This window comes from Acidiphilium sp. AL, assembly GCF_025499445.1.
Taxonomy (GTDB): domain Bacteria; phylum Pseudomonadota; class Alphaproteobacteria; order Acetobacterales; family Acetobacteraceae; genus Acidiphilium; species Acidiphilium iwatense.
On the sequence record NZ_JAIMBZ010000002.1, the window covers coordinates 1 to 55949 of the forward strand.

Here is a 55949-nt window from a genome sequence, read left to right on the forward strand (position 1 = left end):
CCGGCCTGAACGCCACCTCGCAACATCAATGACCACGCTCAGAACAACAATCGCCCGCACCCTCGCCAGAACCCTGCCTAGATGCCCGTGTTGCCAACGACAAATCGAGAATGCTCGATTTATGACACAGTAAGACTAGGGGCGGCGTATGACGAATTGGTCGAGACGCGCCTGTTCCCCGCCCTCGGACTGACCGGCAGTTATATCGACGTGCCGCCCGGCCGGATGGAGGACTACGCGCAAGGCCATACCCAGGCCGGCGCGCCGATCCGTATGCGGCCGGGGGTGCTGGCGGTGGAAGCCTATGGCGTGAGAGCCCGCGCCGCCGACCTGATCCGGCTGGTCGATGCGAATATGCGGCCGGGCAACCTCGACGGCATCTGGCGGCGGCCTATCGCCGCCACGCATCGGGGCTATTTCCGGTCGGGACCGCTGATACAGGATCTGATCTGGGAGCAGTATCCGTGGCCCGTCACGCTCAGCCGGGTGCTGGCGGGGAATTCCGACCGGATGATCTATCAGGCGACCGCCGCCAGCCGCCTGGCCCCGCCGCTGCGCCCGGAGACCGCGGCGCTGATCAACAAGACGGGTACGACCAACGGCTTCTCCGCCTATCTGGCGTTCGTTCCCGCGACTCGGGTCGGCATCGTGATGCTCGCCAACCGGAACTACCCGACCCCGCCGAAGGTGGACGCGGCATACCGGATACTGACGCGGCTGGGCGCTGAGCCATGACGATGCCTGAGCGGCCCGAGCGCAACCGCCCGTTCGTCACCGCGACGCGTTCGGTCTATTCCCTCTATCTCGGGGTGCGCGGGCATCCTATTCTATAGGCCATGGACGCCAAGACCGCTCTTCTGGTGATCGACGTGCAGCGCGATTTCTGCGCCGGCGGCGCGCTCGCCGTGCCGGACGGCGACGCGGTCGTGCCAATCGTCAACGCGCTGGCCCGGCATTATCCGACCGTCATCGTCACCCAGGACTGGCATCCGGCCAACCATATTTCCTTCGCCAGCCAGCATGACGGCCGCGCGCCGTTCGAAACGATCACTCTTGGTTATGGCGAACAGATTCTCTGGCCGGATCATTGCGTGATGGGCAGCGCGGGTGCCGCGCTGCATTCCGCGCTCGAGATTCCGCACGCCGCGCTGATCCTGCGCAAAGGGTCGAACCGCGCGATCGATTCCTATTCCGCCTTTCTCGAAGCGGATCGCGCGACCAAGACCGGACTCGACGGGTATCTGACATCGCGCGGCATCACCCAGATCGATCTCTGCGGCCTCGCCACCGATTATTGCGTCGCCTGGTCGGCGCTGGATGCACGGCGCTTCGGCTTCGAGGCGCGGGTGATCGAGCCGGCGTGCCGGGCAATCGATCTCGCCGGTTCGCTCGATGCCGCATGGCGGGCGATGCAGGCGGCGGGGGTCGCGCGGGCCGGCGCAGTCTGATACCAGCGCCGCATGGGCGGCATGGCGCTGACAGGAACGGGCGGGGTCGCGTGACATGACGCGGGGTCGCATTGTCGCGGCACTTGTCGTTCTCGGCGTGATCGTCATCGGCGCGCTGTTCGGACCGCTGCTGGTGTCCGGCAATTATCATCGCGCGGCGATCGAGCGGCTGGCGAGCCGGCTAGCCGGGCGGCGGGTGACGATTTCGGGGCCGATCGAACTCGCGCTGATCCCCGATCCGCAATTGCGCGCGAGCAAGATCACCATCGGCGCACCCAATGGCGAGCGCACCACCGCCGCCTCGCTGAAGCTCGATCTCGCACCCGGCGCCCTGCTGCTCGGCCGGCTGCGCGCGACCAAACTAAGCCTGCGCGGACCGGATGTCGTGCTGCCCTGGCCGTTGCCCGGCGGCAGCGCGGCCGTGGCGCCGCCGCCCTGGCTCGCCTCGCTCCATGCCCGCATCGTCGACGGGCGGTTTCGCATCGGCGCGCTGAGATTGAGCCATGCCGATCTGTCGGTGTTCACCGGCGGGCCGCACGCGGTGCTCGCGGCGTCCGGCACCGCGCGTCTCGCGGGGGTGCCGGTGTCGGTCACTTTCGAACTCGACAATGCGGGTGGCGACCATCCGGCGCCGGTGACGGCATCGCTCGCGCCGACCGGCGCCAAGGGCGTGCGCCTGTCGTTCCGCGGCACGCTCGACCGCGCCAGCCTGCTCGCCGGCAGGCTCTCCGGCACCGCGTCCGCCGCCGCGATCGCCGATGCGGGGCTCAGCCATGTCCTCGTCGGCGGCGCGGCCGAATTGCGCGCCGATATCGCCGCCGATGGTCAGGCGATCGTGCTGCGCGGCATCGACGCCAGCCTCGGCCACACCGGTCTGGCGGGACGGGTGGCGATCGACCTGGTGCCTGGCGCGATGATCCGGTTCGATCTGACCGGGCACGACCTCGCGCCCGGTGCGGCACTCGGGCTGCTGCACGGCGTCGCGGGAACGGTGCCGCTCGCGGCATCGCTCGATCTGGACCGGATCGCCCTGGGCGGAATTGGGTTCGCGACATTGAAAGCTGATCTGGTTACCAAGCGGGGCGGCGTGCATATCCAGTCCTTGACCGGGGAATTGCCGGGCCGGGGCGCGGTGACCTTCGCCGGACGCATCGGCACGGCAGGCACGCTTGACGGACGCTTCACCCTGCGCTCCGCCGATCTTCGAGCGACTCTGGGCGCGATGGGCAAGGCATTGCCGGTTCTGGCGAACTGGCCCCATGGGTTCGGTGCCGCGACGCTGCGCGGGCGGATCGATAGCGCGGGGGGAACGCCCCCCGACATCCGGCTCGGCGGATTGCACGGTACGATCGGCGGCGGTGCCAGCAAACATGACCCGATGCCGGAATCGGCCTTCACCGGGGCGATCCACGTCATGGCAGGCAGGAAGACAACCCGCGTCGCGGCACGGCTCGATTTCGGCCGGTTGATCCTGACGCGCCCGGCGCTCTCGGGACTGTTCGCCGCCGCCGCGAAACCCGACCCGGCGCTCATCGGCCCGATCGTCCTCACCGCGCGGAGTGTCCGCCTGGACAGTGGCGGCGCGAAGCCGGCGATCCTTCCGATCGGCGATCGTCTGCTGATCGACGCCCGCCTCGGCGGCGGGATCGCGGTGCGGCTGGCGAGTCTGCGGATCGGCCATGCGATGCTGATCCTGCACGGCATCCGTGCCGCGGACGGCAGCGTGACCGCCGCGCGCGCCATGCTGACCGGGCCGGACGCGGCCACGACACTGCGCGGCATCATGCCTCTGCTCGCCGGGACGCGGACCGTGCCGAAATGGGCGAGGCTTCCGGTGTTCAACCAGCGTTTCGCCGCCGCCATCGCCGCCGCCGGACCGGCCAAGGCGCTGCATGCCGGCATGACGATGCATCTCGGCGCCGTCCGGCTCGCCGCAACGCCGGTCGCCGATCTGACAACCGGTAGCGCGGCCGGGCCGCTCAGCCTGCGTGCCCCGAGCGCGATCGCCCTGATCGAACAGCTCGGCGGCAAAACCATCCTCGGTGGGCGGAACGGGCTCGATTGGCCCGGTGCCGGGTCGGTCAGCCTGCGCGCCTCGGCCTTCGCGACCGGCGACATGCTCGGCATCGCCAATTTCGTCGGCTCGCTCGGCGCGCTGACCGCTTCGGGCCGGCTGACCCTCACGACCGGACCGGCGCCCCTTACGCTTGCGGGCGCCGTCGCCGCCGATACGCTGGTGCTGCCCGCGCCCCGCGCGTTGCTGGCACTCGCGGACACCGCTCTCGCCGCGAAACTCAAAATCGCGCTGCCGAGAATCACGGCTTCACGGGTCGATCAGTCGGAGGCGACCTTGGCGCGCAATGCCGCATTCGGCCTTTCGCTGGAGCAGGGCAAGCTGGCGCCGAGTCTGACGCTGGCGGTCGATCATGCCAGCGTTGTGGGCGGGCGGCTCGACGGTTCGGCGGAGCTGACCGGGGCGGCGGCGAAATCCCCGCCGACTCTGACGGTTGCCGGCCATCTCAAGGGGGCCGGAGCGGTGCGCATCGCGGCGATCGCCGCCGAGGCCGGGATCGCTTTGCCATTCACCAGCGGCAGCCTGGATCTCGCGACCAGCCTGACCGCGAGCGGGGGGACACCATCCGTCTGGCGCGGCGATCTTTCCGGCAGCCTGACCGGCTCGGGCAGCAAGCTCGGCATGGCTGGGATCGATCTTGTCAAAGCGGGTTCGGCATTGGGCGAAGCGGTCGCGGCAGAGCACCGGATCGGCCGGGTCGCGGCGGCGACCTTGCTGCGCGCAGCACTCGGTTCAGGACAGACCGAATTCGCCAAGGGCAATTTTTCGACGACAATCGCCAAGGGCAGGATCGCGATCGATACCGCCGGATTGACCGGCGAGAGCGGCAGACTCGCCGCCTCCGGCACGCTGGATCTCATTCATCGCCGGATCAGTCTGGATGCGACGGCGCGTCCGGTGGTTGCCGGGCACAAATCGGCGCCCGATCTGCCGGTCGCGATCGGCGGCGATCCGGCGCATCCCTCGGCGCGGCCGGAACTCGGTCCGGCGATGGGCTGGATCGGCAAGCACACGCCCCATCCGAGTGCACCATGAGGCAGCGAAGCTGGCAACTCGCGGCCTATGCGCTGCTCAATCTTGGGTTCTTCTTCTTCGACACCGCGCTGGGCCTGTTCGACGTCGCGACTTACGGGTATTTCACCGCGCGGCACGTCGCGCCTGTGCTGTTCGCGCTCGATTTCGTGATGGTGAGCGTGCCGATGCTGCTGGGCGGCTGGCTCGCCCATCTGCTCAACCGCCGTTTCGGGGTGCGCCGGGTCATCGGTCTCGGCTACGCGGTGGCGACCGGCGGGTTTCTGCTGCTTTACCTCTCGGGCCTGTATCGGATTCCGGCCTGCCTGCTGATCGTGAGCCTGCTGCTCGGCGTGCTGCTCAGCGCGATCCTGCCGGCTTTGTCGCGCTTCATCCGCGACGTGTTCGGCGCGGGGTCGGGCGCGGTGCTGGCACTCAAGCTCGATGCGTTGTTCATGGCGGTGGGAATGGTCGCGGGGGTCGGGTTCGGCACGGTCTGGTTCAACCGCGAGGGAATCGGTGTGTTCTTCCCCCTGGCGACCTCGTGTTTCGGCCTCGCGGGGGCGATCCATGTCGCATCGCTGTTCTTCCCCGGCGTGCTGCGCGACTATGCCGGGCCGGAAGCGCCGGCGCGCTGGTCGGCGGCACTCGCCACCGCGCGCCGCGCCGAAACCAAATGGCGCAGCCTGATGCTGCAGCCCGCATCGAATCTGGTCATCGTCCCGCTGATGGTGGGCCTGCCGGCCTTCGCCGAAACCCGGCATTATCGGGTGCTGCCGATGCTGGGCGCGATCGCGGCGCCGATCATCGTGCTCGCGGCACGGCGCACCGGGATGCTGACCGGGCGGCTCGTGGTGCCCGAGCGGCTGCTGCGCCGGATGATCGCGACGCGCGGGGCTGCGCTCTGGCCGATGGCGGGATTTTTGCTTCTTTACGGCATTGCGTTCCGCGCGGGTTCGCTGCCTGCGGTGTTCGCCCTGGTGTTCTGCGCCCATGTTCTGAGCAATATCGTCGCGGGAGCCGTGTTCTATGGGGTGCAGACCGAGTTTCCCGAGGGCGAGACCGCGGGCGCCAGCGCGCTGCAATCCCAGCTTTCGACCGGCGCCTGGGTGATCGCGGCGGTTCTTGCATCGGTGGTGATGGCGGTGCTGCCGCCGGAGGCCACCGTGGGGCTTTCGGCGATCGGGCTGGTGCTGGCGTTCGTCGTGCTGCGCGGGTCAGGCATGAGCGGGTTTCAACGCCGCGCCGAGTCGCCCATATCGAAATGAACCTGTTGGGAGCAAACCATGATCGAGCTGTACTACTGGACCACGCCGAACGGCCATAAGATCACGATCTTTCTGGAAGAGGCTGGAATTCTCTACAATATCCACCCGGTAAATATCGGCCAGGGCGACCAGTTCAAGCCCGAGTTCCTGCGGATTTCGCCGAATAACCGCATCCCGGCCATCATCGATACCGAACCCAGGGGTGGCGGTGCGCCGATCAGCGTGTTCGAATCCGGCGCGGTGCTGCAGTATCTCGCGGAAAAGACTGGGCAGTTCCTTCCCGCCGATATTCGCGGCCGCACCGAGGTGATGCAGTGGCTGTTCTGGCAGATGGGCGGGCTCGGCCCGATGGCGGGGCAGAACCACCATTTCAGCCAGTATGCGCCGGAAAAGCTGGACTACGCGATTACCCGCTATGTCAACGAAACCAACCGGCTCTACGCTGTGCTGAACAAGCGCCTTGCCGACCGGGAATTCGTGGCGGGCGACTACTCGATCGCCGACATGGCCTGCTATCCGTGGATCGTGCCGCATGAGCGGCAGGGCCAGAATCTCGACGATTTTCCGCATCTCAGGCGCTGGTTCCAGGCGATCTGGGACCGCCCGGCGGTCAAGCGTGCCTATGAGAAGGCGAAGGCCGTCTCGGAGGCGGCGACGGTGAACGAGGAATCCCGGAAAATCCTGTTCGGCCAGACCGCCAGGCACGTGGCTTGATATCAATGGCGCTGAGCGCTGGGCGAAGTTGCGTATCCATGGATTGCTTCGCCTTCGGCTCGCAATGACGCGGCATGGCCGGAATTATCGGATGAGAGCCGCGAGCAGCGAATCCAGCCGCTTGCGGCCTTCGGCCGTGGCGATCAGGCGATCCGGTGTGACTTCGAGATATCCGGCGAGCGTCGCCTGATCCACGATGCCCGGATCGAGCATGTCGTGGAGCGGAATGCCGGTTCGCGCCCGATAGGCGGCGGCGTCGATCCCCTCGGCGAGGCGCAGCCCCATCAGCAGGGCTTCGCGGGCGCGTTCATCCGGGGTGATTTTGACCTCCTCGACGCTGCCGTGGCTGTTTGCCTCGACGCGGGACGCCCATTCCTCGGGTGCGCGGTGGCGGCGGGTCGCGAGGAGGGTGTCGTCGATGGTGATCCGGCCATGGGCACCCGGCCCGATGCCCGCATAATCCTGATAGCGCCAATAGGCGAGATTGTGACGCGATTGCTGGCCCGGTCTGGCGTAGTTCGAGATTTCGTATTGTTCGAGGCCGAACCGGGTGGCTGCCTCGGCGGTGGCGTCATACAGCGCCGCCGCGTCGTCGTTCTCGGGGAGCACAAAATCACCGCGCGCGAAGCGGGTGGCAAATTGCGTGCCCGGCTCGATGGTGAGCTGATAGAGCGATAAATGGTCGAACCCCAGTGCCAGCACCCGACCCAATTCGTCGCGCCAGTTTGAGAGGCTCTGACCCGGCTGCGCATAAATCAGGTCGAAGCTGGCACGCGGGAAGATCGACCTTCCGAGTTCCGCCGCCGCGATCGCTTCCGCCGCCGAATGCTGGCGGCCGAGAAAGCGCAGCGCCGCATCGTCCAGGCTCTGCACGCCGATTGACACGCGATTGACCCCCGCGCCTCGGTAGCCCTTGAAGCGTTCGGCCTCGATGCTGGTGGGGTTGGCTTCGAGGGTGATTTCGAGATCTGGCTCCGGGGCAAACAGGGTCGTTGCATCGTCGATCAAGGCAGCGACGCTGTCCGGCGCCATCAGGCTCGGCGTGCCGCCGCCGAAGAAGATCGAGGCGAGGCGCCGTTTGCCGAGGCGCTCAGCCTCGAACGCAAGTTCGGTGCGTAACGCCTTGATGATGCGGTTTTCAGGGATATGCTCGCGGACATGGGAATTAAAGTCGCAATAGGGGCATTTGGCGCGGCAGAACGGCCAGTGGATATAAAGGGCGAGCGGTTGCATCGGCGCGTTCCTACCATGCCTTGCGCCGGAATGGCATCTGGGGCATATCGCGCGGGTCGGCATCCCTCGTATGGGGATTGGCCGATAATTCGCACACGGAGCGCCTTCCCAGCACGCTGGGTCCGGTGCCGCAAGGCCAGGCTCCGTGGAGGTTCAACCGGACGATCGTTCACCCGACGATCACAGAAAGGAATTTCGCCCATGGCGATGCCAGACGTTTCGCTGCGCCAGTTGCTCGAATCCGGCGTTCATTTCGGCCACAACACGCGGCGCTGGAACCCGCGCATGGCGCCCTATTTGTTCGGCGTGCGCAACCAGGTTCACATTATCGATCTGCAACAGACCGTGCCGATGCTGGAACGCGCGCTGCGCGAGATCCGCAACGTCACCGCCGGCGGCGGACGCGTGCTGTTCGTCGGCACCAAGCGCGCCGCAGCCGAGCATATCGCCGATTCGGCCAAGCGCTGCGGCCAGTACTACGTCAACCATCGCTGGCTCGGCGGCATGCTGACCAACTGGAAGACCATCACCAATTCGATCCGCAAGCTGCGCCAGATGGAAGAGACCGTGAGCGGCGAAGCCCAGGGCCTGACCAAGAAAGAGGTGTTGAACCTGTCGCGCGAGCGCGACAAGCTCGACCGCGCGCTGGGCGGCATCAAGGAGATGGGCGGGCTGCCGGACATTCTGTTCATCATCGACACCAACAAGGAAAAGCTCGCGGTCGAGGAAGCCAACAAGCTCGGCATTCCCGTCGTCGCGGTGCTCGATTCCAACTCCGACCCCACCGGCGTCACCTATCCGATCCCCGGCAATGATGACGCGATCCGGGCGATCACGCTGTATTGCGATCTGGTCGCCGGGGCGGTGCTCGACGGCATCAGCGCCGAGCTCGCCGCGTCGGGCGCCGATATCGGGGCCGCCGAGGAATTGCCGGCGGATGCGACGATCGAGGATGCCGAAGCGCACGCCTGAGTTTTGACGAGCTGACAAGGAGAACGGCCATGGCCGAAATTACCGGCGCAATGGTGAAGGAACTGCGCGAGAAGACCGGCGCGGGCATGATGGACTGCAAGAAGGCGCTGACCGAGGCGGGCGGCGACATGGAAGCCGCGATCGACTGGCTGCGCAAGAAAGGTCTTGCCGCCGCTGCGAAGAAATCCGGCCGGGTTGCCGCCGAGGGACTGGTCGGCGTCGCGCACGAGGGCAACAAGGCGGCGATGGTCGAGGTGAATGCCGAGACCGATTTCGTCGCGCGCAACGATGCGTTCCAGGGTTTCGTCGAGACCGTGTCGAAGCTCGCGCTCACCGTGGGCGAGGATGTCGAGGCGCTGAAATCCGCGACCTATCCGGGCAAGGACCACAGCGTTGCCGACGAACTCACCCAGATCATCGCGACCGTGGGCGAGAACATGACGATCCGCCGCGCCGCGGTGATCGAGGTTTCGCAGGGTGCCGCGGCGTCCTATGTGCATGGCGCGCTGAAGCCGGGCCTCGGCAAGATCGGCGTTCTGGTTGCCCTCGAAGGCAACGCCGAGGAGGCGCTGTTCGCGCTGGGCCGGCAGCTTGGCATGCATATCGCGGCGACGCGGCCGGATGCGATCAGCATCGCCGATATCGATCCGGCGGCCGTCGAGCGCGAAAAGGCGATCTTCGCCGATCAGGCACGCGCTTCCGGCAAGCCGGATGCGATCATCGAAAAGATGGTCGATGGAAGGGTGAAGAAATACTACGAGGACGTGGTTCTGCTCGAACAGACCTGGGTTCATGACGGCGAGCTGAAGGTGCAGAAAGTGCTGCACAATGCGGGCGCCGATGTGACGCGCTTCGTGCGCTTCACCCTGGGCGAAGGCATCGAAAAGGAAACCACCGACTTTGCCGCCGAAGTCGCCGCGGCGGCGGGAGTTTAAGCAAGAAAGGGTTCTTTTTTATAAAAGAACCAAAAAACTTTTCCATGTTGGGCCGGTGGCGCGATGATTTCGCGGCACCGGCCCTGATTATAAGTCAGGATTTTCAGGATCACTCGGTCAGTTTCGTCAGGCGGTGCTCATGAAATTAACGCTGAATGCAGTCGGGCGGTTTTCGGCCGCCATCCTATTCGCTGCCATGATCGGGGCGGCACCGATTGCGCGAGCCAAGCCGCCATCGGCTGCGGTGCGCCAATATGTCGTGACGGCGGCCCGCGCGCTCCAGCAGCAAATCACCGCCGTTGCTTACATTCACCGCGCATCCCTGCAACGCGATCTTGGCGGAAGTTCGGCACGTGTTCTTGTCTTGTTTTCCGTCGATCGAAACGGGCATGTTTCGATGCACCGGATTTACCGCTCAAGCGGCGATCCGCGATTTGACGACGATGTGTTGCGCTGGACTACGCCGATGACGTTTCCGCCGTTCCCCGCATCGATCAAGCGTTCTCGCCTCGCGTTCGTTTTGCCTGTGGTCTTTGCGCCGCGCCCATAGTTCGCGCCTGCCATCCTACACCGAAAAATACTTCGCTTTCGGGTTGAGCACGACGATCGCGCTGGTCGATTGCTCGGGGTGCAACTGGAACTCGTCGGACAGCGACACGCCGATCCGCTCGGCATCGAGCAGGCGCAAAAGCTGCGTCTGGTCCTCCAGCTTCGGGCAGGCCGGATAGCCGAACGAGTAGCGCGAGCCGCGATAGGACTGGCTCAGCATTTTTTCCATGTCGCGATCGTCCTCGCCGGCGAAACCGAGTTCCGCGCGGATGCGCTTATGGGTGTATTCCGCCATCGCCTCGGCCATTTCGACCGAAAGCCCGTGCAGATAGAGATAGTCCTGATAACGGTTGTCCTCGAACCACGCGCGGGCGATCTCGGAGGATTTCTGGCCCATGGTGACGATTTGCAACCCGATCACGTCACGCTCGGCATCGTCGATGTCGCGGAAGAAATCGGCGATACACTCGCCGTCCTCGCGCGGCTGGCGCGGCAGAGAGAAGCGCGCGACTTCCGTGGCGCCGTCGGGCTCGAACAGGATCAAGTCGTTGCCCTGCCCCGCGGCTTTCCAATAGCCGTAGATCGCCTGGGGTTTGAGAATGTCCTCGGCGTCGCACAGCGCCAGCATGCGCTTCATGATCGGGCGGAGTTCCTGGCGCGCCCAGCCCATGAATTCGTCGAGCGATTTGCCCTGCTTGCGGAAGCCCCACTGGAACTGGAACAGCGAGCGCTCGTTGATGAACGGCACTAACGCTTTCGGCGGCGCCTCGATCATCCTGGTACCCCAGAATGGCGGCTCGGCGATGGCGACGCTTTCGGTCAGGCGGCGACGGCGGAATTGGGCGGCGTTGACATCGACGGGGGCAAAACCGCGCGCGTCGGCCTGCCCCAATGTGCGTTTGGTGTTGCGTGGCTTGCCTTTGCGTTTCGCCTGGATCGCCGCGAGATAATCGTCGAGTCCGTTGCCGGTGACCCGATCCATCAAATGCAGACCGTCGAACGCATCGCGCGCGTAGGCGACCCGACCGCCGGCATAGGCCGCGACGCAATCCTCCTCGACATAGTTGCGGGTGAGCGCGGCGCCCCCGAGCAGGACCGGAATGTCCAGTCCCTGACGGGTCATCTCCTCCAGATTTTCCCGCATCACCACGGTGGATTTCACCAGTAGCCCGGACATGCCGATGGCATGAGCCCGATGCTCGCGCGCGGCATGCACCATGTCGGCGAGCGGCACCTTGATCCCGAGATTGACCACGCGATAGCCGTTATTGGTGAGGATGATATCGACCAGGTTCTTGCCGATATCATGCACGTCGCCCTTCACCGTGGCGAGCACGATGGTGCCTTTTTCCTGGCCTTCGACGCGTTCCATCATCGGTTCGAGATAGGCGACGGCGGCCTTCATGGTTTCCGCAGATTGCAGCACGAAGGGCAACTGCATCTTGCCGGCACCGAACAATTCGCCCACCACCTTCATGCCGTCGAGCAGGATGTCGTTGATGATGTCGAGCGGGTCGTGGGTTTTCAGCGCCACGTCGAGTTCGTCGGTCAATCCCTTGCGGTCGCCATCGACGATGCGGTCCTTCAAGCGGCCCTCCACCGTTTCGGCGCGGGTCTTCTTGGTCGCCTCGACGGCCTTGCGGTCGGCGAACATGTCGAGCACGCGATGCAGCGGATCGTAGCCTTCGCGGCGGCGATCGAAGATCAAATCCTCCATCACCTGCACTTCTTCCAGTGCGATCAGATGCAGCGGGCGGATTTTCGAGACATGCACGATCGCGCCGGTCATGCCGGCCTTGACCGCGAGATCGAGAAACACCGAGTTCAGCACCGCGCGCGCCGCCGGGTTCAATCCAAACGAGATGTTGGACAGTCCGAGGATGATCTGGATGTCGGGGAATTCGTCGCGGATCGCCTTGATCCCTTCCAGCGTCCACTGGCCAAGCTTGCGGTCGTCCTCGTTGCCGGTGGCGATGGTGAGCGTTAGCGGGTCGATCAGCAGATCGCTTTGCGGCAAGCCGTGCTGGTTGCAGGCGACATCGACCAGCCGACGGGCGATTTCGAGTTTCTGCGCCGGCTGCTTCGCCATGCCCACCTCGTCGATGGTCAGCGCGATCACCGCGGCGCCGAATTTCTTCGCGAGTTTCAGCCGGTCGCGCGCGATGTGCTCGCCATCCTCGAAATTGATCGAGTTGATGATCGGCTTGCCGCCGTGCAGCTTCAGCGCCGCCTCGATCACCGGGGTTTCGGTGGAATCGATCACCAGCGGCGCATTCACCGACGAGGTGAACCGCGTGATCACCTGGTTCATCTCGGCGATTTCGTTACGCCCGACGAAGGCGGTGCAGATATCGAGCGCGTTGGAGGCTTCGGCGACCTGCTCGCGACCCACCGCGACGCAACCGTCCCAATCGGCTTTTTCCTGCAATTGTCGCCACTTTTTTGAACCATTGGCGTTGCAGCGCTCGCCGATCGAGAAATAGCTGTTTTCCTGGCGCAGCGGGGTCGCGCCATACAGGCTCGCGACCGAGGGAATCCATACCGGCTTGCGCGGCACCGGCGCGGGTCGATGGTTGCCGAGACGCCGCAGCATCGCATCCAGCGCCTCGATATGCGGGGTGGAGGTGCCGCAACAGCCGCCGATCAGGTTGATGCCGTCTTCGACGACGAAGCGCTCCATCCAGCTCGCGAGTTCGGCGGCACCGAGCGGGTAATGGGTTTTGCCATCCACCAGTTCCGGCAGGCCGGCATTGGGCTGCACCGAAATCAACCTCGGCCAGTTCTGCGCGAGATAGCGCACGTGCTCGGCCATTTCCTGCGGCCCGGTCGCGCAGTTCAGGCCCATCAGCGGTACGTCGAGCGCATGAACCACCGTCGCGGCGGCGGCGATATCGGGTCCCACCAGCAGCGTGCCGGTGGTTTCCACCGTGACCTGAACGAAAATCGGCGTATTGCGGCGAAGTTCGGCGCGGGCGATTTTCGCCCCGTTCACCGCCGCCTTGATCTGCAGCGTGTCCTGGCAGGTTTCGATCAGGATGGCATCGACCCCGCCATCGATCAGGCCCCGGCATTGCTCGGCGAGGCCGGCTTCCAGCGTGTCGTAATCGATATTGCCCAGACTCGGCAGTTTGGTTCCCGGCCCGACGCTGCCGACCACGAAACGGTCGCGCCCATCGGCGAAACTTTCCGCCGCCTCGCGCGCGAGTTCGCCGGCGATGCGGTTGATTTCGCGGGCGCGATCGCCCAACTCGAATTCGGCCAGGGTGATCGGCGAGCCGCCGAAGCTGTTGGTTTCCACCATATCCGCGCCGGCCGCGAAATAGCCGCGATGGATGTCGCGGATCAGGTCGGGGCGTGAAAGGTTCAGCACTTCCGTGCAGTTTTCCTTATCCCAGTAGTCGCGCTCGACATCGAGGGTCAGCGCCTGGACGCGCGCACCCATGCCGCCATCGCAGAGCAGGACACGGTTTTTCAGGACATCGAGCAGATGGGATCTGGACATGATCTTGCGGGATATAGCATGGCCGCACCATTTCCAAATCCATGAGCGGGCAGCGAGGTGATATGCGGATTCCGGTGATCTTCGGCGGCGATGTCGCACCGGACGACGCGGTGCTGATCGAGGGCGACGCCCCTGCCCCGCCGGCGGCGTGGGTGGAGCGGTTCCATCTGCCCGCCAACCCGCTCCACGGCGTCGGCTGCGCCTGTTGCGCGCCGCGCGGGCCGGCGGCCGAGGCCCTATCCCGCCTGTTTCTGGCGCGGGCGCGGGGCTCGAGCCGGTTGTTCCCCCGCCTCGTCGTGGTCGCGAGCGATCGAGGGATTGCGGCGGTGCGGGCCGCGCTGATCGCCGATCCGGTGACAACGGCGCATTTCATGGAATGACATTAAGTTAGATATATTGACATACGGCTTGCGTTCGTGCATTGTTCCCTTGCAACACAGGGAGCAAAACGATGCCCGAGCGCCGCGACTGGACCGAAGCCGCCGATAACACGATCCGCCGGATGCGCGCCGACGGCGCGACCTGGGCCGCGATCGGCGCCGTGCTCGGGCTGTCGCGCAACACGATCATCGAGCGGGGACGGCGCATCCACGCCGCGGGCGGCCCGGTGCAGACACAGCGTCCGCCCCGCCCGCCGGAGGATGATCCGAATCGCGGCCCGCTGCCTGCCGGTCATCCGATTTCCTGGGGACTTCTGACCGCCGGTACTGTGCTGGAAGGCGTCGCCTACACGCCGCTCTCGGCCGAACGGCGGGAGGCCGGCCGATGAACGTCGTACGTGCGCAACGGGCGGGCACCGTGCTGGGTTCGGGCGTTGGCTTGCCCCGGGCGATACGCCCCTGCCCGGCCATCATCGAGGCGTCGAATCCGCTCGCCGCCCTGACCGAACGGCTGGAGGAAGCCGGCGCCACGCTGCTCGCTTTGCCGAATACCGGCTATTCGCCGCATCTGCGCATCATGCGCTACGAGGTGGTCCATAGCGCGCTCGACGCTTATGGCTGGCAGCCGGTAAGCATCCGCCCGCCGCACCCGAGCAATGCGGCGATCGACCGGATGGACGAAGCCTTCGCCTGGCTCGCCCTGATCCCGGAGGAACGGTTTCTGCTCCGCCGGATCGTCGGCGCGCGGGCATTGACCCATCCGCTCACCGGCAGGCATCTGTTCCCCTGGCGCCGGCTCGGCGGCGTGCTGGGAGCGGACCATAAATCGGTGCAGCGCTGGCACCGCGACGGGTTGGGATTGATCCTTGCGGCACTCGAATGACCACCCCGCCTTGCCCAAACCGACACATCGGGCTAAGCCGCCGCATCCTTATTCCAGATCGAGTGTCATTCCATGAAGCAGCAGGCGAATCTGATCCGCGCCGGCCAGGTGATCGAGCACGACGGCCGCCGCTGGACCGTGCTCAAGCAGCAGATCATCACCCCAGGCAAAGGCGGCGCGTTCATCCAGGTGGAAATGCGCGACCTGAAAACCGGCAACAAGACCAACGAGCGCTGGCGCACCGCCGATACCGTCGAGCGGCTGATGACCGACAACCGCGACTACACCTATTCCTATACCGACGGCGATAACCTGGTGCTGATGGACGGTGAAAGCTTCGAGCAGTTCCTGGTGCCCGCCGGCCTGCTGGGCGATCAGGCGCCGTTTCTGCAGGACAACATGCAGGTCATGATCGATCTGGTCGAAGGCGAGCCGGTCGGCATCCATCTGCCCGCCACCGTCACCCTCGAAATCGTCGAAGCCGACCCGGTGGTCAAAGGCCAGACCGCCTCGTCCTCCTATAAACCGGCAAAACTCGCCAACGGCGTGAAAACCATGGTGCCGCCCTTCGTCGAAGCCGGCGAACGCGTCGTCGTGCGCACCGAAGACGCGAGCTACGTGGAACGCGCCAAGGGGTGAAAGCAAGGCCAGGGCTCCGCCCTGGACCCGCCAAAGGCAGAGCCTTTGGAATCCAGTATTGGCATCTGTCTGATGGGGGACGGTGCGGTCTCGAACAATCCTCTGCCCCCATCAGACAGATGCCCGCTATCGGTTCTAAGGGCTGAGCCCTTAGTGGGGTTCCAAGGGGCAAAGCCCCTTGGCCTTACTTCACCCTAGGAGTGTTTCGACATGGTACCGCGGCGTTCCGCGCATATGACGATCATGGTGACGGCGGCGCAGAAGGCCGCGAAGCGGCTGATTCGCGATTTCAACGAGGTCGAGCATCTTCAGGTTTCGGTGAAGGGACCGTCGGATTTCGTCAGCCAGGCGGATCTGCGGTCCGAGCAGGTGATTCTGGAAGAACTGGATCGGGCGCGGCCGGGTTATGGCTTTCTGATGGAGGAAAGCGGGAAGCGCGGCTCGGAGAACTGGGCGTGGCGCTGGATCGTCGATCCGTTGGATGGCACGACCAATTTTTTACATGCGATTCCGAACTGGGCGATTTCGATCGCGCTCGAGAAGCGCCTGCCGGATGGCGGCTCGGAAATCGCGGCCGGGCTGGTGTTCGCACCCGCGCTCGATGAGATCTATTGGGCGGAAAAAGGTGTCGGCGCCTATCTGAACGACCGGAGGCTGCGGGTTTCCGCCCGGCGGGACTGGTCCGAGGCATTGTTCGCGACCGGGATTCCTTTCGCCAAGACCGCGCCGCGCAACCGGCTTGCCTTCGCGCGCGTGCTCGGCGGCCTGATGCCGGAAACCGCCGGCGTGCGACGCTTCGGCGCGGCCTCGCTCGATCTGGCCTGGACCGCTTCCGGCCGGTTCGATGGATACTGGGAACTCGGCACCCATGAATGGGACGTTGCGGCTGGGATTCTGCTGGTGCGCGAGGCGGGCGGCTATGCGACCGATCCGGCCGGGCACGATCGCGTGACCGGCGACGTGGTTGCCGGTAATCCGCATTTACAGCCGCGTTTGCGGGAATTGGTCGCCGAAGCGATGGGGGCGGCGAAAGCCTGATCGCGACCGGCCATTGAGCGTGACGCGGCTTCTACGCTACTGTCCCGCGCGATGAGGCAATCGCGGGTATTTTCAGGCTTCGTCCTGCTTGCGGGCGTCCTTGGCGCCTGCGGGATCGTGCCATCGTCCGTGGCGCAGATCGTCGTGAACCAGCAGGCGTTGCGGCAGCTTTCGGGCCACAAGCCGGCGCCATCGACCGTCCACCGGCCGGCGCCGCGCATCGCCCGTCGCGTCATCCGGCATCATGCGGTCGTGCGGCCTTTGCCCTTGCCGCCACCGCCCCCGCCGCAAATCGCAACGGCTCATCAGCCGCCGCCACCGAAACCGAAGCCGCCGCGTGCCGTCACCCTGGTATTTTCCTCCACCGCGGCAGAGCTTCAGGCGGCTCAATCGCGCGATCTCGCCGGCTTCATCGGCGCGATGCCCGATCCCGCCGCGCATTTCGTGATCCAGGCGACCGCACCGGGGATCGCGAGCGACCCATCGGTCGCGCGCCGTCTCTCGCTCAATCGCGGCCTCGCGGTGCGGGCCGTTTTGCGCCGCGCGGGCATCAAATCCGATCACATCATCGTCCAGGCGCTCGGCGATCCGCCGGGAATGCCGGACAACCGCGCCGTGCTGACCGAAATTCCGTGAGGCAAACGCCGTCATGACCCGACCGAACCGCTATCTGATCCGCATGCTGGTGTTTCTGGTCCTGGTCTACGGGCTTGCCGCCCTCATCGCGCCGACGCTCGCTAAATTCTATATGGCCAATCCGGTGATCAACTCGGTGATCGTGGTGGTCGAGATTTTCGGCATCGCCTGGAATCTCCGGCAGGTTCTGCGCCTTTCGCCGGAGGTGGACTGGGTCGAGCGGTTCCAGCGCTCGCGCGCATCGATCGAACAGGGGCCGAAACCGCGCCTGTTGCTGCCGATGGCACGGATGTTCGGCGCACGCAGCGATGACGGCAAGCGGATGACATTGTCGGTGGCCGGAATGCGCTCGATGCTCGACGGCATCGCGAGCCGGCTCGACGAAAGCCGCGAATTGTCCCGCTATGTGACGGGCGTGATGATTTTTCTCGGTCTGCTCGGCACGTTCTGGGGATTGCTGAAAACCGTCCATGCCGTCGCCGAAGTGATCGCCGCGATGAATCTCGCGGGCGGCGACGTGAACGCGATGTTCGCGCAGCTCAAGGCCGGGCTCGCCGGGCCGCTCGCCGGCATGGGTACGGCGTTTTCCTCCTCGATGTTCGGGTTGTCGGGCGCGCTGATCCTCGGGTTTCTCGACCTCACCGCCGGACAGGCGATGAATCGCTTCTTTAACGAGCTGGAGGAATGGCTCGCCGGGCTGACGCGGGTATCTTCGGGTGCGCTCGGCCATGACGGCGAAGCCCCGATACCCGCCTATGTCCAGGCATTGCTCGAACAGAGCGCGGAAAACATCGAATCACTGCAGCGCGTGCTGACCCGCCACGAGGAAAGCCGGACGCAAACTTCGCAGGCGACCCAGACCCTGACCGAGCGGATGAACACGCTGACCGAGGCGATTCATAATTCGCATCGCATCATGCTGAAAATCGGCGAGACTCAGGCCGCACTCGCGCGCATCGTCGAACAGGATGATCGGGCCGGCGATGAAATTTCCCGTGCGCATCTGCGCAATATCGAATTGCTGCTGGCGCGGCTGATCGCCGAGGCGGAACAGGGCCGGGTACAGGGCGTCGCCGATCTGCGCCAGGATCTGAAAATCCTGACCCGCACGGTCGCGGCCCGGTTCGACGACGTGAGGAGCTGAGCCATGGCGCTGCAATCGCGCCGGCGCGGCGGCAACGGGCTCGATATCTGGCCCGGCTATGTCGATGCGTTGTCGACGCTGCTGATGGTGACGATTTTCGTCCTTCTGGTGTTCGTGCTGGCTGAGGCGTTTTTGTCGGCGGCGCTGTCGGGCAGCGACAAAACCATCTCGACGCTGCGCGGCGAGGTCGCGCAGCTTTCCCATGTTCTCGCGCTGGAAAAATCCAAGACCGCGTCCTTGCAGGACGAGCTTGCCAGCATGGCGTCGCTGGTGAGGGCGACCAAGGCGAAGAACGCGGCGCTCGAGACAGCGCAGGCGGCGAACGCCACGCAACTCGCCGGCCAGGTCAAGCTGAACGCGACGGCGTTGCGGGAGGTTTCGCTGCTCGACCAGCAAATCGCCGCGTTGCGCCTGCAACTCGCGACCCTCGCGGCGGCGCTGAATGCGGCGCAGCAGAAGGATCAGGCGCAGCATGTGCAGATCGCCGATCTCGGCCGCAGGCTGAACGAGGCACTGGCGCGCAAGGTGCAGAAACTTCAGCTCTACCGCAGCGAGTTTTTCGGCGAGTTGCGCAAGGCGCTGACCGGCGAGAAGAACATCAAGATCGTCGGCGATCGCTTCGTGTTCGAGAGCGCGGTGCTGTTTCCCTCGGACTCGGCGCGCCTGTCGGGAGCCGGCAAGCAGGAGATCGCCGCGGTTGCCAAGGCCATCGAAAAAATCGCGCCGAAAATCCCGCCGCATCTGAACTGGGTACTGAGTGTCGCCGGCTATGCCGACAAGGAAGCGATCAAGGGCGGGCGCTACAAGAACAATTTCGATCTCTCCGCAGCGCGCGCATTGTCGGTCCTGCATCTGCTGATCGCCGATGGCGTACCGAAAAACCGGGTGATCGCCAGCGCGTTCGGCTCGAACCATCCGATTGCCGCGGGCAACGCGCCGAACGATCTCGCCAAGAACCGCCGCATCGAGTTCCGGCTGACTTCGGCGGATTGAAACGTCAGGCGACCAGCGGGGCCCGGAGTGCGGCGATGCGGGCCCAGGTATCGGCGGCGTCCTCGTCGAACAATTCGGCGAGTTTCTTCATCATCGTGCCGCCGAGTTCTTCGGCGTCGACCAAAGTGACGGCGCGGCGATAATAGCGGGTGACATCGTGGCCGATGCCGATGGCGGTGAGTTCCACCAGGTCGCGGTTTTCGATGTCGCGGATCACGTCGCGCAGATGGCGTTCGAGATAATTGCCCTGGTTGACCGATAACGTGCTGTCATCGACCGGTGCCCCATCGGAAATCACCATCAGGATGCGCCGGTGCTCGGGCCTGGCGAGCAGCCGCCGATAGGCCCAGGCCAATGCCTCGCCGTCGATATTCTCCTTGAGCAGGCCTTCGCGCAGCATCAGGCCGAGATTGCGCCGCGCGCGCCGCCAGGGCTGGTCGGCGGATTTGTAGATGATGTGGCGAAGATCGTTCAGACGTCCCGGATTGCGGGGCTTGCCTTCGGAAACCCATTTCTCGCGGCTCTGCCCGCCTTTCCAGGCGCGCGTGGTGAAGCCGAGAATTTCCACCTTCACCGCGCAGCGTTCCAGCGTGCGGGCGAGAATATCGCCGCACATCGCCGCGACAGAGATCGGCCGGCCGCGCATCGAGCCGGAATTGTCGATCAGCAGGGTGACCACCGTGTCGCGGAATTCGGTGTCGCGCTCGCGCTTGAAACTCAGCGGCAACAGCGGATCGGCGACGACGCGGGCGAGCCGCCCGACATCGAGCAGCCCTTCCTCGAGATCGAATTCCCAGGCGCGCTGCTGCTGTGCCAGCAGGCGGCGTTGCAGGCGGTTGGCGAGTTTTGAGACCACACCGTGCAGATGCTGCAATTGCTGGTCGAGTTGCTGGCGCAGCCGGGCCAGTTCCTCGGTGTCGCAAAGCTGATCGGCTTCGATCTCCTCGTCATAGGCACGGGTGAAGGCGCGATAGGCGGCGTGCGGATCGCCTTCCGGGGATTTGCGGCGCTGCTGCGGGCCGGCGGGAGCTTCATCCGCCGCTTCCGCGCCCTCATCCTCGGTATCCTCATCGGCCTCCGCGTCCGCGCTCTCGGTTTCCATCGATTCTGGCGCCTCGGCGAGCATCTGTTCGGCGTCCGGCCTGGAATCGCCGTCGCCGTCGCCGGAATTGTCCTGCTGAAGCGATTGCTCGCCCTGATCGCCGGTATCCTGGCTTTCCTCGCCCTCCTCAGACTCCGCCTCGCCTTCGGCGAGATCGAGCGCCGCGAGCAGGCGGCGCGCGGCGCGGGCGAAGCCGTCCTGGTCCTGCCGTTCGGCGGCGAGATCGTCGAGCGCCTGTTCCGCGCTCGGCGGCAGCGTGCCGCGCCAGAACTCCATGACGTGCCGCGCGGCCTCGGGCACCGCTGCCGGGTCCATCCGCTCGCGTGCGAGCAGGGCAAGCGCCTGAGAAATCGGCAACTGGTCGCGCCGGCTCATCCGGTCGAGTCCCTCGGCTTCGGAATCCTCCTGCAATTTCCGGCACAGATTGGCCGCGACCCCTTCCATGTGGGCGGCGCCGACGATCTCGACCCGCGCCTGCTCCAGCGCGTCATAGGCGTCGCGCGCCTCGCGGGCGACCGGGGCGCGGGCGGCGTGAACGCTGTCGTCATGATAGCGCAGCCGCAGCGCGATCGCGTCCGCGATGCCGCGCAGCCGCGCCATCTCGGCGGGCGGCAGTGCGCGCGTGGGCGCGGGCAGACGGGCGCGCTTGCCGGCGACACCGGCAGCACCGGGCTGATAAGCGACCTGAACCTCGTCGCTGCCGGCAATTGCGCGCATCGCACCGGCAGTCGCGCGCTTGAACTCCTCGCTGCGGGAGGTTTCGCCGGCCATAGGCTCAGGCTGACCGGCGCGGCATCACGCCGGTTTCGACCTCATCATTGAAGCAGCGCTGATAGTATTCGGCGACCGTGCTGCGCTCCGCCTCGTCGCATTTGTTCAGGAAGGTCAGGCGGAACGCGAAACCGAGATCGCCGAAGATGTGAGCGTTTTCGGCCCAGGTGATGACGGTGCGCGGCGACATCACGGTCGAGATATCGCCGTTGATGAAGCCGGCGCGGGTGAGATCGGCCAGCGCCACCATGCTTTCAATGCGCTTGCGTTCGGCGGCGTTGCCCGGCTCGATTCCGAGTTTCGCCATCACGATCGCGACTTCCTGGCCGTGCGGCAGGTAGTTCAGCGTGGCGACGATGTTCCAGCGGTCCATCTGGCCCTGATTGATCTGCTGGGTGCCGTGATAGAGGCCTGTAGTGTCGCCGAGGCCGACCGTGTTCGCGGTGGAAAACAGCCGGAACGCCGGATGCGGGCGGATCACCCGGTTCTGATCGAGCAGGGTGAGCTTGCCTTCCACTTCCAGCACCCGCTGGATCACGAACATCACGTCCGGCCTTCCGGCATCGTATTCATCGAACACCAGCGCACACGGGTGCTGCAGCGCCCAGGGCAGCAGCCCCTCGCGGAATTCGGTGACCTGCTTGCCGTCCTTCAGCACGATCGCGTCCTTGCCGATCAGGTCGATGCGGCTGATATGGCTGTCCAGATTGACCCGGATGCAGGGCCAGTTCAGCCGGGCGGCAACCTGCTCGATATGGGTCGATTTGCCGGTGCCGTGATAGCCCTGGATCATGACGCGACGATTCAGCGCGAAGCCGGCGAGGATGGCGAGGGTGGTTTCACGGTCGAATTTATAGGTGGTGTCGATCTCCGGCACGTGCTCGGTGCGCTCGGAGAAGGCCGGAATGTCGAACCCGCACTCGATGCCGAAGACCTCGCGCGCTGAAACCCGGCGGTCCGGCAGATTGATCGCCGAAGTCGGCTTGCCGCGGGTTTCGGCCAAGGCAGCGATATTGTTCATCGATCGGTCATCCTGTTTGTCCCATGTGGTCAGACTACTCGCCGTGACGCGGGCCGCAAGCCTTCACGCCTGCGCCGGCGCCGCAACCCGACCCCGCGGCAGGTGGCTGCGCAGCGTGGCATAGGCGAGGTTGATGGTTTTCAACCGTTCCTCCGCCCCCTTGTCGCCGCCATTGGCATCGGGGTGGTGCCGTTTGGCGAGTTCCTTGTAGCGCGATTTCGCGACCTCGCGCGTCACCGGCCAGCCGAGGCCGAGCACGCCGAGCGCCTCGCGCAGTTCCGGCGGCGTGCGTTCCGCCTGCGGGCTCGCATGAGCGCGGCCGATCCCGGCGAAGGCGGCGAGTTCGGCTTCCAGCGCCTCGCCGATGCCGCCATTGCGCCCGAGCGGCCAGGTCGGCCGCTGCCAGCCGGTATCGGATCGGAGATTGGCCTCGATCTCGCCGGGGCTCATGCCCTTGTAATAATCCCACGCCAGATTGTAGGCGCGGACATGCTCCAGGCAGAACCAGAAATATTCGCGCAGATTGTCGCGCGATTTCGGCGCGCGGTAATCGCCGGGGCGATGGCACTCCGGCATATCGCATTCGCGGCCCGGTGCGTCCGGGTCGGGCGCGAAGGCACGCACGCGTCTGGTGGATCGTGGTGGTACGCTCGTCATGAATGGTAATTTGCCCTTTGCGGGCGTCTTGGCAACCTCGGATCGGTAGCGCACAATCCACCCATGACATCCCGCACCGAGCGCATCCGCAACTTTCTGACCACATCCTTCGAGCCAATCGTGCTCGATATCGAGGACGACAGCGCCCGCCATGCCGGCCATGCCGGAGCCGCCCCCGGCGGCGAAACCCATTACAATGTCCGGCTGGTCTCGCCGCGATTCGCCGGAATGAGCCGCGTCGTCCGCTCGCGCGCAGTGCATGACGCGCTGAAAACGGAGTTCGATGCCGGACTGCACGCGCTCTCGCTCGATCTCAAGGCGCCCGGCGAGGGGTGATATCGGCACTACCCGCGCCCTATTGTTGGATCGCCGCTTCGCCGCCCTGTTCTGGTGCCAGGGCTTTGCCGCGTTCAATGACAATTTCCTGAAAACCGCCCTCACGGTTCTGCTTCTCTACCGGACGCACGGCGCTTCAGCGCTGATCGCCCTTGCCGGCGCGGTGTTCATCGCCCCGTTCCTGCTCTGCTCGGGGATTGCCGGCGAACTCGCCGACCGGATCGACAAGGCGGTGATCGCGACCAGGGTGAAGGCGGTGGAAATCGCCGCCGCCGGCCTCGCCGTGGTGGGATTCCTGCTGCAATCCGTGCCGATATTGTTTCTCGCCCTCACCACCTTCGGCGTGCTCGCGGCTTTGTTCGGCCCGGTGAAATACGGATTGCTGCCCGACCTTCTCGCGACCGAGCGACTGCCCTTGGCCAATGCGATGGTCGATTTTGCGACCTTCCTCGCGATTCTCCTTGGCACCGCGGTCGGCGGCGCCCTGGGCACGCGCGATCCGAACCTGCTCGCCGCAATCGTGATGGGGTTCGCGCTCGCCGCCTATGGCACGGCCAGGCTGATTCCGCGCCCCGGCGCCGCGCGGCCCGATCTGCCGCTCCGCGCCAATCCGGTCGCCGCCTCGCGCGACCTGATCCGCGCGCTGCGCAGCCCGCCTGAATTATGGCGTGCCGCCCTGGTCAATACCTGGTTCTGGGCTGCGGGAATCATCTGCCTGACGCTCCTTCCCATCCTCGTCAAACAGACGCTGCATCGCGGGCCGGGCTCGGTGACGATCGGGCTGACGATATTCTCGCTCGGCATCGGCGCCGGGTCGTTTCTCGCGGCACGCATGATGCGCGGGCGCATTTCGCTCCGGCCGGCGACCCAAGGCACGATTGCGCTGGGCGTCAGCGCGCTGCTCGCCGGCGCGATCGCGGCACCTCGCCTTTATCCGGCCGTTCTCGGCGTCCTGTTCATCGTGGCGGCGAGCGGCGGGCTGATCGCGGTGCCGAGCTTCGCCGCCGTGCAGGCCTGGGCCGATCCGGGATCGCGCGCGCGGGCCGTCGCCGGAACCAATATTCTCTCCGCCGCCGCGATGGTCGCCGCGACCCTGATCCTCGCGGTTCTGCTCCATGCCGGCATCGGCCCGCGCGCGATTTTCGCCGGGCTTGGCGCGGCGGCGCTTATCGGCGGCTTGCTGGCGCGCCGGTGAACCGGGCCGGGCGCTTCTCGGCGAAGGCGCGCACGCCCTCGACGAAATCCGGGGTGCGGCCCAGCCCGCGCTGCAAATCGCGCTCGAGATCGAGCTGCGCATCCATATCGTTGGTGCCGGAAGCGTTCAGTGCGCGCTTGATCGCCGCGAGCGCCTGGGTCGGCTTGGCGGCGAGATCGGCGGCGAGCGCGAGCGCCGCATCCATGAACCCCTCATCGGGCAGGCAGCGCCAGATCAACCCCCACTCCGCCGCCTGGCGCGCGGTGATGGTCTCGCCGGTCATTGCAAGACCGCGCGCCCGCGCGTCGCCCACGAGGTGCGGCAGAAAATGCGTGCCCCCGGCATCCGGCATCAGCCCGATACGAATGAAGGCCTGGGTGAAATTCGCCGACTCGGCGGCGATCACGATATCGGCGGCGAGCGCCAGATTCGCCCCCGCCCCGGCCGCGACGCCGTTCACCGCGGAGACGACCGGCTTCGGCAGCGTGCGCATCCGGCGCACCAGCGGATTGTAGTGTTTGTCGATCGACGCGCCGAGATCGCGCATCTCGCTGCCCATGTTCTGGGTAAGATCGGCGCCGGCGCAAAAACCGCGCCCAGCGCCGGTCAGCAGCACCGCGCGCACCGAATCGTCCGACTCGATCGCGGTGAAGGCGTCGGCCAGCGCCTCATGCATGGCTGGGTTGAGTGCGTTCAGCTTTTCAGGCCGGTTCAGCGTGAGCACGCGCACCGCGCCCTCGCTGTGAACGATCAGATCCTCGGCCATGTCATCCTCCCGGTTGATTTGTCGCCCATAGTGTGGCGCAGCCTGCCCAATACGGCAATGAGGGGGAATTCATGACGATCACCATCGCGATCCATGGCGGCGCGGGTACCATGCGCGCTTCGGAGATGACGCCGGAGATGGCCGAGGCGCGGCACGAAGGACTGCGCCGCGCGCTGCGCGCCGGCTGGGCGGTGCTCGCCGCCGTCGGGTCGGCGCTCGATGCGGTGACCGAGGCAGTGTGCGCACTGGAGGACGATCCCCTGTTCAATGCCGGCCATGGCGCGGTGCTGACCGATGCCGGCACGATCGAGATGGACGCCGCGATCATGAGCGGGGCGGACCGGAGGGCCGGCGCGGTGGCCGGAATCTGCGGCCCGCGCAACCCGGTGCGCGCCGCCCGCGCGGTGATGGAGACCACGCCGCATCTGCTGATGATCGGCGATGGCGCCCTGTCGGTTGCGCGCGATGCGGGCCTGCCCTTCGAACCGGCTGTCTATTTCGAGACGCCCAGCCGCCGCGCGGCGCTGGAGCGCGAACTCGCCCGCCGTGCTTCGGGCGCGCCCGACACCCGCTCGGACGCTGATCGTCACGGCACGGTCGGCGCCGTCGCGCGCGATGCTTCGGGGCATCTCGCCGCCGCCACATCGACCGGCGGGATGACCGGCAAACGCTCCGGCCGGGTGGGCGACACGCCGATCATCGGCGCCGGCACCTTCGCCGATGATGCGACCTGCGCGGTGAGCTGCACCGGCACCGGCGAGGTGTTCATCCGCTTCGCCGCCGCCACCGAAATCGCCGCACGGCTCCGCTATAAGGGCGTGGCGCTCGAACCGGCCGCCGGCGACGTGATCGCCGAACTCGCCGCCCATGGCGGCGACGGCGGGCTGATCGCACTGGGGGAATCGGGCGAACCCGTCCTGCCGTTCAATTCGTCGGGCATGTATCGCGGCTATATCGGCGCGGACCGGATATTGCGCACCGCGATCCATCGCGAGGCGTTCCGTGTCGCGAAACCCTGAGATGCAGGCAATCTGCTTGCATCGCGGCTGCGCGAAAGCTACCTCATAACTCCAATATCTTTGGGGGTTTTGCCATGGCGTTCAGGGTTGCGGTTGTCGGTGCCACCGGGGCGGTCGGGCGCGAGATGTTGAAGACGCTCGCCGAACGCGATTTCCCGGTCTCCGAGGTCATCGCACTCGCCTCGCCGCGTTCCGCCGGCCAGCAGGTCAGCTTCGGCGAGGATCGCGTGCTGACCGTGCGAAACCTGGAGACTTTCGATTTCGCGGGGGTCGATTTCTGCCTGTTTTCGCCGGGCGCTTCGGTTTCGGCGATTCACGCGCCGCGCGCGGCGGCTGCGGGCTGCATCGTGATCGACAATACCAGCCAGTTCCGCATGGACCCGGACGTGCCGCTGGTGGTGCCCGAGGTGAACCCGCAGGCGCTGGACAAATTCGCGGCGCGCAAGGACTGGCGGCGGATCATCGCCAACCCGAACTGCTCGACCATTCAGATGGTGGTCGCGCTCAAGCCGCTGCACGACCGATTCACGATCAGGCGTGTCGTGGTCTCGACCTATCAGTCGGTGTCCGGCGCCGGCAAGGAAGGCATGGACGAGTTGGAGCGCTCGACCAAGGCCACCTACGTCAACGACACGATCAAGCCGGAGATTTTCACCAAATCCATCGCCTTCAACGTCATCCCGCATATCGATCGGTTCATGCCGGACGGGTCGACCAAGGAAGAATGGAAAATGACGGTCGAGACGCGGAAAATCCTCGACCCCGACATCGCGGTGATGGCAACCTGCGTGCGGGTTCCGGTGTTCATCGGCCACGCCGAGGCGGTGCATGTGGAATTCGCCAACCCGGCCCCGCTGGATAAGGCGCGCGCCGCGCTACGTGCGGCGCCTGGGGTCATCGTGTTCGACGAGCGTGACGACGGCGGCTACATCACCCCCGCCGAATCGCAGGGCGAGGATGCGGTCTATGTCTCGCGCCTGCGCGTCGATCCTACCGTGCCACACGGCCTCGCTTTCTGGTGTGTATCCGACAATCTGCGCAAGGGCGCGGCGCTGAACGCGGTTCAGATCGCCGAAACCATGGTCGCGCGCGGCCTGATGGAGCGTCAGGCCGCGAGATCCGAGCCTCTTAGAGCGTGATGACTTTAAGCCGATCACGCTCTGCTCTTGTTTTGGCGAGCAAGTTGGCCGGTTTTGATCGAACATGATGGTTCGATCAAAACCGGCCAACTTGCTCTAGCGAAGAATCGTCGTCGAGCCCGGTCCCGCCGTGCCGGTCAGGGGCTGGGTGACGCCGATCAGGGTGACGCCCGCCCCGTTCGACAGGGTGAGGGTCTCCGAACCGCTGATCGCGCCGGGCGTTTGCGCCGAAACCGTAACGCCGTCCGCCAGGGTGACGGTGCTGTTCTGGCCGAATCCGACGATGGTGGCCGTCACATCCTTCGATGCGGTTCCGAACAGGAAGTTGTTGCTCGCACCCAATGCCGCGGCGCCGGTCATCGTCTCCGAGCCGCTGCCGGCGATGAAGAGATTCGCGCCGGCCGCCCCCAGCATTGTGGTCGAACCCGCGCCGCCGATCAGAGTGGAATTGCCGCCGCCCGCGACCAGAAGGCTGGTCGCGCCGGAGCCGCCGGTCAGCAGGTTGTTGCCCGACGTGCCGCCGAACAGGACGGTGGACCCGGCTCCGCCCGAGGCGGTCACCGCGCCCGTACCCTGGGTGACGATGAGGCTGCCGGAACCCCCGGCGATCGACAGAGTGGCGCCGCCGCCGAACACGGTCAGATCCGTGCTCACCGCGACGGTATCGCTGCCGCCATTGGCGAACAGGACGGAGCCTTGCGCGCCGGTCACCGAGACCATGTTGTCGCCGGCCCGCGTGACCAGCAGGTTGTTGCCGGTGGCGGCGACGCTGTCGCCAAAGACAAGGGCCACCGCCTTGCCGGCGAGGGTCACGAGATTGCCGCCGTCGGTCTGGCCGAGAGCCACCTCGGCGTTGCCCGAGGCGGCGATCGTGCTGCCGGTGATCTGGCCGGAGGCGATCACGCTGTCGCCGAGCGAAACGAAATTGCCGCTGCCGTTCAAGAAGACCCGCGTGGTCCCCGAGGCGGCGATCGACGCGCCGGTTCCGTATTCGAACAAGGGGCCGGCAGTGGCGGCGATGCTATTGTCGGTCCCGAAATCCGCGATGCTGGCGCCGCTGCCGGTGATCGTCGCATCCGCGCCGACGGTCAGCAGATTGCCGGTCGCCCCGAGCGTCGCCGCGGCGTCGGTGCCGGTGCCGGTGATGAAGACGTAGCTGGAACTCCCCATCGAGACCGCGTTGATCGTATCGAACGTGCCATTGACGTTGACCGTGTCGGCATTGCCGGCGGCGGTGATGCTGGCGCCCGACGTTCCCTGGTGAAGACCGACATAGGTGTTCGCGCCGGTCACGGTGATGACGCTGTTATTGTTGAAGGCGACGATCCGGTCCTGCGCCGTCGAAATCACCGTGTCGCTGCCCGCATCCAGCGTGATCGTGTTCTGTCCGCCGCCAGTGCTGATGACGTTGCTGCTCGCTCCGCCGCCATTCGCCTGGACGGCGGTGACGGTATTCGCCCCGCCGCCGAGCAGAACGACGCTGCTTTTGCCGTCGAGGGTGAAATTATCGTTGCCGCCGCCGCCGATGATGGTGGTCGTGCCGCTGCCGCCCTGCGGATCGTAGGTGACGTTGCTGCGCGAGGTGGCGAGGAACAGCGCGGGCGAGCCGCCGCCGCCCAGCACGGTGGTATTGCCCGGCGCGTCATCCACCAGGACAGTCCCGCTACCCAGCAGAAATGTGACGCCGCCCGGCGTCGTGATGAAATCGACCGGCTGCCCGCCCGGCTGATTGACCAGCGCGTTCAGCAGCGCCTGCGCCGGCGCCTGCGCCGGGTAAGCGACGAGCAGCCCGATGGTCCCGGCCGATCCGCCGTTGATCGTCACGTTGTAGACCGTCGCGGCGGCATCGGCGGTGAACTGATCGCCGGTGCCGGTGGCATAGACCGTCGCCGCGCCAGTTACCGTGATGTCGTCATCGGCGCCGAGCACCTGAACCAGGCTCGACCCACCGATGCTGAGCTGATTGTTTGCCGCCTGCGCGCCGACCGATACCGGTCCGTTGCCGGCGACCGCGATCACGTTCCAGCTGCTCGCCACGTTCAGCGTATCATTGCCCGCCGACATCACCGTGCTCTGGCCGGCGTTGAGATTGATCAGGTTGTTGCCGCCCTGGGTGGTGATTTCGTTGTAGCTCGTCCCGCCGGCAACGTTCTGCGCCGCGGTGACGGTGTTGTCGCCACCGGCCAGAACGACGGCGTAGTTGATCCCGTCGAGCGTGATGTCGTTGTTGCCGCCACCGCCATAAACCGTGGTGATGCCGCCGACATCGCCCTGGCCGTCGAAGGTCACGTCGCTTCGCGCGCTGAAGACGATCAGCCCGTTCTTTTCGTTGCCGCCATTGACGGTGACCGCGCCGGCGACATCGACGATTTCGCCGCTATACCCGGCGCCAGTCGCCGGGTCGTAGGCCGGCAGATCGACAGTGCCGCCGGCCTGCCCCTCGATCAGGGCGTAAGTCTGAACGCCGAAGCCGCCACCCGGCACCGAAAGCGTAGCCACCTGCCCGCCGGTCAGGCTCACCGTCTCGACCGCCGCGGTGATGAACTGGTTGCCGTTCTTGATCAGGTTGGTGACGTTGTTGTCAAGGGCCTGCTGAACCTGCGGCGCGATCGCCGTGTCGACCGCGATTGTGGCGCCGCTGACCGAGGAGGTCGCAAAAGTAACATTGGATGTGCCGGACACGTGGATTCCTTCAACCTGAATGAACAATCGTTTATTTTCTGGTATATTAAACAAAAATCAAGACGATTCAATCTTGTTACAGTGACAATCGGCAAACAATTTTCCAACGCCCGCCCGGCTGCGACCGTCCTTCGGGCAGATGGCGGAATTGACGAGAGCGGGCCGACCGGCCTAAACCGCCCACGTCGTGGCGGACGTAGCTCAGTCGGTAGAGCGCCAGGTTGTGGTCCTGGATGTCGTGGGTTCGATCCCCATCGTTCGCCCCAATTCCCCGCCTGCATGGCATGCGACGTGGACAAGCGGTTCCCGCTCCGCCATGACAGCGCAATGATCGCCCCCATCGCCGCACGCCGGACATGCTGAGCCAGCTTACCGGCGATTTTCTCTACGCGACGGTCGCGCTGTTCGTGATCATCGACCCGATCGGCACCGCGATCATCTTCGCCGCGCTGACCACGCATGACGATGCGCCGAAACGGCAGGTCATCGCGCGGCGCGCCTCGATCATCAGTTTCGTCGTTCTGCTGATCTTCGGGCTCGCCGGCGAGGAGTTGCTGCGTTTGCTCGGAATCGGCATCCCCGCGCTGCAGATCGCCGGCGGCGCACTGCTGTTCCTGTCGGCGAAAGACATGGTGACGGCGAAAGGCGAATTGCGTGCGACCGACCAGGAGCGCGAGGCGGCCCGCACCACGACCGAGGATATCAGCGTGTTCCCCCTCGCGATCCCGCTGATCGCCGGGCCGGGGGCGATGACCACCATGGTCCTGCTTCATGCCAAGGCGAACGGCCAGCCAGGGGCGATCGCGGCGGTCAGTATCGCGCTCGGGGCGATGATCGTCGCCACCTTCGTTGCCATGCTGGCGGCCCGCACCCTCGCGCGACTGATGGGCGCGACCGGAGCCAGCGTGGTGGGCCGGGTTCTCGGCATTCTGGTCGCGGCGCTGGCCGCCCAGTTCATTCTCGAAGGGCTGCATCAGGCCCTTCATCTTTGATGCGGAAAAATCTTCCCTGATTTCAATAATCTAGAGAAAACCCCCGTTGACCAAAGCGTGACCCTCTGGCAGATTCACTAAATCGGGAGGCGGGATTATGACGAGGTCGGAATTGATCGCCGCTCTGGCGGCCGATCATCCCCATTTGACGGTCGCGGATGTCGAGCGGATCGTTGCCGCCCTGTTCGACGAAATGACCGCGACTCTGGCGCGCGGCGGGCGAGTCGAATTGCGCGGCTTCGGCGCATTTTCGGTCAAGCGCCGGCAGGCGCGCGCCGGCCGCAACCCGCGCACCGGCGAGACGGTGGATGTCACCGAAAAAACCGTCCCGTTCTTCCGGGCCGGACGGGAATTGCGCGAGATGATCAATGCGGGCATGAGAGCGCCGGCCGAAGCGGGCGAGGCCGAACCCGCCCTCGCCGAACCGAAGCGCAAAGGGATTAAACGCTGAAATTTCTCCGTGTTTTTCTGGGTGCCGTCGTTCTGTTGGCACTCGTCGTGTTCCTGCTGTCGAACCGCGATCTGGCGATGATCTCGTTCTGGCCGTTCGGCCCGCTTGGCTCCGCCGCGGTGGGTGCGATCGTGCTGATCGCCTTCGCCCTCGGCATTCTGGCCGGAATGTTGATTCACCTGCCGCACCGGGTTCGTGCCAGCCGCCGCGCCCGGCGCGCGGAACAGCAGGTCGCCACACTTCAGACGGCGCAGGCCGGACAATCCCCACCCGCGCCGCCCACCCTGCCGCCATGATCCGTCCGCCACGGCGCCTGATCGCGGCGATCGACACTGCCGATCCATCCCGCGCGCGCGATCTGATTCGCGCGGTCTCGCCGCATTGCGGCCTGGTGAAGCTGGGGCTCGAAGCCTTCTGCGCCCTCGGCCCCGCGGCGCTCGACGACGCGGAGCAAAAGCCGGTCTTTCTCGATCTCAAGCTGCACGACATTCCGAACACGGTCGCGGGCGCGGTACGCGCGCTGCTGCCGCGCCAACCCGCGATGCTCACCATCCATGCCAGCGGCGGTGCGGCGATGATCGAAGCCGCCCGGAATGCCGCCGAAACGGGCGGCACCGCCCGGCCGATGCTTCTCGCGGTGACGGTTCTGACCAGTCTGTCCGCCGAAGCCCTGTCGGAAACCGGGATTGCCGGAGGGCCGCGCCGGCAGGTGCTGCGCCTCGCCCATCTTGCCCTTGGCGCGGGCGCCGACGGGCTGGTGTGCGGTGTCGCCGAAATCGCGCCACTGCGTGACGCGTTCGGCGCCGGGCCGGTGCTCGTGGTGCCGGGAATCCGCCCGCTGGGCTCGGATGCCGGCGATCAGGCACGGGTTGCCACCCCGGAAGCCGCGATCGCCGCCGGGGCCGATTACCTCGTGGTGGGGCGGCCGATCACCGGGGCGGCCGATCCGGCTTCGGCGGCGGCGGCGATCGCCGCCGCGATCACGTGACCGCGCGGGTCAAAATCTGCGGCATCAACAGCCGTAGCGCCTATCGCGCCTCGGTCGACGCTGGCGCGGACTGGGTCGGGTTCGTGTTTTTTCCCCACTCGCCGCGTTACGTGACCGCCGAACAGGCGCGTGCCATCGCGACCGAAGACGGCCCGCCGCGCGTCGGCCTGTTCGTCGACCCCGATGCGGCGGTGATCGCCTCGGTTCTCGACACGGTCCGGCTCGACATTCTGCAACTCTATGCCGGAGAAAAAACCTGCCGGGCGATGCGCGCGCGGTTCGGCCTGAAAGTCTGGCGCGCGGTCGGCGTCGCCTCGGCCGCCGATCTGCCGGACAGCGATGAGGGGCTGGACGGGTTCATCATCGAATCGAAAATGCCGCCCAATGCCAGCCGTCCCGGCGGCAATGCCGCCGCGTTCGACTGGACGATCGCGAAAGGCTGGGCCGCGCCCGCGCCCTGGCTTCTGGCCGGCGGCCTCACCCCAACCAATGTCGCTGGGGCGATCGCGGCGAGCGGTACCGCCGCTGTCGATGTGTCCTCCGGGGTGGAAACCGCGCCAGGCGAAAAATCCCCTGCCCTGATCCACGATTTCATCAGGGCCGCGAAAACCTGACCCATCATCTTTGCGTTCGTGGACAAGCATAGGTGGCGCGATTCGACTGCACCGAACGTACGATTCCAGTGCAAGCGGGTGGGCCGGGGCAACGTTCGCAGGGCGCGCCGGCGCGGCCATAGACCTTCCAAGCGTGCTGGAAATAGCCGAGTTCGCCAGAGGGTTGCGCATAGTCGCGCAGGCTCGACCCGCCGGCGGCGATCGCCTCGGTCAAGGTGGCTTTGATCGCCGGCACCAGCTTTTTCACTCGCGCTGCCCCCAGTTTGCCTGCAAGGCGGCGCGGGCTGATTTCGGCGCGGAACAGCGCCTCGCTGACATAGATATTGCCGAGCCCGGCGACCACCGACTGATCGAGCAATGCCGCCTTGATCGACGTCGCCTTGCCCGCGAGCGTCGCACCCAGCACCGCCGCGTCGAAGGCCGGCTCCAGCGGCTCGGGTCCCAAGGGCGCGATCAGCCGATGCGCGTCCTCGGCGCTGGTATCCACCAGATCGAGCGCGCCGAACCGGCGCGGATCGACGAAGCCGATCACCGCCCCCTCCTCGGTCTCGATAGTCAGATGCTGGTGCGCGACAGGCTCCTGGTCGATCGTCATCCGGCCCGACATGCCAAGATGGATCAGCACCGACACCCCGCGATCGAGCCGCATGAACATGTATTTGCCGCGTCGCCGGAACCCGGCCACGCGCGCGCCGGCGACCGCCTGCACGAACCCGTCCGGCACCGTCCAGCGCAGATCGGTGCGCGCGAGCGACAGGCGGGCGATACGCCGCCCTTCGAGCTTCGCCGCCAGGCCGCGCATCACGGTTTCAACCTCGGGGAGTTCCGGCATGATGAATTTGCCGCTATAGCCTGACCTCATGGCCGATACCAGACGCAGCGATACCGTCGATTTCGGTTTTTCCTCCGTCGCGCGCGAGGAGAAACGCCTGCGCGTGCGCGACGTGTTCGACAGCGTCGCCCGCCGCTACGATCTGATGAACGATCTGATGTCGCTCGGCGTCCATCGGCTCTGGAAGCGCGATTTCGTCGCGATGATGGACCCGCGGCCAAACCGCATTTTGCTCGATCTTGCCGGGGGTACCGGCGATATCGGCTTTCTCTGGCGCAAGCGCGGCGGCGGGCCGGTTCTGCTGACCGACATCAACGAGCAGATGCTCGGCGTCGGCCGCGCGCGCGCCGAGCAGCGCGGACTGATCGGCGGGATTTGCTTCGCGGTGGCCGATGCCGAGTCGCTGCCGGTGCCGGACCGCACGGTCGATCGTGTGTCGATCGCCTTCGGGCTGCGCAACTGCACCGACAAGGACCGCGTGCTGGCCGAGGCGTTCCGCGTGCTCAAGCCGGGCGGGCGGTTCTTCTGCCTGGAGTTCTCGACGCTGCAAGTCGCCGTCGCGGCACCGCTCTACGAACGCTGGTCTTTCGCAGCACTGCCCGCGATCGGCGAACGGGTCGCCGGCGACCGGGCAAGCTATCAATATCTCGCCGAAAGCATTCGCATGTTTCCCGATCAGGACACTCTCGCCGCGATGATGCGCGGAGCGGGTTTCGCGCGGGTCGCCTATCGCAATCTGACCGGCGGAATCGCCGCGATCCATTCGGGATGGCGGCTGTGAGCGAGGCACTTGCCGGCGGCCGCATTCTGCTGATCGTCTCGGGCGGCATCGCGGCCTATAAATCGCTCGAACTGGTCAGGCTCTTGCGCAAATCCGGCGCCTCGGTGCGCGCGGTTCTCACGCGCGGCGGTGCCGAATTCGTCACCGCCCTGTCCTTGCAGGCTTTGTGCGAAGACCGGGTCTATACCGATCTGTTCTCGCTCACCGACGAAAGCGAGATGGGCCATATCCAACTCTCGCGCAGCGCGGATCTGCTGGTGGTCGCGCCGGCCTCGGCGGATATTCTCGCGAAAATGGCGGCCGGGCTCGCCGACGATCTCGCCACCACGCTTCTGCTCGCGACCGACAAGCGGGTTCTGATCGCGCCGGCGATGAATGTGCGCATGTGGCAGCACCCGGCGACCATCGCCAATCTCGCGACCTTGTGCGCGCGCGGCGTTCTGGTCGTCGGCCCCGATGACGGCCCGATGGCCTGCGGCGAATTCGGCCCCGGCCGGCTTGCCGAGCCGCCGGTGATTCTCGATGCGATCGCCTCGGCACTTCGCCCGATAGGCACGCTGACCGGGCGTCACATCCTGGTCACCAGCGGCCCGACGCATGAGCCGATCGACCCGGTGCGCTACCTCGCCAATCGCAGTTCCGGCAGGCAGGGTCATGCGATCGCCGCATCGCTCTCCCGGCTCGGCGCGCGCGTCACCCTGGTTTCCGGCCCGGTCGCGCTCGAAGATCCCGCCGGTATCGCCACCATCCATGTCGAAACCGCGCGCGAGATGCGCGATGCGGTGCGCAACGCGCTGCCCGCCGACGCCGCGGTGTTCTGCGCCGCCGTCGCGGACTGGCACGCCGAGACCGCTTTGCAGAAGATCAAGAAGAACGGTGCGGCGCCGAACCTACAACTTGTTGAAAACCCGGATATCCTCAGGGAAGTTTCCCGGCTTGACGAGCAGCGTCCGCGCCTCGTTATCGGTTTTGCCGCCGAGACCGAGAACCTGATCGAGAATGCGCGGCGGAAACGCGCGCGCAAGGGCTGCGACTGGATCGTCGCCAATCTGGTCGGTACGGCCTCGGACGTGATGGGCGGGATGGAGAACGAGGTGACACTGGTGACCGAAAACGATATCGAACCCTGGCCGCGCGCCGGCAAATCCGCGATCGCGGAGCACCTCGCCGCCCGAATCGCGGAGGCGCTGGCATGAGCGTCACCGTCGCGGTCAAGCGCCTGCCGCACGGCGCCGATCTGCCCTTGCCGGATTATGCGACGTCCGGCTCGGCCGGGCTTGACCTGCTCGCCGCTGTCACTGATCCGGTGGTAATTGCCCCGCTTGGCCGGGCGCTGATTCCGACCGGATTGTCGATCGCGCTGCCGCCGGATTTCGAGCTGCAGATCCGTCCGCGCTCGGGCCTGGCCCTCAAACACGGCGTCACTCTTCCAAACAGTCCCGGCACGATCGACGCCGATTACCGCGGCGAAATCCAGATCATCGTGCTGAATGCCGGCGCCGAGGCCTTCACCGTCACCCGAGGGATGCGCATCGCCCAGGCCGTGCTCGCGCCGGTCAGCCGGATCGCCTGGTATGAGACCGCCGATCTCGACCGCACCGCGCGCGACGCCGGCGGATTCGGCAGTACCGGCACGCAAATCGTGATGGGAGGTTAGGGAGTTTACCCAATGGCACGCGACAAATCCGAGGCGTTCCGGCGGCTTGCCGAGAACCGCACCAACGAGGCACTGGATGCGATCCGCAAGATCGGCAATCTGTCGAATCGGGGCAATTACAGTTTTGCGCCGGCCCAGGTCGGAAAAATCTTTGCCGCGTTGCGCGCGGCGCTCGATTCCGCCGAGAAGCGCTTCGACGAGAGCGAAGAAGACAACGACCCGCGTTTCACCTTGTGATCGTCCAGATTCGCGCGTGTCACCGATTCGGAGGCTTGGCGGATGCCTGCCCCGGCACCGAGGAGCCGCCGAACCGGGACATCATCGGAAAGAACACGCCGTGGGGCAGGCTGCGCAGAATCCGCAGCGGCCGCGCCAGACCTTCGGGAAATGCGATCAGGAATCGTCCGGCATCGAGCCCGCCGACGATCCGCCCCGCCGCGTCGTCCGCCTCCATCAGGAACGGCATGGGGAAGCGATTATTCGCGGTCATCGGCGTTTTCACGAAACCCGGACAGATCGCCGAAATCGCGATGCCATGCTTGTCGAGATCGAATTTCAGCGATTCGGCCATCGCGATCAGGCCGGCCTTGGTCGTCGAATAGGACACCGAGCCGGGCAGCCCCGCAAGACCGGCGAGCGAGGCGACCAGCCCGATCTGCCCGGCCCTGCGCGCGATCATCGCCGGCATCACCGTTTCGAGGCAGATCGCCGTGCCGATCAGGTTCAGTTCGACCTGCTTGCGCAGGCGCGCGGCCTCGAAATTTTCCGCGGTATCGCGCTCATAGGCGCCGGCATTGAGGATCGCGCGGGCGATTGTCTGTTCCGCCTCGATCGTCGCGACCGCGCGCCGCACCGCTTCCGGGTCGGTCACGTCGGCTGGCGCCACGATCACCTTGCCGGGGAATCGCGCGGCCAAGGCTTGCAATTCCGGCTCGCGCCGTGCGGTCGCGGCAACGCGCCAGCCGCGCGCGAGATGCGCCTCGGCCAGAGCGAGCCCGATTCCGCTCGACGCTCCAGTGATCCACACGATCCCGTCCGCTGGTTTCGGAACAGCCATGGTCTGCCTCCCTTGTATCGCTGCCGTTATATAGACATCATCGCGAACGAATCACCCATGCACATCCCGGCATCGTTAAAATCAGGCCGCCGCACTGGATCGCGAGGGCGCGCCCGCGCATAAACGGGCTCGAATTCGTTTCATCGAAGGATTTCATGCACCAGCTCATTCTCATGCGCCACGCCAAGGCCGAGCGCGTCCGCGCCGATCAGGCCGATCACGATCGGGCCCTGAGCCAGACAGGGCGCGACGCTGCCCTGCGGCTGCGCGCCAGCCTGCGCAGCCTCGGCATCGAGCCGGACGTGATCCTGGTCTCCTCCGCCCGCCGCACCGGCGAGACGCTCGATTGCGTCGCCTATTGGAACGAACGGCCGAATGTCGAAATGCTCGATACGCTCTACATGGCGCCCGCCGCGCGGCTGTTCGACATCGTGCACGATCTGCGCGAGACGATGCGCAGCGTCATGATCGTCGGCCACAACCCTGGTTTGCACGAGCTGGCTCTCGCACTCGCCGCCGGCGGCCCAGCCGGGTCCGAGCCGCACCGCCTGCTGGCCGAAGGTTTCCCGACCGCGCGGCTGGCCGATTTTCTGATCCTTACTCCGTGGCGCGATCTGCGGGCGCACGGCGCGCGGCTGCAGCGGGTGATCGATCCGCCGAAACCGAGGTAAATCCGTCCTTTCGTCATGTTGCAGGCGCGAAGGTTGCATGATCGGGGTGGAACGACTTAATAGATGTCCATCCAATGCGTGCGCCGTTTGGACCTGTCGGATAGTCGCTCTTCCATTCGTCGCTTCGACCGAACAAGGGGATGATGACCATGAGCAGCACAGCCGCCAGCGCGCCGGCAGTCCATGCGACCATTACGATTCCGGGCACCAACAAGACCGCCAGCCTGCCGCTTCTGTCCGGCACGCTCGGCCCCCAGGTCGCCGATATCCGCAAGCTCCAGGCCCAGGCAGGCATTTTCACCTTCGACCCCGGCTACGGCGAAACCGCGTCCTGTGAGAGCAAGATCACCTATATCGACGGCGATGAAGGCGTGCTGCTCTATCGCGGCTACCCGATCACCCAGCTCGCCGAGAAATCGACCTTTCTCGAAGTCGCCTATCTGCTGCTGTTCGGCGAATTGCCCACCGAGGCGCAGTTCAAGGATTTCAGCCACGGCATCACCATGCACTCGATGCTGCACGAACAGATCCGCCGCTTCTGGGAAGGCTTCCGGCGCGACGCCCACCCGATGGCGGTGCTGTGCGGCGTGGTCGGCGCGATGTCCGCCTTCTATCCCGAGAGCGTGAACATCAACGATCCGCGCGAACGCGAGATCAGTGCCTTTCGCCTGATCGCAAAAATCCCCACCATCACCGCCTGGGCCTACAAATACTCGATCGGCCAGCCCTTCATGTATCCGCGCAACGACCTCTCCTACGCGGAAAACTTCCTCTACATGATGAACGCGGTTCCGCCCGAGCCCTACAAGAAGAACCCGATTCTCGAACGCGCGATGGACCGGATTCTGATCCTCCATGCAGATCACGAGCAGAACGCCTCGACCTCCACGGTGCGGCTTGCCGGCTCCACCGGCGCCAATCCATTCGCCTGCGTCGCCGCCGGCATCGCCGCTTTGTGGGGGCCCGCACATGGCGGGGCGAACGAGGCGGTGCTGAAAATGCTCGCCGAAATCGGCGACAAAAAGCACATCAAGACCTTCATCTCCGAGGTGAAGGACAAGAACAGCCACACCAAGCTGATGGGCTTCGGCCACCGGGTTTATAAAAACTACGACCCGCGCGCGAAAATCATGCAGCAGACCTGCTACGAGGTTCTGGAAGAACTCGGCATCAAGGACGAACCGCTGCTCGACCTTGCCATGGAACTGGAAAAAATCGCCCTGGAGGACGATTATTTCGTCTCCCGCAAGCTGTATCCGAACGTCGATTTCTATTCCGGCATCATCCTGAAGGCGATGGGCTTCCCCACCACCATGTTCACGCCGCTCTTCGCGCTGGCCCGCACCACCGGCTGGATCAGTCAGTGGATGGAAATGATCGCAGACCCGCAGAACCGCATCGGCCGCCCGCGTCAGCTCTATACCGGGGCGCCGCAGCGCGATTACGTGGATATCGCCCGGCGCGGGTAACGCCGCGCATGCATCGCTGCGTTGCATAATTCGACAGTACCCGATCTTCATATCGGATAAATCCGATCTATCTATCGTCTCATGACGATCGATGCTGAATCGCCGCCAGAGATCGCGCCGGATCTGGACGAGGGACTGAAAGCCCTGGTCCACCCGGTCCGGCGCGCCATTCTCGCAAAGCTGAAAACCCCTGAGCTGTATTTCGCCGAACAGGAGCAACCGCTCTCGCTCGGCGTGTGCGCCGGGCAGATCGAGCGCTCCTGTCCGCTGGCGCAATCCAGCGTCTCGGCCCATCTCGCCGCGCTGCAATCGGCGGGGCTGATCACCGCCCGGCGCATCGGTCAATGGGTCTTCTACAAGCGCGACGAGGCCACCATCGAGGCGCTGCTGGCGCGGCTGCGCGAGGCCTTGTGACCGGCATCGATCGATTTTCGTGAACACCATCATCATCGAACCCCCGAAAGGCCGCTTCATGTCGAAACTCTTCGAGCCTCTGCGCGTCGGCGCCCTCACCCTTCGCAATCGCGTCATCATGGCGCCGCTCACCCGCTCGCGCGCCGGCAATGTCCGCATCCCGAACGCGCTGATGGCGGAATATTATGCGCAGCGCGCTTCCGCCGGGCTGATCCTGTCGGAAGCCACGTCGGTCACGCCGATGGGTGTCGGTTACGCCGCGACCCCCGGCCTGTGGTCGGATGAGCAGGTGAGCGGCTGGCGCATCGTCACCGAGGCGGTGCATCGCAAGGGCGGGCTGATTTTCGCCCAGCTCTGGCATGTCGGCCGGATTTCCGACCCGATCTTCCTCGATGGCGAACTGCCGGTCGCCCCCAGCGCCATCGCGGCGGGTGGCCATGTCAGCCTGGTGCGGCCGGAGCGACCCTATGTCACCCCGCGCACCCTGGAAACCGAGGAAATTCCAGGCATCGTCGCCGCCTATCGCGCCGCCGCCGTGAACGCCAGGGAAGCCGGATTCGATGGCGTTGAAATCCATGGTGCCAACGGCTATCTGCTCGACCAGTTCATCCAGGATTCAACCAACAAACGCACCGACGCCTACGGCGGGACGGTGGAAAACCGCGCCCGGCTGCTGCTTGAAGTGACCGATACCGCGATCGCGGTATGGGGCGCCGATCGGGTTGGCGTGCATCTCGCCCCGCGCGGCGATTCCAACACGATGGGCGATTCCGACCGGCTCGGCACTTTTACCTATGTCGCGCGCGAGTTGGGTGGGCGCAAAATCGCCTTCATCGCCGCCCGCGAGTACAAGGCGGAGGACTGGATCGGCCCGCGCCTGAAAGCGGCGTTCGGCGGCGTCTATATCGCCAATGAGAGATTCACCCGCGAAACCGCCGAGCAGGCGATCGCGGCGGGCGAGGCCGATGCGGTCGCGTTCGGCAAGCCGTTCATCGCCAACCCCGATCTGCCCGAGCGATTCGCGCAGAACCTGCCGCTCAACCCGCCGGACACCGCCAGCTTCTATCAGGGCGGTGCCCAAGGCTACACAGACTATCCTTTCGTTCGCAAAGCCGCTTAAACTTTCTCCGGCGGACCGGGATTGCAAAACCCCGGTCCTTTCGGAGGGGCAGGAATGCGATTCAAGGATCGGTGCGTGGTGGTGATGGGCGGCAGCCGCGGTATCGGGCGGGCGATCGCGCTCGGCTTCGCCGCGGAAGGCGCCGAGGTCGCGATCTGCGCGCGCGGCGCCGAGGCGCTGGAAGACGCGCGGCGCGATATCGCCGCCCACGGCCATGCCGCCTTCGCCGCGCCGTGCGACCTCGCCGATGCCGGCCAGATCGACCGTTTCATCCCGGAAGCCGCCGGTGCGCTCGGCGGGATCGACGTTCTGGTCAACAACGCCTCGGGTTTCGGCATGACCGACGACGAGGCGGGTTGGGCGGCATCGTTCAACATCGACATCATGGCGATCGTCCGCGCCAGCCACGCGGCGCTGCCCTTCCTCGAAGCCGACGAGGGCGGATCGATCGTCAATATCGCCTCGATCTCCGGCCTGCGCGCATCGAACCGCAGCGCGCCCTATGCGGCGGCGAAAGCGGCGGTGATCAACTACACCGCGACCCAGGCGCGCATGTTTGCGCGGCAGCGCATCCGGGTCAACGCGATCTCGCCCGGCGCGATCGAATTTCCTGGCGGCGTGTGGGACAGGCGCAAGCACGACAGCCCGAAACTCTATGAAACCACTCTGGCCTCGATTCCGTTCGGCCGGTTCGGCACCGCCGAGGAGGTCGCCGAGGTCGCGCTGTTCCTCGCCTCGCCGGCCGCGCGCTGGGTGACCGGCCAGAACATCGCGGTCGATGGCGGACAATTACTGGGCGGATATGCCTGACCGGATCGGCGTCGCCCTTTCGGGCTCGGGGTTGTTGCTCGGCGTGCATATTGGCGCGCTCAAGGCGGTCGAGCAGGCGGGCTTCATTGTCGCCGAAATCGCCGGCACCAGCGGCGGGGCGGTGATTGCCGCGAGCTATGCCGCCGGGCTCGATATCGCGGCGATGGAAAAACTCTATCTCGAGGCCGATTTCCACAAGCTGGTGCCGATGCGGTTCTATGCGATCGCGATGATCAGGCTGCTGCTCACCAAGGGGCTGGTCAGTCCCGCGCCGCTCGAAGCCTGGCTGCGCGGTCATCTCGGCACGACCACTTTTCACGCGACGCGGATGCCCTGCACCATCGTCGCGTCCAACGTCACCGCCGAAGCGAGCGAACTCTGGAGCACGACGGTCACGCCATTTGCGCCGCTCTGGCAGGCGGTGCTCGCCTCCGCCGCGTTTCCCCTGGTGTTTCCGCCGGTCCGGCTCCATGGCGCGCTGCTGCAGGATGGCGGGCTGTATGACGATATCCCGGTCGATCTGCTCACCGAATCGAAGCGCCTCGCAGTCATGGTCGGCGGCAAGCCACGCCCGCTGAACGGCACGCCGGGACTGCTCGGCCTGCTGTTGCGCGACATCGAAACTTTGTTCCTCGCCAACAACGCCCATGTGCTCGCGGGCGCCGAGCGCTCGGGCGCCGTGGTCGCCTATGCCGAATGCGCGGATATCCCGATTTTCGACACCGGAATCACCGTCGCGACCCGCCAACACCTGATCGAGGCGGGATTCGCCGCCACCGCCGAGGCGCTCAAAGTCTGGAGCGTACCGTCCGCATGAAGTCCCGTTGCTGATCCGCGGTATCGACCGGAAACCGCACCCAGCCGGCGCCGCTGCGCAAATCCGCGAACATCCCCACCGGGTCTTCATGAAAATGCAGGAACGCCTGCGATTTATAATAGAACACGCCGCCTATACCTCGGCCGCCGGCCCATTACGGCATCTAGAGCAATATGGCTTTAAGCGGAATCGCGAAGCGATCCGCAAAGCCATGAAATTGCTCGCCCAAACAAAGAATAGAGCGTGATCGACTTAAAGTCATCACGCTCTCACGGAACGCAAGAAGAACATCAATAATTGAACTGATAGGTCAGCCCGACGCTCTCTCCGTTGCTGGTGCCCGAGCCGCCGCCGCTGCCCACCTCGGTTTTCAGTTTCAACCCTTTATAGAGGTTGACTTCGACTTTCGCCTTGGACCCCTGCCCGCTCGCCGATTGTTCGGCACCGACATAGACGCCGGGTGCCACATATCGTCCGGCATTGACGGTCGGCGCGTTGCTGCCGTTCGATCCGCCGCCGATCGACAATTCGTCCAGCCCCAGCGCCTTGCGCACCCCGCCGAGCGGACCACCACCGCCGCCGATGCCCGCGAGCTGGGCGAGCGACGCGGCCAGCGACGCCGCCTGGAACGCCGACAGACTCTGGGTTCCGGTGCCGTAGAGCAGATGCGCCAATACCTCGTCGGATGGCAATGTCGGGCTGCTGGACAGGCCGATCTTCGGGGCATTCGGCGTCCCGGTGACGGCAAGAGTCGAGGTCGTACCGTCAACCGCGGTGTTGGTCGCCTCGAGATCGAGCGCGGGCATCAACCCGCCGCCGTTGAAATTGATCGTGCCCTTGGTGAATTTCAGGTTCTTGCCGCCCAGATTGAAATGCCCCCGGATCAGGTGGAACCCGCCAGAGGGAATCGGGTTCGCTGTCGTGCCGGCGAGATGCAGCGAACCGCCGAGATTGGCGAAAATTCCGTCGCCGCGAATGAACACCTGATTCTTGGCGATGACGGTGAGATCGAGCCCGATCGGCGGCGCCGGGGTGGGTGGTGGCAGCGGTTTCGTGCCCGGACGGATGATGTTCAGCTTGGCGACCGAGGGCGGCAGGCCGTGCGGCACGTGAATGTCGGCTGTCCCAATATCGATCGTGCCGCCGAGTTTCATGCCGGTCTTCGCCGCTCCGGTAATTTGCACGCCGCCGCCGAGGGTTTCGGTGACGATGTCGCTCGAAATCGGGCTCGCATGGTCGAACGCAATGCTGATGTCGATCGGCATCGGCGGCGCCAGCCCGATCGTGCCGTGTCCGGCGATGGTGCCGCGCCCCGCCGTGGCGGACAGGCGATCGAGCGTGATTTGCCTGCCGGCTCCGGTGACGAGCGCGCCGATTTTGGTGAGATCAAGGCCCGAGGTCACGTTCTCGACGCTGCCACCGGCCAGCGTAACCTGCCCGCTCGCTTGCGGCGAGGCCGCGGTGCCGCGCACATGCAAATCGGGCGATAGCGTGCCGGTCACGCGGGTTCCCTGCGCCTCGGTGATCGGATCGATCAGGCGCAGATCGATCCGGCCGGTGACGGCGAGATCGATCGGTCCAATCCTGGTCAGCGGGATGATGCCGTCCGCATGAAGATCGGCTCGTTTGCCGACGGCAAGATGAACGGTGCCGCGCGTCGACTGGCCGAGCAGCGTTTCATGCGCGGTGAGGCTGGCCGGCGGCAGCGATGCGGTGGGCCCGGACAGCAGCTTCATGCCTGTGGCGTTCAGGTCGATCGTGCCGCGCGGTGCGCTTGGGGTGCCGGAGAGCCTGGCATCGGCATTCACCATGCCGCGCGCGTCGAGCTTCGGATCGACGGCGTGAACCAGACTCGCCGACACATGGGCGAGCCGCAGAGTCAGCGCCATCGGGCCGGTCGCCGAAAGCGGCGCGGTGCCGTTAACATCGAGTTTTGCGGTACCGAGCGACGCCGCGATGGTGCCGCGCATCGCGCGGCCGAGCAGGGTCTCGCGCGCGGTGATATCCGCGGGCGGCAGGCCCGAGCCTGGACCACTCGCCACACCCAGCCCGCGCACATCGAGCGTGACGGTGCCGGTGGGCGCCGCCAGCGCGCCGGTGACATGCGCGGTCGCATTGATCAGGCCACGCGCGGCGAGTTTCGGATCGGCGGCACGGGCGATACCGGCGGGCAGATTGGCGATATTCGCCGTGAGGTCGAGCGTCGGACGGATCGTGCCGTTGGCGGTGATCCGCGCATTGCCACCCAGCCCGCCGAGGCCGAGCGAAAGATGCTTCACCGCGAGGCCGGGTTTCGCGATGATCGTCGCGGGGCCGAGCAGCCGCGCGGTGACGCCGCGCGCCGAGGCCGTCAATGTGGCGAGATGGAGGATGCGGTCCTTGCCGTCGACATTGCCCGCAAGCTTCAGCCGTGCCGGCTTGCCCGCGAGATTGACGAAATCACCCTGTGCGTTGACGGCGAGAGCCGTCTCGGTGCCTCTGGCTGTCAGTTTCAACGATCCGGCAGCCGAGGGTGCGCGCAGCCCCGTGATGGTCGCGGTCGCGTCGATCGCGGGGTTCGTGCTGACATGATCGAGGCTGGCATCGACCAGCGCCTTGGCGACCGCGATCGAGCGTCCTTCCCGAATCCCGGCAGCCTTCAGTTTCAGCGTGGCCGGCCGGCCCTTCCGGTGCACGAAATCCGCCTTGATCGAACCCGCGACGGCGATGTTCAATAATTTGCCGAGATCGATGAGCCGCGTCACCGCGATGTGCAGCGAACCATCCGGCAATTTCGCACCTGGCGCATGGGTGATCGTGCCGTGGCCGGAGAGAGATTTCCAGGACAGCGTGTGCAGCGCGAGACGCATCGCGCCCCGCGCATCGCGGGCGAAATCGGCATCGATCGCGAGCGGTGCGCCATCCAGCGTGCCGCTGCCCTTCACCGTGCCGGATGGCGTTTTCGGCAGATGCGCCATCGCGATCGCAACATGGAACGGGCCCGAGTTCAGCCCTTTGGCGGTCACCACGCCGTCGATGACAGTCTTCAGCGACAGATCGGTTCGCGGGCCGCTGATTGTCACAGCCTCGCCGACATGGCCGGTGAGTTGCGGGTCGATCAGCGCGATATCCGGTTCGTTCAGCGCGCCGTGCAAGGCGATGGACGTTTTGGCGAGCGATCCCGCGAGTTTCGCGGTGACGGCGGCGGTATCGAGCGCCAGCGCGTGGATCGTGGTCGTGCCGTTATCGAGCGTGATGTCGCCGGTCAGGGTCGCGCGCCTGCCCACCAGCGACGGAATCGGTTTCGTGCCGCTGGTGATTTCCACGGCGTCGTTCAGATGAAGATCGGTGGTGCTGTCATGGTTTTTGGCGACCAGATGCAGGACGTTGCGGCCGGCGAGTTGGCGATGGCCGAGCGCCGCATAGGGCGCGATTTCCGGGATGGTCAGGGTGACATCCGCGCCGGGTGCGGCACGAGAGAGATCGACCGTGCCGGTGGCGTTCGCGCGCAGCGCGCCGAGTGCGGCGGCAAGGTTCAGCGCGGCGTCATGGCGCGGCCCCTTCAGCGTTGCCGTGACATCGAGCGGGCCGCGCAGGTTTTTCTGTTTCGCGATGCCGGCAATGCTCTCGCTCATCCCGCCGGCGGCTTCGCGCAAATCGATGTTCGCATCGACATTGTGCCGGTCGATCGTGGCGTCGATCCGATAGCGTCCTGGCTGATCCAGCGATGTCGCGTCCAGCGCGACGGCGACATGGGTGAGCGAGGTCGCAACCGCGTGGCCGGCAATGCGCAGAGCGATCGGCTGTCCCGCCACGGCCTTGCTCACGGCGAGCCGACCGATCGCGATATGGTCGATCCGCGCCGAGCGGATCGGCAGGCCGAACGGTTTCGATGGTTTCTTGGGCTTTTTCAGCGGCGGCGCGGGCAGTCTTCGGAAATCGACCGTCCGGGCGGTCAGGTCGCGCACGTCGAGCGCGCGATGAATCAAGGCCAGGGGCGACCAGCGCAGCACCGCATCGTCGATCGTCAGATAGACGCCCTCGCGGTCGGCGATGGCGATTCGTCGTGCCGCGATATCGTTGGGGAAATGGCCGGACAGCCGGGTGATTTCGACTTCGCCGCCAGTGAACGAGCCGATCTTGCGCGCGGCGAAATCGCGCCCCGCGCCGGTGTTGAGGACAATATCCAGCGCGATCACCGCAACGATCGGCACCGCGAACAGGATCGCTACGATGATGCCGATAATCTTAAAGGTGCGCCGCATCAGAAAGCCTGTCCCAGCCCGATATAGACCGCGACCGACGCGCCGCCGGGCGGGCGATTCATCGGAAATCCGACATCGATGCGGATCGGGCCGATGCCAGTGTAATAGAGAAACCCCAAACCGGCACCCACGCGCAGCGTGCCGCTGAACGGCTTGCCGTTGGCGGAAACCTGCCCGGCATCGACGAAGGGGGCAATGCCGAAATGCTTGCCGATGCGCTGGCGGAATTCGGTTTCCACCGCGTCGATCGCGGTGCCGCCCTCGGGAATCCCGTCGAAGAACAACGGGCCGACGGTCTGATAGGTGAAGCCGCGCACCGTGCCGGTGCCCCCGGCATAGAAACGCTGATCCGGCGGGATCTGGAATTGCGACGCGCCGAAAATCCGCCCGATCAGTCCTCGCAGCGCGAGCACGCCGCGCCCCGGCGCTTCAAGATCGATGTAGGTGTTGCCGATCGCTTCGGCGATGATGAAGGTCGAGGAGCCGGCGCCGAGAGCCAGGGTGGGCGTCACGTGAAGCGAGAGCTTCATGCCCTTGGTGGGATTCAGCAGCGAATTCGTTGTGTCGTAGCGCAGGGTCAGCGGAACCTGGCCGAGCCGGTAGGTGCGGTCGACGCCTTCCTGGCTGACTTTTTCGAAAATGAAGCCGGCGCCGTAGACGAAGGCGAGATGCTTGCCCAGCGGCCGGGAAATCTCGGCATTGCCGAGAAACGCGGTGCGGCTATAGGCCGGCAGATATTCCTTCAGTGCCTCGACCGTCGCGGTGATCGATTGACCCGGAGTCAGAAAATCCGGCACGCGATACACCGCCTTGGCGTTATAGCCGGGGCGGATCACGTAAGTGTGCTTGCCGAAACTCCTGGTCTGGCTCCGGCCGCTGCCGGCAAGCCCGGTCGCGCCGAGCGACAGCGTCAGCCGCTGCGCCTCGCCGAACAGGTTGCGATCCATCCAGGATAGATCGGCGTCGATGCCGAGATCGGTCGAATAGGCGGCGCCGATCGAAACCGCGTGCAGTTTCTGCTCATGAACCAGAAATGTCACCGGAACTTGGCCGGGCGGGTCCGGCGCGGGTCCGGTGTGGGTTGCGACCGAGGAGAACACGCCGAGCCCGAGCAGGCTGTCGCGCGCGTTGTTCAATGCCGTCTCGCTATAGGGCTGACCCGGACGCAACGCGACGTGACGCGCCATGAACCGCCCGTTCATGTGCTGCATCCCGGTGTAGGTGATGGCGCCGATCGCGACGCGCTGCCCCATGGCGACCGGATAATGCACCGCGAGCGTGTGGTGCGCGGTATCGGCGATCGCGACCGGCTCGCTCACTTTCGCGAAAGCATAGCCGCTGTTTCTGAGTTCGATTTCGAGCTTGGCCGCCGCCGCGAGAACGGGCGCGGCCTTGGCCGGGTCTCCCGGCTTGATGTCGATGGCTTGGGCCGCCGCCGGATCGGTCAGTCCCGGCGTCTCGATCGAGCCGATATGGTAGAGCGGTCCTTTATGGATGGTGACGATAACGTCCGCCGGCGGGGATGCCGGCGCCCGGCGCAGCAGGCGCGGCAACGCGGAATCGGTCAGTCCATGGCCGTCGATGGTGATGGCCGCGGTTCCCGAATCATAGCCCTCGCTTTCCAGTACGATGACGAATTTCGCCTGGTCGGCGCGTGCGCGGCCGATCAGCGCGAACGGCCCGATCGGAAGCTTCTTGCGCAGCCGTTCGAGCCCCGATGTTTGTTTGATCAGCTTGTCGAGCGTCTTGTCGCCCGAGGGCACGAACGTCACACGATAGGGCTGTGGATCGGCCGCGCGGGCCGGGCCGGCAAAGGCAACGGCAACGATGACCGTCCCTAACGCTCCCAGCACGCGCGATTTGCGGCCCGCCGATCCCTCCATCATCCCGACATGGGGCAGAAACGGCAATCGGGCCACGCCGAAGCCGGAACAACACGCTCACGATTTCGTGAGAATCAGGATTTACCCCGCTTTTTCGCGGGTTTCGCGGCTTCGGCATGGAAACCCAGCGCCGCGAATCCGGCTTTCATGTGGGCGGGCAGATCGGCCTCGACGGTGAGCGTCCCGCCGCGCGGATGCGGCAGCACGAGGCGCCGTGCGTGCAGATGGAGCCGGCGCGCGAAGCCTTCGGCATAGGCGCGATCCTCGCCATAGGGCGCGTCACCCAGAATCGGCGTGCCGAGCGCCGCGCAATGGGCGCGCAACTGGTGGGTCCGCCCGGTCAGCGGCTGGAGTTCCAGCCAGGAGAATTTGCGGCCAGCATGATCGATGGTGCGATACTCGGTGATCGCCCGCGCCGCACCCTCGGCATCGCGCTCGACCGACTTGGTCCGCGCCCCCTGCGAACCGCCGATGCGGGCGAGCGGCAGGTCGATCTGGCCCTCCAGCGGCACCGGCAGGCCGACGACGATCGCCCAGTAAGTCTTTTCCATGTCCCGCCCGCGAAACGAAGCGGCGAGCCTGCCCGCGGCGAAGGCGTTGCGCGCGAGCACCAGAACGCCGGAGGTGTCGCGGTCGAGCCGGTGGACCAGGCGGGGGCGCTCGTCGGCCTCGAAGCGCAGCGCGTCGAGCATGCCGTCGAGATGCTTCGCGATGCCCTTGCCGCCCTGGGTGGCGAGCCCGGCTTGCTTGTCGATCACCAGCACATCGGCGTCGCGATAGAGAATGCGCGCGGTCAGTTCCTTGACCTCGTAGTCATCGACCTTGACGGTCTGGCGCGGCTTGGGGATGGCGGGATCGGGCAGTGGCGGGATGCGCACCGTTTGCCCGGCGGCGAGCCGCTTGGAGGCCTCGACGCGCTTGCCATCGACCCTGACCTGCCCGGTGCGGCAAAGTTTCTCGATCGCCCCCTGGGTCAGGCCGGGATGATGACGGCGCAGGAACCGATCGAGCCGCGTCTCGGCCTGATCGGCTTCGACGGTCGCGGTCGAGGCACCCTGGCGCGCTCCTCGCACGACGCTCATCGTCGTTGCTCGCGCAGTTTCGCCCAATGGTCGAGCCGGCGCTTCACCTCCGCCTCCTGGCCGCGTCCGGCCGGGTTGTAGAAATTCTCGCGCGCCATGCCGTCCGGGAAGTAGTTCTGGCCGGAAAACGCGTCCTCGGTGTCGTGGTCATAGGCGTAGCCGGCGCCATAGCCGAGGTCCTTCATCAGTTTGGTCGGCGCGTTCAGGATATGGGCGGGCGGTGCGAGGCTGCCGGTGGTTTGCGCGGCGCGCTTCGCCGCGCCGAACGCACGATAGGCGGCGTTGGATTTCGGCGCGCTCGCCAGATACAGCACAAGCTGCGCGATGGCGAGTTCGCCTTCCGGGCTGCCGAGCCGCTCATAGGCTTCCCACGCGGCAATGGATTGGGTGAGCGCCTGTGGATCGGCGAGGCCGATATCCTCAACGGCGAAGCGGGTCAGGCGGCGGGCGATATAGCGCGGCTCCTCGCCGCCTGTCAGCATCCGCGCCAGCCAGTAGAGCGCCGCGTCCGGGTCCGAGCCGCGCATCGATTTATGCAGCGCGGAAATCAGGTTGTAATGCTCCTCGCGGTCGCGATCGTAGAGGGCGGCGCGCCGGGCGACGAGGCCGGCGAGTGCCAGTTCGTCGAGCGGGGAATCCGGTGCAGCGGCGAAGACCTGCTCGGCCATGTTCAGCGCGGCGCGGCCATCGCCATCCGCCATGGCGCGCAAGCTGGCGCGCGCGGCGCCGGTCAGCGCGAGAGGAAGGTGCATCGCGTCCTCGGCGCGGGTGAGCAAAAGTTCGAGGGCGTCGTCGTCGAGACGGCGCAGCACGAGCACCTGACAGCGCGACAGCAAGGCAGCATTCAGCTCGAAGGACGGGTTTTCGGTGGTCGCTCCGACCAGGGTAATCGTGCCGTCTTCAACTACGGGCAGAAATCCGTCCTGCTGGGCGCGGTTGAAGCGATGGATTTCATCGACGAACAGCAGGGTGCGCGCCCCGGTGCGGCGGCGGCGCGCGGCCTCCTCGAACACCCGCTTGAGATCGGCCACGCCGGAAAACACCGCCGAAATCTGCGTAAAGATCAACCCGGCGCGATCCGCGAGCAGCCGGGCGATGGTGGTTTTGCCGACACCGGGCGGACCCCACAGGATCAGCGAAGCGAGGCTGCCGCGCGCCAGCATGCGCGTGAGGCTGCCTTTGATGCCGACCAGATGATCCTGCCCGACCACGTCCGCGAGTTCGCGCGGCCGCAGTCTTTCCGCGAGCGGCACCGGACCGCTCGGGGCGGATCGGGATTCGGTTTCGCCGAACAGGTCTTCGGTTGCGGATGGGTTGCGCGCCATGGTGGAGATATAGGTCAATTGCGCCGATAGAGCACGCGCAGGGCGACGAACCAGTCATACCGCTTATCGACGATGGCACCGTCCATGTGCTGAAGCGTGCCGCGCGGTGTGGTCGGCACATGGGTCAGCGCCACCATATCATCGACATTGCCGCCGATCACCGACAGCATTTCCGGCTGTTCATCGACGACGATGGCGCAATGCGACGGAAAGAAGCCCTTGCTCGGCAGATCACGATAGCGCATCGACGCTGCCCAGTCACGCCCTGCGCAGATCAGATCGCCCGGAACCGGCGCATAGGTTTTCGGATTTTCCGCGACCATGAGTGGATCGGCCACGCCGCCATGCGCGGCACGCCAGGCATAGTCGATATAATGCGCGTGGTCGGGCGCATAGGGAAAGTTGGGCCCGGCGCCGGCCATACGCATGACATAGGAGATGAACGCGGCCGACCAGGCGAAATCTCCATCGTCCTGGGGCGGGAATTTCCGTCCTTGCGCGTCATGCTTGCCGGTCCAGCGATCGTAGTCGTGGCCGGCATTCATGCCGATCCACCAATACAGCCCGACTTCCTGCCAGAATCCGTTATCGCGTTCGGCCTTCGCCCGTGCGTCGGCGGGATGATAGGCGGAAGGCGACGTATCGACGATCTTGCCGCCCCAGTAACGCCATTCGCCGAGGGCGATATCGATAGCGGCGGTGCGCGAGAACGCCTCATAGGGCTGGTTGGCGAATTGCGGCGCGTGGGCGGTCGGCCGCACCGCACAGCCGGCGAGCGCGGCCGACAGGACAAGCGGGCCTACCATCCCGCTGATGCTTAGGAACTTCGGAACCACCACACTAGCCGGCGCAAGATCAGGCGGCGCGGCGCTGCGCGTGCTCCGGGAACATCGCGGCCAGCGCATGCGCGTTTGCCGCACAGATGCCGCGCTCGGTGATCAGGCCGGAGACGAGGCGCGCCGGCGTGACATCGAAGGCCGGGTTCGCGGCATTGCTGTCCTTCGGCACGACCCGCACCGTGGCGATGCTGCCGTCGAGCGCCCGGCCGGTGACGGTGGTGACTTCGGTTGCCGCGCGCTCCTCGATCGGAATGTCCGAGAGCCCGTCGGCGATCGCCCAGTCGATGGTGGAGGACGGAAGTGCCACATAGAAGGGCACGCCGTTGTCACGCGCGGCGAGCGCCTTGAGATAGGTGCCGATCTTGTTGGCGACGTCGCCCGCGCTGGTCACCCGGTCGGTGCCGACAATCGCCATATCCACCGCACCGCGCTGCATCAGATGGCCGCCGGCATTGTCGGCGATCACCGTGTGCGCGACGCCATGCTTGCCGAGTTCCCAGGCGGTAAGCGAGGCGCCCTGGTTGCGCGGGCGGGTTTCATCGACGAAGACGTGGACATCGATGCCGGCATCATGCGCCATATAGATAGGGGCGAGCGCCGTGCCCCAATCGACCGTCGCGATCCAGCCAGCATTGCAATGGGTGAGGATGTTGACCCGGCGCCCTGCGCGCGCGCGGGTTTCGATCAGTTTCAGCCCGTGCCTGCCGATCGCGCGGTTGGTCGCGACATCCTCGTCGCAGATCGCGGCGGCTTCGCCGTAGGCGGCTTCCGCGCGTTCGGCCTTCGGGTGATCGTGCAGCACCGACTGCATGCGCGCGAGCGCCCAGCGCAGATTGATTGCGGTGGGGCGCGTCGCGGCAAGTGTCTCGATCGCGGCGTCGAGCGATGCGTCGGACGGATCGGCGCGCATCGCGAGCGCCACACCATAGGCGGCGGTGGCGCCGATCAGCGGCGCGCCGCGCACCAGCATCGCGCTGATCGCGTGCGCGACCTGATCGAGCGTGGTGAAGCGCGGCATCTCGATCGCCCAGGGCAATTTCGTCTGATCGATGATCCGCACCGACCAGCGATCGGTCTCATCGATCCAGATGGAGCGGAATGCTGTGCCGTCGATCTTCATGGCAACTCTCGCAATTGTGGCAGAGGGAGATCAGATACGCCGATGCAGCGCGCAGACCAAGGTGAAGATGCGGCGTGCGGTGTCGAAATCAAGCAGCACCTTGCCCTTGAGCCGCGCCATGACGATTTCCGCGCCTTCGTTGTGCAGGCCGCGCCTGCCCATGTCGATCGCCTGGATGCGTGATTCTCGGCCTTCGGCCACCGCCGAAGCGTAGCTGTCGAGCAGCATCCGATAGTCGCGGATCATCGTGCGGAAAGGTCCGGGCGCCAGAACGATCACCTGCAATGTTTCGTCCGCCTCGGTGCGGATGTCGAACACCAGCCTGCCATCCTGCACCGACAGATGCAGGACGGTCGCGCGATCGGGGTGCGCCACGAGAGCGAAGCGATTATCGGCGGTCAGATCGGCGATCGCCTGGTTGCGGTCCGCCTCCAGCGTCGCCGGAATTCCGCCATGCGCGTCGTCGTCGAGCACGACGCGGATCAGCCGTCCGGCGATCTTCGCGTCGCGGTCAGTCATGATCGGCCGCAGTCGGCTTTGCCGCCGGAGCATCCCGGCGCAGCAGGTTGACCTTCAGCATCACGGCGAGCGTCGCTCCCTTGACCGGCCTCAGCAGGACGAGCTCAAGAACGATGGTGAGCGGGACGAAAATCACCAGCGACGTGATGTAGGTCATGGAACCGCCGGCATCGCTCAGCACGATGATGAGCACGACGACATGCAGAGCCAGCAGCAGCGTGATGTAGGGCGGCGCATCGTCGCAGGGCACGCGCCCGAGCGGTGCCGCGCAATGCGGACAGGCGGGCGTGACCTTCAGATATCCCTGAAACGCCGGAGCTTCACCGCAAGCCGGACAGCGCATGGCAAGGCCGCGCCGAAGCGATTCGACCCAGCCCGGCATCGCGACGACCGGTGCGGGTTTTGCGCGATTGGGTGTCCATTCGGTCGGCATATCGTCGGACAGGGTCTGGATTCCTTCTGGCAAAGCCATGAGAGATGCTTATGAAAATCCATGTTCTTCCCGATCCGGCCCGCGTGCAAGTGCCGAGGCGGGCCGGCCGCTCCGAGTGCGATGCAGCGTTCGGCGCAAGTCGATGCCAAACGCGGAAAAACAGAAACTCTCCAGGCTTATGCTTGATTATTTCCGATTTATCGGATCGCCGCATCGACGATCCAGCGGCATCCATGTGCCAAGACCGTGGTGCGCCGTCGTAACGCGCGAATGACAGTGACAAAAAAAATCGCCTGGAGGCGCAAAAACATGCTGCTTTTTGTTGACATCGTCCGATCAGACGTTGAATAGCGATTCTTGCGTGCGTCGCACGATTCGCGTCGCAACCTTGTCAAGTCTGATTTGGTCAAGTCGAGTATCGCACGCGAAAGGGAAGGACGGTCGATGACCGTGGACAAGTCATCACCAGACGACGGCGGCAAAGCCGGAGCGCTGGTATGAAAACAAACAGCCGGGTAGGCATTGCGCGCACGGATATCCGGGCGCGGTCTTCTCGTTCCACCCCCTGGCCGAACGGTCGCCGTTGCGATGCGACAAGTCGCCAGAGCCAAAACGCTGAATGCATCTTGTCAGGAATTATCGTCCGCATCCCCCATAACCCCGAGCGAAGGAGCATCCTCGTGACGACTGAAACCGAAAGGCGCGCGCAGCCGCTGGCAATGCGCGCCAGCACAAAGACCACAGCGGCCAAACCCAAGAGCGCGGCAGCGAAGGCCAAAACCGCGAAGCCGAAGGCCTCGGCGGCGAAGACCACCGCGGCCAAGACAGCGGCGAAAAAGCCGGCGGCCAAAACCGCGGCGAAAGCCGGAACAAAAACTGTCGCGAAGAAGCCGGCCGCCAAGGCCGCGCCGAAGCGCGCGACGACGGCCCGCAAGACCGCAACCGCGAAGGCCACCGCCGCGCGGAAGCCGGCGGCAAAACCCGCCGCCAAACGGACCGCCGCGACGACGCGGAAGGCCGCGAGCAGCAAGACCGCCGCCCGCAAACCCGCCCCGCGCAAAACCACGGCGCGCGCGGCGGCAACGCCGCGCAAGGCGACGCGCAGCGCCGCCGCTCCGAAAAAGCCGGCAACCCGGCGCCCCCGTAAAACGACTGAGACCGCCGGCTCATCGATGACCGACAGCCAGACGTCCGGCTCCGGCTCGTCGAGCTGATCCCGGTTCGACCGGCACGAGAACACCGGCCATCATCGATGGCCGGTGTTTTTTATTGATGCCAAATCTCAGTTTTTCGGATCGCGCGGCGCGCCGGAATCGGACGCGCTCCGAGCGCTCGGGCAAGCGACCGGCGGGATGGTGAGCGCCGTCAGTTTTCCGTGCAAGACGAAATTGCCGAAATCGAGCCGCACGTCGCGCGACACGCCGTTGGTGTAGTAGCGCATCTGGGTGCGGAAATCGGGTTCCTCGTCGCGCGGCTTGCGACGGAAGAAGCCGATATCGACCAGGGTTGACGGCAGCGCCGCGAGTGGCGCGAAACGACTTTTTTGCGCGTCGCGACGGCCCAGAATCGCGACGAAGGTATGTTCCGCGCCATGCGCCGATGTGCCGTCGAACAACGGCGGATCGATATAGGGTTCACCCTTGGCCGACGCCTCCAGAATATGTCGCGTATGCGCCATCGGGAACAGCGTGCCGGGCGGCAGTTTCACCACCCTGCCCTTCGGC

The 55949-nt window shown here is 65.8% G+C and carries 55 protein-coding genes and 1 tRNA gene (1 of these 56 running past the window's edge); 38 read left to right on the forward strand and 18 right to left on the reverse strand.

The features are described from left to right. The first annotated feature begins 81 nt into the window (after positions 1-81). From AiwAL_RS01405 to AiwAL_RS01425, 5 genes are all read left to right on the forward strand, one after another. Positions 82-735, forward strand: coding sequence for a serine hydrolase (locus AiwAL_RS01405; protein ID WP_262311972.1), 654 nt, complete (start codon positions 82-84; stop codon positions 733-735). A gap of 101 nt (positions 736-836) precedes the next feature. After that, the gene (gene pncA, locus AiwAL_RS01410) at positions 837-1448 is read left to right on the forward strand and encodes a bifunctional nicotinamidase/pyrazinamidase (RefSeq protein WP_235703422.1); all 612 of its coding nucleotides are present in this window, start codon (positions 837-839) and stop codon (positions 1446-1448) included. Positions 1449-1503: 55 nt separating this feature from the next. Next, positions 1504-4557, forward strand: coding sequence for an AsmA family protein (locus tag AiwAL_RS01415; RefSeq protein ID WP_235703423.1), 3054 nt, complete (start codon positions 1504-1506; stop codon positions 4555-4557). Continuing rightward, positions 4554-5801 (forward strand): hypothetical protein, encoded by a 1248-nt coding sequence (locus tag AiwAL_RS01420; protein WP_235703424.1) that lies wholly within the window; start codon positions 4554-4556, stop codon positions 5799-5801. Before AiwAL_RS01415 ends, AiwAL_RS01420 begins: the two co-directional genes overlap by 4 nt. Before the next feature lie 18 nt (positions 5802-5819). Continuing rightward, the gene (locus AiwAL_RS01425) at positions 5820-6515 is read left to right on the forward strand and encodes a glutathione binding-like protein (RefSeq protein ID WP_235703425.1); all 696 of its coding nucleotides are present in this window, start codon (positions 5820-5822) and stop codon (positions 6513-6515) included. Positions 6516-6599: 84 nt separating this feature from the next. Here AiwAL_RS01425 and hemW read toward each other — a convergent pair whose 3' ends face one another. After that, on the reverse strand, positions 6600-7748 hold the full coding sequence (gene hemW / locus AiwAL_RS01430) for a radical SAM family heme chaperone HemW (RefSeq protein WP_235703426.1): 1149 nt from the start codon (positions 7746-7748) through the stop codon (positions 6600-6602). Between the two features lie 201 nt (positions 7749-7949). On the opposite strand from hemW, the gene rpsB reads away from it, so the two are divergent. From rpsB to AiwAL_RS01445, 3 genes are all read left to right on the forward strand, one after another. Beyond that, positions 7950-8720 carry a 30S ribosomal protein S2 gene (gene rpsB / locus AiwAL_RS01435; protein WP_235703427.1) on the forward strand — a complete coding sequence of 257 codons (771 nt, stop codon included), beginning with the start codon at positions 7950-7952 and terminating at the stop codon, positions 8718-8720. Positions 8721-8749: 29 nt separating this feature from the next. Beyond that, complete coding sequence (gene tsf, locus AiwAL_RS01440) at positions 8750-9655, forward strand: translation elongation factor Ts (protein ID WP_235703428.1); 906 nt, start codon at positions 8750-8752, stop codon at positions 9653-9655. A 196-nt stretch (positions 9656-9851) separates the two neighbouring features. Then, the gene (locus tag AiwAL_RS01445) at positions 9852-10205 is read left to right on the forward strand and encodes a TonB family protein (RefSeq protein ID WP_235703429.1); all 354 of its coding nucleotides are present in this window, start codon (positions 9852-9854) and stop codon (positions 10203-10205) included. Between the two features lie 15 nt (positions 10206-10220). On the opposite strand, the gene metH is transcribed toward AiwAL_RS01445, so the two are convergent. Then, the gene (gene metH / locus AiwAL_RS01450) at positions 10221-13706 is read right to left on the reverse strand and encodes a methionine synthase (RefSeq protein ID WP_235703430.1); all 3486 of its coding nucleotides are present in this window, start codon (positions 13704-13706) and stop codon (positions 10221-10223) included. 41 nt (positions 13707-13747) lie between these two features. Between metH and AiwAL_RS01455 the strand changes: the two genes are divergently transcribed. The 8 genes from AiwAL_RS01455 (at position 13748) to AiwAL_RS01490 (ending at position 19419) form a co-directional block, all read left to right on the forward strand. Continuing rightward, positions 13748-14086: a hypothetical protein gene (locus tag AiwAL_RS01455; RefSeq protein ID WP_235703431.1), complete on the forward strand. Its 339-nt coding sequence runs from the start codon at positions 13748-13750 to the stop codon at positions 14084-14086. A 71-nt stretch (positions 14087-14157) separates the two neighbouring features. Further along, complete coding sequence (locus tag AiwAL_RS01460) at positions 14158-14475, forward strand: AsnC family protein (protein ID WP_235703432.1); 318 nt, start codon at positions 14158-14160, stop codon at positions 14473-14475. Further along, a complete protein-coding gene (locus AiwAL_RS01465; RefSeq protein WP_235703433.1) occupies positions 14472-14969 on the forward strand; it encodes a DUF6362 family protein in 498 nt (165 codons plus the stop codon). The genes AiwAL_RS01460 and AiwAL_RS01465 overlap by 4 nt, the downstream gene beginning before the upstream one ends. A 72-nt stretch (positions 14970-15041) precedes the next feature. Beyond that, positions 15042-15608 carry an elongation factor P gene (gene efp / locus AiwAL_RS01470; protein ID WP_235703434.1) on the forward strand — a complete coding sequence of 189 codons (567 nt, stop codon included), beginning with the start codon at positions 15042-15044 and terminating at the stop codon, positions 15606-15608. A gap of 210 nt (positions 15609-15818) precedes the next feature. Then, complete coding sequence (locus tag AiwAL_RS01475; RefSeq protein WP_262311974.1) at positions 15819-16646, forward strand: inositol monophosphatase family protein; 828 nt, start codon at positions 15819-15821, stop codon at positions 16644-16646. 51 nt (positions 16647-16697) lie between these two features. After that, positions 16698-17282 carry a hypothetical protein gene (locus AiwAL_RS01480; protein WP_235703436.1) on the forward strand — a complete coding sequence of 195 codons (585 nt, stop codon included), beginning with the start codon at positions 16698-16700 and terminating at the stop codon, positions 17280-17282. Positions 17283-17295: 13 nt separating this feature from the next. Then, positions 17296-18426 (forward strand): flagellar motor protein MotA, encoded by a 1131-nt coding sequence (locus tag AiwAL_RS01485; protein WP_235703437.1) that lies wholly within the window; start codon positions 17296-17298, stop codon positions 18424-18426. 3 nt (positions 18427-18429) lie between these two features. Then, positions 18430-19419, forward strand: coding sequence for a peptidoglycan -binding protein (locus AiwAL_RS01490; protein WP_235703438.1), 990 nt, complete (start codon positions 18430-18432; stop codon positions 19417-19419). A 4-nt stretch (positions 19420-19423) separates the two neighbouring features. Here AiwAL_RS01490 and cobT read toward each other — a convergent pair whose 3' ends face one another. The 3 genes from cobT to AiwAL_RS01505 form a co-directional block, all read right to left on the reverse strand. Beyond that, a complete protein-coding gene (cobT, locus tag AiwAL_RS01495; RefSeq protein ID WP_235703439.1) occupies positions 19424-21292 on the reverse strand; it encodes a cobaltochelatase subunit CobT in 1869 nt (622 codons plus the stop codon). A gap of 4 nt (positions 21293-21296) precedes the next feature. Beyond that, the gene (gene cobS, locus AiwAL_RS01500) at positions 21297-22313 is read right to left on the reverse strand and encodes a cobaltochelatase subunit CobS (protein WP_235703440.1); all 1017 of its coding nucleotides are present in this window, start codon (positions 22311-22313) and stop codon (positions 21297-21299) included. Positions 22314-22376: 63 nt separating this feature from the next. Then, positions 22377-22970, reverse strand: coding sequence for a J domain-containing protein (locus tag AiwAL_RS01505; RefSeq protein WP_235703441.1), 594 nt, complete (start codon positions 22968-22970; stop codon positions 22377-22379). A 63-nt stretch (positions 22971-23033) separates the two neighbouring features. Between AiwAL_RS01505 and AiwAL_RS01510 the strand changes: the two genes are divergently transcribed. Both AiwAL_RS01510 and AiwAL_RS01515 read left to right on the forward strand, forming a co-directional pair. Further along, the gene (locus AiwAL_RS01510) at positions 23034-23306 is read left to right on the forward strand and encodes a BolA family transcriptional regulator (RefSeq protein ID WP_235703442.1); all 273 of its coding nucleotides are present in this window, start codon (positions 23034-23036) and stop codon (positions 23304-23306) included. Positions 23307-23331: 25 nt separating this feature from the next. Next, complete coding sequence (locus tag AiwAL_RS01515; protein WP_235703443.1) at positions 23332-24501, forward strand: MFS transporter; 1170 nt, start codon at positions 23332-23334, stop codon at positions 24499-24501. Here AiwAL_RS01515 and paaG read toward each other — a convergent pair. Beyond that, entirely contained in the window at positions 24473-25267 is a 795-nt protein-coding gene (gene paaG, locus AiwAL_RS01520; protein WP_235703444.1) for a 2-(1,2-epoxy-1,2-dihydrophenyl)acetyl-CoA isomerase PaaG, read from the reverse strand. The genes AiwAL_RS01515 and paaG overlap by 29 nt on opposite strands. A 71-nt stretch (positions 25268-25338) precedes the next feature. Between paaG and AiwAL_RS01525 the strand changes: the two genes are divergently transcribed. Continuing rightward, a complete protein-coding gene (locus AiwAL_RS01525) occupies positions 25339-26286 on the forward strand; it encodes an isoaspartyl peptidase/L-asparaginase family protein (RefSeq protein ID WP_235703445.1) in 948 nt (315 codons plus the stop codon). 74 nt (positions 26287-26360) lie between these two features. Continuing rightward, a complete protein-coding gene (locus AiwAL_RS01530) occupies positions 26361-27425 on the forward strand; it encodes an aspartate-semialdehyde dehydrogenase (RefSeq protein ID WP_235703446.1) in 1065 nt (354 codons plus the stop codon). A gap of 96 nt (positions 27426-27521) precedes the next feature. Here AiwAL_RS01530 and AiwAL_RS01535 read toward each other — a convergent pair whose 3' ends face one another. Continuing rightward, on the reverse strand, positions 27522-30107 hold the full coding sequence (locus AiwAL_RS01535) for a hypothetical protein (protein WP_235703447.1): 2586 nt from the start codon (positions 30105-30107) through the stop codon (positions 27522-27524). Positions 30108-30297: 190 nt separating this feature from the next. Between AiwAL_RS01535 and AiwAL_RS01540 the strand changes: the two genes are divergently transcribed. From AiwAL_RS01540 to AiwAL_RS01565, 6 genes are all read left to right on the forward strand, one after another. Continuing rightward, positions 30298-30373, forward strand: a tRNA-His gene (locus tag AiwAL_RS01540). 90 nt (positions 30374-30463) lie between these two features. Then, positions 30464-31099, forward strand: a complete 636-nt coding sequence (locus AiwAL_RS01545; protein ID WP_235703448.1) for a MarC family protein — start codon at positions 30464-30466, stop codon at positions 31097-31099. 97 nt (positions 31100-31196) lie between these two features. Further along, the gene (locus tag AiwAL_RS01550) at positions 31197-31550 is read left to right on the forward strand and encodes an integration host factor subunit beta (RefSeq protein ID WP_235703449.1); all 354 of its coding nucleotides are present in this window, start codon (positions 31197-31199) and stop codon (positions 31548-31550) included. A gap of 35 nt (positions 31551-31585) precedes the next feature. Then, positions 31586-31846: a lipopolysaccharide assembly protein LapA domain-containing protein gene (locus AiwAL_RS01555; RefSeq protein ID WP_235703450.1), complete on the forward strand. Its 261-nt coding sequence runs from the start codon at positions 31586-31588 to the stop codon at positions 31844-31846. Then, positions 31843-32538: an orotidine-5'-phosphate decarboxylase gene (gene pyrF / locus AiwAL_RS01560; protein ID WP_235703451.1), complete on the forward strand. Its 696-nt coding sequence runs from the start codon at positions 31843-31845 to the stop codon at positions 32536-32538. The genes AiwAL_RS01555 and pyrF overlap by 4 nt, the downstream gene beginning before the upstream one ends. Further along, positions 32535-33152, forward strand: coding sequence for a phosphoribosylanthranilate isomerase (locus AiwAL_RS01565; RefSeq protein WP_235703452.1), 618 nt, complete (start codon positions 32535-32537; stop codon positions 33150-33152). The genes pyrF and AiwAL_RS01565 overlap by 4 nt, the downstream gene beginning before the upstream one ends. A gap of 4 nt (positions 33153-33156) precedes the next feature. On the opposite strand, the gene mutM is transcribed toward AiwAL_RS01565, so the two are convergent. Beyond that, entirely contained in the window at positions 33157-33984 is an 828-nt protein-coding gene (gene mutM / locus AiwAL_RS01570; RefSeq protein WP_235703453.1) for a bifunctional DNA-formamidopyrimidine glycosylase/DNA-(apurinic or apyrimidinic site) lyase, read from the reverse strand. Positions 33985-34012: 28 nt separating this feature from the next. Here mutM and AiwAL_RS01575 point away from each other — a divergent pair, with 28 nt between their 5' ends. From AiwAL_RS01575 to AiwAL_RS01590, 4 genes are read left to right on the forward strand one after another with little or no spacing between them, the layout of a single operon-like run. Continuing rightward, complete coding sequence (locus AiwAL_RS01575; RefSeq protein ID WP_235703454.1) at positions 34013-34765, forward strand: class I SAM-dependent methyltransferase; 753 nt, start codon at positions 34013-34015, stop codon at positions 34763-34765. Continuing rightward, positions 34753-35961 (forward strand): bifunctional phosphopantothenoylcysteine decarboxylase/phosphopantothenate--cysteine ligase CoaBC, encoded by a 1209-nt coding sequence (gene coaBC / locus AiwAL_RS01580; RefSeq protein ID WP_235703455.1) that lies wholly within the window; start codon positions 34753-34755, stop codon positions 35959-35961. The genes AiwAL_RS01575 and coaBC overlap by 13 nt, the downstream gene beginning before the upstream one ends. Further along, a complete protein-coding gene (gene dut / locus AiwAL_RS01585) occupies positions 35958-36422 on the forward strand; it encodes a dUTP diphosphatase (protein WP_235703456.1) in 465 nt (154 codons plus the stop codon). The genes coaBC and dut overlap by 4 nt, the downstream gene beginning before the upstream one ends. Before the next feature lie 12 nt (positions 36423-36434). Further along, positions 36435-36659 carry a hypothetical protein gene (locus AiwAL_RS01590; protein ID WP_235703457.1) on the forward strand — a complete coding sequence of 75 codons (225 nt, stop codon included), beginning with the start codon at positions 36435-36437 and terminating at the stop codon, positions 36657-36659. 19 nt (positions 36660-36678) lie between these two features. Here AiwAL_RS01590 and AiwAL_RS01595 read toward each other — a convergent pair whose 3' ends face one another. After that, positions 36679-37479 (reverse strand): SDR family oxidoreductase, encoded by an 801-nt coding sequence (locus tag AiwAL_RS01595; RefSeq protein WP_235703458.1) that lies wholly within the window; start codon positions 37477-37479, stop codon positions 36679-36681. Positions 37480-37634: 155 nt separating this feature from the next. On the opposite strand from AiwAL_RS01595, the gene AiwAL_RS01600 reads away from it, so the two are divergent. The 7 genes from AiwAL_RS01600 (at position 37635) to AiwAL_RS01630 (ending at position 43027) form a co-directional block, all read left to right on the forward strand. Further along, positions 37635-38150 carry a histidine phosphatase family protein gene (locus AiwAL_RS01600; RefSeq protein ID WP_235703459.1) on the forward strand — a complete coding sequence of 172 codons (516 nt, stop codon included), beginning with the start codon at positions 37635-37637 and terminating at the stop codon, positions 38148-38150. Between the two features lie 149 nt (positions 38151-38299). Then, on the forward strand, positions 38300-39619 hold the full coding sequence (gene gltA, locus AiwAL_RS01605) for a citrate synthase (protein WP_235703460.1): 1320 nt from the start codon (positions 38300-38302) through the stop codon (positions 39617-39619). Positions 39620-39700: 81 nt separating this feature from the next. Continuing rightward, positions 39701-40033 (forward strand): helix-turn-helix transcriptional regulator, encoded by a 333-nt coding sequence (locus AiwAL_RS01610; RefSeq protein WP_235703461.1) that lies wholly within the window; start codon positions 39701-39703, stop codon positions 40031-40033. Between the two features lie 58 nt (positions 40034-40091). Further along, positions 40092-41153 carry an alkene reductase gene (locus tag AiwAL_RS01615; RefSeq protein ID WP_235703525.1) on the forward strand — a complete coding sequence of 354 codons (1062 nt, stop codon included), beginning with the start codon at positions 40092-40094 and terminating at the stop codon, positions 41151-41153. 54 nt (positions 41154-41207) lie between these two features. After that, entirely contained in the window at positions 41208-41963 is a 756-nt protein-coding gene (locus AiwAL_RS01620; protein WP_235703462.1) for an SDR family NAD(P)-dependent oxidoreductase, read from the forward strand. After that, positions 41932-42780, forward strand: coding sequence for a patatin-like phospholipase family protein (locus tag AiwAL_RS01625; RefSeq protein WP_235703463.1), 849 nt, complete (start codon positions 41932-41934; stop codon positions 42778-42780). The genes AiwAL_RS01620 and AiwAL_RS01625 overlap by 32 nt, the downstream gene beginning before the upstream one ends. 7 nt (positions 42781-42787) lie before the next feature. Beyond that, positions 42788-43027, forward strand: a complete 240-nt coding sequence (locus AiwAL_RS01630) for a hypothetical protein (RefSeq protein ID WP_235703464.1) — start codon at positions 42788-42790, stop codon at positions 43025-43027. A gap of 43 nt (positions 43028-43070) precedes the next feature. Here the strand turns inward: AiwAL_RS01630 and AiwAL_RS01635 are convergent, their stop codons facing one another. The 8 genes from AiwAL_RS01635 to AiwAL_RS01670 are packed head-to-tail and all read right to left on the reverse strand — an operon-like array spanning position 43071 to position 54264. After that, positions 43071-47024, reverse strand: a complete 3954-nt coding sequence (locus tag AiwAL_RS01635) for a translocation/assembly module TamB domain-containing protein (protein WP_262311975.1) — start codon at positions 47022-47024, stop codon at positions 43071-43073. Further along, positions 47024-48943, reverse strand: a complete 1920-nt coding sequence (locus AiwAL_RS01640; RefSeq protein WP_262311976.1) for an autotransporter assembly complex family protein — start codon at positions 48941-48943, stop codon at positions 47024-47026. Before AiwAL_RS01640 ends, AiwAL_RS01635 begins: the two co-directional genes overlap by 1 nt. Before the next feature lie 38 nt (positions 48944-48981). Then, positions 48982-49989 carry an RluA family pseudouridine synthase gene (locus tag AiwAL_RS01645; protein WP_235703467.1) on the reverse strand — a complete coding sequence of 336 codons (1008 nt, stop codon included), beginning with the start codon at positions 49987-49989 and terminating at the stop codon, positions 48982-48984. Next, positions 49986-51314, reverse strand: a complete 1329-nt coding sequence (locus AiwAL_RS01650) for a replication-associated recombination protein A (protein ID WP_235703526.1) — start codon at positions 51312-51314, stop codon at positions 49986-49988. Before AiwAL_RS01650 ends, AiwAL_RS01645 begins: the two co-directional genes overlap by 4 nt. Positions 51315-51328: 14 nt before the next feature. Further along, complete coding sequence (locus AiwAL_RS01655; protein ID WP_235703468.1) at positions 51329-52120, reverse strand: DUF2272 domain-containing protein; 792 nt, start codon at positions 52118-52120, stop codon at positions 51329-51331. 49 nt (positions 52121-52169) lie between these two features. Further along, positions 52170-53273: an S-methyl-5-thioribose-1-phosphate isomerase gene (mtnA, locus tag AiwAL_RS01660; protein WP_235703469.1), complete on the reverse strand. Its 1104-nt coding sequence runs from the start codon at positions 53271-53273 to the stop codon at positions 52170-52172. A 30-nt stretch (positions 53274-53303) separates the two neighbouring features. Next, positions 53304-53792, reverse strand: a complete 489-nt coding sequence (locus AiwAL_RS01665) for a UPF0262 family protein (RefSeq protein ID WP_235703470.1) — start codon at positions 53790-53792, stop codon at positions 53304-53306. Further along, the gene (locus AiwAL_RS01670; protein ID WP_235703471.1) at positions 53785-54264 is read right to left on the reverse strand and encodes a DUF983 domain-containing protein; all 480 of its coding nucleotides are present in this window, start codon (positions 54262-54264) and stop codon (positions 53785-53787) included. Before AiwAL_RS01670 ends, AiwAL_RS01665 begins: the two co-directional genes overlap by 8 nt. Before the next feature lie 641 nt (positions 54265-54905). Between AiwAL_RS01670 and AiwAL_RS01675 the strand changes: the two genes are divergently transcribed. Continuing rightward, positions 54906-55439 (forward strand): hypothetical protein, encoded by a 534-nt coding sequence (locus tag AiwAL_RS01675; protein ID WP_235703472.1) that lies wholly within the window; start codon positions 54906-54908, stop codon positions 55437-55439. A 68-nt stretch (positions 55440-55507) separates the two neighbouring features. Here the strand turns inward: AiwAL_RS01675 and AiwAL_RS01680 are convergent, their stop codons facing one another. Next, positions 55508-55949 carry the 3' portion of an EipB family protein gene (locus AiwAL_RS01680; RefSeq protein WP_235703473.1) on the reverse strand. Its footprint extends 389 nt past the window's final position, so 442 of the gene's 831 nt are visible here — the last part of the coding sequence; the start codon falls outside the window, past its right edge; it ends in the stop codon at positions 55508-55510.

Excerpts from the sequence above, each read along its gene's own strand:
- AiwAL_RS01405 (WP_262311972.1), top strand. The coding sequence starts at position 82 with ATGCCCGTGTTGCCAACGACAAATCGAGAATGCTCGATTTATGACACA.
- pncA (WP_235703422.1), top strand. The coding sequence starts at position 837 with ATGGACGCCAAGACCGCTCTTCTGGTGATCGACGTGCAGCGCGATTTC.
- AiwAL_RS01415 (WP_235703423.1), top strand. The coding sequence starts at position 1,504 with ATGACGCGGGGTCGCATTGTCGCGGCACTTGTCGTTCTCGGCGTGATC.
- AiwAL_RS01420 (WP_235703424.1), top strand. The coding sequence starts at position 4,554 with ATGAGGCAGCGAAGCTGGCAACTCGCGGCCTATGCGCTGCTCAATCTT.
- AiwAL_RS01425 (WP_235703425.1), top strand. The coding sequence starts at position 5,820 with ATGATCGAGCTGTACTACTGGACCACGCCGAACGGCCATAAGATCACG.
- hemW (WP_235703426.1), bottom strand. The coding sequence starts at position 7,748 with ATGCAACCGCTCGCCCTTTATATCCACTGGCCGTTCTGCCGCGCCAAA.
- rpsB (WP_235703427.1), top strand. The coding sequence starts at position 7,950 with ATGGCGATGCCAGACGTTTCGCTGCGCCAGTTGCTCGAATCCGGCGTT.
- tsf (WP_235703428.1), top strand. The coding sequence starts at position 8,750 with ATGGCCGAAATTACCGGCGCAATGGTGAAGGAACTGCGCGAGAAGACC.
- AiwAL_RS01445 (WP_235703429.1), top strand. The coding sequence starts at position 9,852 with ATGATCGGGGCGGCACCGATTGCGCGAGCCAAGCCGCCATCGGCTGCG.
- metH (WP_235703430.1), bottom strand. The coding sequence starts at position 13,706 with ATGTCCAGATCCCATCTGCTCGATGTCCTGAAAAACCGTGTCCTGCTC.
- AiwAL_RS01455 (WP_235703431.1), top strand. The coding sequence starts at position 13,748 with ATGAGCGGGCAGCGAGGTGATATGCGGATTCCGGTGATCTTCGGCGGC.
- AiwAL_RS01460 (WP_235703432.1), top strand. The coding sequence starts at position 14,158 with ATGCCCGAGCGCCGCGACTGGACCGAAGCCGCCGATAACACGATCCGC.
- AiwAL_RS01465 (WP_235703433.1), top strand. The coding sequence starts at position 14,472 with ATGAACGTCGTACGTGCGCAACGGGCGGGCACCGTGCTGGGTTCGGGC.
- efp (WP_235703434.1), top strand. The coding sequence starts at position 15,042 with ATGAAGCAGCAGGCGAATCTGATCCGCGCCGGCCAGGTGATCGAGCAC.
- AiwAL_RS01475 (WP_262311974.1), top strand. The coding sequence starts at position 15,819 with ATGGTACCGCGGCGTTCCGCGCATATGACGATCATGGTGACGGCGGCG.
- AiwAL_RS01480 (WP_235703436.1), top strand. The coding sequence starts at position 16,698 with ATGAGGCAATCGCGGGTATTTTCAGGCTTCGTCCTGCTTGCGGGCGTC.
- AiwAL_RS01485 (WP_235703437.1), top strand. The coding sequence starts at position 17,296 with ATGACCCGACCGAACCGCTATCTGATCCGCATGCTGGTGTTTCTGGTC.
- AiwAL_RS01490 (WP_235703438.1), top strand. The coding sequence starts at position 18,430 with ATGGCGCTGCAATCGCGCCGGCGCGGCGGCAACGGGCTCGATATCTGG.
- cobT (WP_235703439.1), bottom strand. The coding sequence starts at position 21,292 with ATGGCCGGCGAAACCTCCCGCAGCGAGGAGTTCAAGCGCGCGACTGCC.
- cobS (WP_235703440.1), bottom strand. The coding sequence starts at position 22,313 with ATGAACAATATCGCTGCCTTGGCCGAAACCCGCGGCAAGCCGACTTCG.
- AiwAL_RS01505 (WP_235703441.1), bottom strand. The coding sequence starts at position 22,970 with ATGACGAGCGTACCACCACGATCCACCAGACGCGTGCGTGCCTTCGCG.
- AiwAL_RS01510 (WP_235703442.1), top strand. The coding sequence starts at position 23,034 with ATGACATCCCGCACCGAGCGCATCCGCAACTTTCTGACCACATCCTTC.
- paaG (WP_235703444.1), bottom strand. The coding sequence starts at position 25,267 with ATGGCCGAGGATCTGATCGTTCACAGCGAGGGCGCGGTGCGCGTGCTC.
- AiwAL_RS01525 (WP_235703445.1), top strand. The coding sequence starts at position 25,339 with ATGACGATCACCATCGCGATCCATGGCGGCGCGGGTACCATGCGCGCT.
- AiwAL_RS01530 (WP_235703446.1), top strand. The coding sequence starts at position 26,361 with ATGGCGTTCAGGGTTGCGGTTGTCGGTGCCACCGGGGCGGTCGGGCGC.
- AiwAL_RS01545 (WP_235703448.1), top strand. The coding sequence starts at position 30,464 with ATGCTGAGCCAGCTTACCGGCGATTTTCTCTACGCGACGGTCGCGCTG.
- AiwAL_RS01550 (WP_235703449.1), top strand. The coding sequence starts at position 31,197 with ATGACGAGGTCGGAATTGATCGCCGCTCTGGCGGCCGATCATCCCCAT.
- pyrF (WP_235703451.1), top strand. The coding sequence starts at position 31,843 with ATGATCCGTCCGCCACGGCGCCTGATCGCGGCGATCGACACTGCCGAT.
- mutM (WP_235703453.1), bottom strand. The coding sequence starts at position 33,984 with ATGCCGGAACTCCCCGAGGTTGAAACCGTGATGCGCGGCCTGGCGGCG.
- AiwAL_RS01575 (WP_235703454.1), top strand. The coding sequence starts at position 34,013 with ATGGCCGATACCAGACGCAGCGATACCGTCGATTTCGGTTTTTCCTCC.
- coaBC (WP_235703455.1), top strand. The coding sequence starts at position 34,753 with ATGGCGGCTGTGAGCGAGGCACTTGCCGGCGGCCGCATTCTGCTGATC.
- dut (WP_235703456.1), top strand. The coding sequence starts at position 35,958 with ATGAGCGTCACCGTCGCGGTCAAGCGCCTGCCGCACGGCGCCGATCTG.
- AiwAL_RS01590 (WP_235703457.1), top strand. The coding sequence starts at position 36,435 with ATGGCACGCGACAAATCCGAGGCGTTCCGGCGGCTTGCCGAGAACCGC.
- AiwAL_RS01595 (WP_235703458.1), bottom strand. The coding sequence starts at position 37,479 with ATGGCTGTTCCGAAACCAGCGGACGGGATCGTGTGGATCACTGGAGCG.
- AiwAL_RS01600 (WP_235703459.1), top strand. The coding sequence starts at position 37,635 with ATGCACCAGCTCATTCTCATGCGCCACGCCAAGGCCGAGCGCGTCCGC.
- gltA (WP_235703460.1), top strand. The coding sequence starts at position 38,300 with ATGAGCAGCACAGCCGCCAGCGCGCCGGCAGTCCATGCGACCATTACG.
- AiwAL_RS01610 (WP_235703461.1), top strand. The coding sequence starts at position 39,701 with ATGACGATCGATGCTGAATCGCCGCCAGAGATCGCGCCGGATCTGGAC.
- AiwAL_RS01615 (WP_235703525.1), top strand. The coding sequence starts at position 40,092 with ATGTCGAAACTCTTCGAGCCTCTGCGCGTCGGCGCCCTCACCCTTCGC.
- AiwAL_RS01620 (WP_235703462.1), top strand. The coding sequence starts at position 41,208 with ATGCGATTCAAGGATCGGTGCGTGGTGGTGATGGGCGGCAGCCGCGGT.
- AiwAL_RS01625 (WP_235703463.1), top strand. The coding sequence starts at position 41,932 with ATGGCGGACAATTACTGGGCGGATATGCCTGACCGGATCGGCGTCGCC.
- AiwAL_RS01635 (WP_262311975.1), bottom strand. The coding sequence starts at position 47,024 with ATGCGGCGCACCTTTAAGATTATCGGCATCATCGTAGCGATCCTGTTC.
- AiwAL_RS01645 (WP_235703467.1), bottom strand. The coding sequence starts at position 49,989 with ATGAGCGTCGTGCGAGGAGCGCGCCAGGGTGCCTCGACCGCGACCGTC.
- AiwAL_RS01650 (WP_235703526.1), bottom strand. The coding sequence starts at position 51,314 with ATGGCGCGCAACCCATCCGCAACCGAAGACCTGTTCGGCGAAACCGAA.
- AiwAL_RS01655 (WP_235703468.1), bottom strand. The coding sequence starts at position 52,120 with ATGGTAGGCCCGCTTGTCCTGTCGGCCGCGCTCGCCGGCTGTGCGGTG.
- mtnA (WP_235703469.1), bottom strand. The coding sequence starts at position 53,273 with ATGAAGATCGACGGCACAGCATTCCGCTCCATCTGGATCGATGAGACC.
- AiwAL_RS01665 (WP_235703470.1), bottom strand. The coding sequence starts at position 53,792 with ATGACTGACCGCGACGCGAAGATCGCCGGACGGCTGATCCGCGTCGTG.
- AiwAL_RS01670 (WP_235703471.1), bottom strand. The coding sequence starts at position 54,264 with ATGGCTTTGCCAGAAGGAATCCAGACCCTGTCCGACGATATGCCGACC.